A 57,671-nucleotide genomic window follows, 5' to 3' on the forward strand; every position below is an offset into this window, starting at 1 on the left:
GTCCAGACCATTGTTTATCTGCCGCATTTCCTTTCGTGGGTTATTTTGGCGGCGGTCGTCGTCAACCTGTTCAGCCTTGACGGCCCGGTCAATCAGATTTTGCAGAAGCAGGGCTTTGCCCAGGCGAACTTTTTGGGCAGTAACACGCTGTTCCAGCCGACTTTGATCATGACCGACGTCTGGAAGGAATTTGGCTATGCGTCCATTGTATATCTTGCCGCAATCACCTCAATCGATCCGGGCTTATATGAAGCCGCCGCTATCGACGGGGCAAACTGGTGGCAGCGTGTCTGGCATGTTACTTTGCCCGGAATGCTGAGCATTATCTTGTTGATGGCGGTTATGAACATTTCCAACGTGCTGAACGCGGGGTTCGATCAGGTGTACAATTTATACAGCCCGATGGTCTATGATACGGGCGATATTATCGACACCTATGTTTACCGAATGGGTCTCTTGAGCCATCAGTACAGCTTTTCCACAGCGGTCGGGTTGTTCAAGTCTGTCGTAGGCATGTTTTTACTGATTGCCGTGAACGAGATTTCCAAGAAATTTACGGACGCCCGCATCTTTTAAAAGGGGAAATGTTTATGCAGCAGCATCAAAATGCATGGGCGCAGATGGGGAAAGCGGTCATCTACATACTTGTCGTGATGATGGGCTTTGGCTGCCTGCTGCCCCTGCTGAATATTTTAGCAATTTCCTTCAGCGGAAGCGCGGCTGTTACGGGCAACCAGGTAGGGCTTGTCCCGGTCGATTTTACGCTTGCGCCTTATCAGAAAATGTTGGAGGACTCACAATTCTGGCGTTCGTTTCTCATTTCGGTGGAACGTGTTTTCTTACAGCTTGTGCTGAATATGTTTTTAGTCGTACTCATGGCGTATCCGCTTTCCAAGCCGAAGCACGAGTTCCATGCGCGCGGATTTTATATGAAAATTATGATTTTTGCCATGCTGTTTAACGGCGGCATGATCCCCACCTACCTGGTGGTAAAGCAGTTAGGCCTGCTAAATACCATCTGGTCGCTGGTTTTACCGGGCGCGGTGCCGATTTTCAATGTCATACTGGTTATGAATTTTTTTGCCGGCGTCCCCAAATCGCTGGAAGAAGCCGCGGTGATAGACGGCGCCAGCCCGATGCAGGTTCTGCTGAGGGTATATATTCCCTGTTCGGTGCCGGTTTTGGCAACGGTTGCCCTGTTCAGCATCGTGGGCAGCTGGAACGATTTTTTCAGCGGCCTGATTTATATTACCAAAGTGCAGAACTACCCGCTGATGACATATATTCAGTCTTTAAGCATCAATATTGCCGACCTTTTAAAGTCCGGCGTCAGTGCAAGCACGCTGGAAAATGTCACTCAGCTTTCAAACAAGAACTTAAATGCGGCCAAGATTGTGGTTTCCACCATACCGTTGATCGCCATTTATCCCTTTTTGCAAAAATATTTTGTAACCGGCATTGTGGTCGGAGCGGTAAAGGAGTAGACTGGTATCAAGATCAAATTTTCTAATCGGGGAGAGATTTTTATGCCGAAATGGCTCGATGACGCTGTATTTTACGAAATTTATCCGCAAAGCTTTTACGATACCAACGGCGACGGGATCGGGGATATCGACGGTATTACCGAAAAGCTGGACTACGTCAAATCCCTCGGCTGCAACGCCGTCTGGCTGAATCCCTGCTTTGATTCTCCGTTTATGGACGCGGGGTACGATGTTCGCGATTACAAAAAGGTTGCCCCGCGCTACGGTACGAACGAAGACCTGAAGCGATGTTTTTCTGAAGCGCATAAAAGGGGAATGCATCTTTTGCTCGATCTTGTGCCGGGCCATACCTCCGACCGGCACTCGTGGTTCCGGGAAAGCCAAAAAGCCCAACAGAATCCATACAGCGGCCGCTACATCTGGACGGATTCCGTGTGGAACCGGCCGGCTGATTTCGGATGCATGTGCGGCGTTACCGAACGCGACGGATGCTATCTGCTCAATTTTTTTTCATCCCAGCCGGCTTTGAATTACGGCTTTAACAAAATCACCGCGCCTTGGCAGCAGCATTATACGCATCCGGATTGCGTCGCGACGCGCGAGGCGATGAAGGATGTCATGCGGTTCTGGCTCGACGCGGGCTGCGACGGCTTCCGGGTGGACATGGCCGACTCTCTGGTCAAAAACGACGGCGATCGCACTGCAACCGCGGAAATCTGGCGGGGCGTGCGCGAAATGCTGGACCGGGAATATCCGGAAGCCGCGATGGTATCCGAGTGGTCCGATCCGAAACAGGCGATTGTACAGGCGGGCTTTCACATGGATTTTCTGCTGGACCATCCGGGCAAAGGATACCATTCCCTGTTCCGGGAGACGGGACCCGACGGGAGCCAGCACAGCTTTTTCAGCAAGCAGGGCAAAGGCAATATCATGAAGTTCCTGAACGATTACCTGCCCCAGTACGACGCGTCTAAAAACTGCGGCTATATCAGCCTGATCACCTGCAACCATGATACGCCCCGCATGACGCTGGGATTTGATGAGCTGGAGTGCAAAATCGCGTATTCGTTTCTTTTGACCATGCCGGGCGTTCCGTTCCTCTATTACGGCGATGAAATCGGCATGCAGTATTTTAAACTTCCAAGCGTTGAAGGCGGCTATCAGCGAACGGGATCGCGCACTCCCATGCAATGGAACAGAGGGAAAAACCGGGGCTTTTCCGCCGCCGATCCGGAAAAGCTGTATCTGCCGGTGGACGAAAGGGACTGTGCGCCGACGGTGGAAGAGCAGGAAAAGGACGGCGATTCCCTCCTGCATACGGTCCGCAGGGTGCTGGCCCTGCGCCATGACAATCCGGATTTGCAGGCGGCGCCGAACTTCGAGGTCGTATACGCGAAGGAGAACGAATATCCCTTTGTATTCCGGCGCGGAAAATTTGTCATAGCGGTAAATCCATCCTGCAGGGAAACGGAAACCCCTGTAGCTGCGGAGGGAAAGCCGAGATTTCTGATCGGCAGCAGTTCTTTGAAGAGCAGTCGTCTTGCTATGGGGAAACAATCGTTTGCCGTTTTTGAATGCGCCGGATTGTAGCTGTTTCCAAAATTGAAGGTCTGGCTTCCGGCTTGCCGGGGGTTCTGAATTTCCCAAAACTTCTTTTGCGGCGATGGGGGAGAGCGGGTTTCTCTTTGCGGGAATTGTCAAAAATGCTTTTTTATAATCATAAAGTATCATATTGACGGAAGAAAGCTGGAAGACATAATATGTATTACTCTCCTATGAAAGGAGGGAATACAAATGCGTTGGCGTTGTGGCTGGGTTTGGTGCAGTCGTTGGCGCTGCTGGTGCTGGTGCTGCGGACCCATTCGATAAATGGTTTATTTGCAATGATGCTTGCCTGAACGGCAAGCATCATTGCTTTGTATCCGGTCGGATGAGCGCTGGATTTTTTTGTTTGATCGTATTATAATAGCCTAATATAACAGCTTCATGAAATTGGAATGCGGAGTGGATCATTTTATGCTTTGGGCAGTGACAGCCGTGTCTTTAGTCCATATGGGACAGAAGCCCTGCGCCATGATTCAGAGGGCTTTTGTTTTACAACAAGATATGTTACACTAATGGCATTATTTGAAACAGGTCAAGGCATCAATTCTACAGGAGGGTCAACATGATCAATCATTTTTGCAGTTCGCCGCTGTGGGAAAGCAGTAAAACCCTTGCCGCGGCAGCTCAGGGAAACGAACCCGCCCAGACGGTGATCTTAAATGCCCGGCTGATCAACGTCTGCACGGGGGAGATACTGCCTCATACGGACATTGCCATTTCGTGCGGAAGAATCGCCCTGGTCGGGGACGCGAAGCATTGCGTCGGAAAAAATACCGTTGTCATAGACGCGCAGGGCCAGTACATTGCTCCGGGTTTTCTGGACGGGCATATTCATGTGGAGTCCTCCATGATGGGAGTGGGGGAATACGCGCGCGCGGTGGTGCCGCACGGAACCACCGGGATTTATATGGATCCGCATGAAATCTGCAACGTTCTTGGACTGGACGGCGTCAAATGCATGCTGGAGGATGCAAAGCGCACTCCCCTGAAAGCGATGCTGACAACGCCTTCCTGCGTGCCGGCCGTACCCGGCTTTGAGGATACCGGCGCTTCAATCGGTCCGGCGGATATCGCGGAAACGATGAAATGGGACGAGACGGTCGGCCTCGGCGAGCTGATGAATTTTCCCGGCGTTCTTTCTTCGTCGGACCACACGCACGGGGAAATTGCCGAGACCCTGAAAGCCGGTAAAATCATTACGGGCCATTATTCCATGCCGGAAACCGGAAAAGGGCTGAACGCTTATATTGCTTCCGGTGTCCGCTGCTGCCATGAATCAACCCGTATGGAGGACGCGCTTGAGAAAATGCGCCTTGGCATGTACGCAATGTTTCGGGAGGGTTCCGCATGGCATGACCTCCACGAAGTGGCGAAGAGCATCACGCAGCATAAGGTCGACACCCGGTTCGCCGTTCTGATTTCCGACGACACCCACCCCTATACCTTGATGAACAACGGCCATCTGGACCATATTGTTCGCCGTGCGGTAGAAGAGGGGATCGACGTTGTCACGGCAATTCAGATGGTAACCATCAACTGCGCGCAGTGCTTTCAGATGGATCAGGATCTTGGATCCATCGCTCCCGGAAAATGCGCGGATCTTGTTTTTCTTGACGATCTGGAAAAGGTGCATGTTACAAAAGTGCTGATTGACGGCAAAGTCGTCGCGGAGAACGGGAGTTTAACGGAGCAGCTGAAACCGTATTCTTATCCGGAATGGGCGACGCGGTCCATGCATATCCGCGATGCGATTACGCCGGAATCGTTCCAAATTTCTGCAAAAGGGAATGAAGTTACGGCGCGTGTGATTGAAGTGATTCCCGCGCGGGTGGGTTCCTATGAACGCCATGTGAAGCTGGCGGTGAAAAACGGTCTGGTGGAGTCCGACCCGTTGCAGGATGTTCTGAAAACCGCGGTTTTCGAGCGCCACCACGAAACCGGTAAGGCTGGATTCGGGTTTGTGAAGGGATTTGGAATTCAGTGTGGCGCAATGGCGTCCACCGTCGCTCACGACGCGCATAATCTGCTGGTGATCGGCACAAACGACGAGGACATGGCGCTTGCCGCGAATACGCTGATCGCCTGCGGCGGAGGCATGACCGCCGTGCAGAACGGAAAAGTCCTCGGCACGGTTCCGCTGCCGATCGCGGGGCTGATGAATGACAGGCCGGTGGAGGAAATGAGCGGAATTGTCGGTTCCCTTGGCGAGGCGTGGAAGAAGATTGGATGTACAATGGTTTCCCCGTTTATGACGATGGCGCTGATTTCACTGGCCTGTCTGCCGGAGCTGCGCCTGACGGACCGCGGCCTGGTTGACTGCACGACGTTTCAGTTTGTTCCGCTGTTCCTTTCGGAATAGTGCGGCTTTTTGCCTGCGGAGTGCGCGCTGAAGAAGTTCGATGAATTTGAGAACCGCGGGAATCGCCGATTTTGCGCAGGAAAGGATGATGGGAATGGAAGTCCTTTGGAATTTTTGCCCGGGACAACCCGCTCCGCACGGAGAAAAACCGGGAAAACCGATTTCGGTCGACTGGAGCTTTTCTTATGACGGGCTTCAGTACCGGATTCCCCGCGTTTACCGTTTTCGGGAGGGAATCGTTTTTGATGCGGTTGCCGTGCTGAACCGCGCGGCGGCCCGCGCTTTTTATGACCGGTACCGGGATAAAGAAGCAGGGATGTCTTTGGAAGACATTGAATTCGCCCGCGCAACCTCTCCGCTGCCGGAAATACTTCCGCTAAAGGAATTTTATGTGAATGGGCGGAAAGTCGGCAGCGGATGGCGCGGGCAGGGAAGACCTTATTTTCCGTGGGACCCGCACGACGGAGGAGAACTGCTGCCGCTGATTGAAGAAAACGAGTTTCTAAAGGACGCCTGTTTTGCGTGGACGCGGTGCCGCGTGCCGTTTCCTGCTTTTTATATGCTGAAAACTCTGAAGATCCGCCTGCATGAAACGTGCAAAGCTCTGCCGGTAGGCGTTTGTTTTTCCCTTCCGGTTGGAAAAGAGGCAGCGGGGCGTGAAATTGAATTCGTTCATCCCGTGACGGGGAATGCGCACCGCCTGATCGTAGAAAGTCTGGAAGGGACGGATCTCAATCTCGTTTTTCACAGTATGACGAGTTCCAGGCATCGATACTGTCCGCTGCTGCGATATGTGATCGATCCGCCGCTGCCGGAAACCGACAAACTGGAAGTGCGTCAGGAAGGTTCTCAAATGTGCTCATCCGCCGGCGGCGCAATCGGTGTGATCGGCGGGGCGGATGGTCCCACCGCCGTCTTTTTCGGCGATCCGCTTTTCGGGCCGCGCGGACTTCCTGTCAGGCAAGTCTTCTTGTCACCGGCGGAATCAATTCCGGAACAGGTGAGAATCCGGATCCCATTTTTGAACGTGCCAAAAAATCCGAAAACGGAAATTGTTCTGTCCCTTTGAATCCGCGAATCCGCAGAAATAGAAAGAGCAGGGGAAGCGATGCGCGTCCTCCTGCTCTTTTACAAAACGTATTATTTTACTTCGATTTTACGGGATTCCGGTTTTGCCTCGATCAGTTTCGGCAGATTAAGGCTCAAAACGCCGTCCCGATAGCTGGCACTGATTTTTTCTGCGTCGATCCCCTGAAGGTCGAAGCTGCGGCTGTAGGCGCTGTACCTTCTTTCGCGGCGAACATAATTCTTCTGGTCGCCGCCGGATTCTTCCTTATGTTCGGCGCTTAACTGCAGTCTGCCGCCGTCCACGGAAATGTTGATGTCCTCCTTGCTGAATCCCGGCAAGTCGGCCTTCAGCACATACCTGTCGCCTTCATCCACAATATCGGTCCGGAAGGGCACGGTGTCCATCCCGACTCCGCCGAAAAAACTGCTGTTGAGCATCCGGTCAAAGGTATCGAAAATACTGCCGGCGCTGTTTTCAAATGGAACCAGATCAAACATACTGAAAACCTCCTTTAATTAATCGTTTTCTATGAAAAGCTCCTCGAGGGGAAGCACTTTCATTACAAACAGTATTATTGAATCTCGATTTTACGGGAAGAGGGTTTGGTTTCGACAATTTTGGGCAGATCGAGCGTCAGAACGCCGTCCTGATAAGCTGCGCTGATTTTTTCGGCGTCGATCCCCTGAATGTCAAAGCTGCGGCTTAAGGTGCCGTATTTTCTTTCTCTTCGGATAAAATTCTTTTTTTCGCCGTTCGTTTCCTCTTTCCGCTCGGCTGAAAGGGTCAGCATGTCTCCGCTTACGTCGACCTTAATGTCTTCCTTGCGAAATCCGGGCATGTCGGCCTTTAAAACGAATTTGTCACCCTGGTCGAGAATGTCGGCGCGGCAGGGCGCGCACTCCGCGTCATACCCGCTGAAAAAGCTGTTGTTCAGCATCCGGTCAAAATAGTCGAACACGCCGCCCGACCTTGAATCAAAGGGAACCAAATCAAACATTAGAAAAACCTCCTGTCGATATTTTTAATTCCTGCGCTTAGTATAAGCAGGTTAGTTAACTTCAATCCTTTTCTGCGATGATTTTGCCTGCGCCGATTTCGGAAGCTCCAGTTCCAAAACCCCGTTGCTGTAACGGGCGCAGATCCCTGCGGAGTCGATTCCGCTGAGATCAAAGCTGCGGCTGAAAGCCCCGTACCTTCTTTCTTTTCGGATATAGTTCTTTTTATTTTCATTGAATTCTTCTTTATGTTCTGCGCTCAGGGTCAAACGATCGCCTTCCACGTTAATGTTGATCTCCTGTTTTTGAAAGCCGGGCAGATCTGCTCTTAGAACATATCTGTCGCCCTTATCGAGAATATCGGTCCGGAATGTCCGGAAGGAATCCGTGCCGTTCCAGAAACCTCCGTTCACGAGACGGCTGAATTCATCGAACAGTCCGTCTGTGCCGCGTTCAAAAGGAATCAAATCAAACATATTAAAAGCCTCCGTTTCCATTTGATGATTATATCGGGAACTGTTCCGTTCCCCTTTTGACAGTTTCAGTATATCTGCTTTTTATGAATAAACTTTGAAATAATTTTTGAATATTTGTGAATTTTAGCACTCTCACGAAAAGAGTGCTAAAACTTTTCCGGCATAGAGCCCCCAATCCTGTTTAAGGAGCGCTTTAGCTGACTGGGTTTTTTGAGTTTTTGCCAGCTTCCCTTTATTTTACCAATTTTCATAATATGTTTCTAATTTCTATGAAATTTATCATTTATGACTTGTATAATGGAAAACGTTCTCATTCTGTGGAGATGAATATGATGAAAAAACTGACAAAATTCATGTTTTTGCTGGTTGCGCTGGTTTTTTTGCTTTTGAGCTCGGAATGCGCTTTGGCTCAGGCCCGCGCGAAAACCGCAAACACTGCCGTAACGCTGCAGATGTCAAAACGCAGGGGAGCCAAAATCAGCCGACCGGCCATCCCGGAGCTGCAGGCGGGATACAATCTGGTATCCCTTCCCACCTATGACGGCTCGGGGCAGCTGACGCACCCAAAGCTTCTTTACTTTCCCAATAAGTGGAACGGCTGGAAATACTGGCTGTCGTTCACGCCTTACCCGGACGGAAACGATGATTACGAGAACCCCTCCCTGGCTGTTTCCGACGACATGGTGCATTGGCAGGAGCCGGATGCCCGCGAAAATCCCGTTTCCGGAATTCCGACGGATGTCGGACGAGGCGGGCACTATTCGGACTCCCATATTGTGATGCGCAACAATGTCATGGAGCTGTGGTATCGCTATAATAAAGGAAACAGCGAGACAAACCGGCCGGACTATTCCATCGATTATTATTACCGCAAAACCAGCTTTGACGGAATTCACTGGACCCAGCCGGAGCTGATGCAGAGTTCGAAAGGCGGCATTCTGAGCCTTGACGTCAATTATTCAAACGGAGAATACGAGTTTTGGTATACGGATTACAAGCACCGTCTGCTGCATGCGGTGAGCAAAGACGGCAGCGCTTGGAGCAGCCCGAAGGTATGCAGTCTTTCGCTGGGTAAAAATTACGCACCGTGGCATCAGGACATTATTCAGTATCACGGGGAGTACTATCTGCTTCAGACGGGGGTAAACCTGACAAAGTATTCTTTCGCGCTGTTCCTTTCCCGTTCCGCGGACGGGATTCATTTTTCCAGGGGCGTGCCGTTCTACCCGAGCGACGATCCGGTGATTCTATCGCAGGCCTGGTTGTACCGCAGTACGCTGGTCGAGGAAAACAACAGGTTTGTGTTTCTGATCGCCGCCCGCTTTCCCGACGGACGCTGGTACCTCATGAGAAGCGGCTTGTCGGTCGCGGAATTCGATCAGGCTCAGGGACAGGAGTTTATTATTGAGCCTCGGTCGCCTCAAGTGAAAATCCTTTAAGTAAGAAATGACAATCTTTCCTTTGACACGGTTGCCCCGGACCACGGTCCCCGGCCGTAAAGAAAAGCCGTCCGGTCCGCTCCCGCATAGGGGGGCAAACCGAACGGCTTTTCTATTTCTCATCCAGCCCTTCAAATTGAAGGTTATAGTACCGGGCGTAAACTCCGTCTGCATTCAAAAGAGCATCATGCGGGCCGCGTTCGATAATTCCGTCGTCGCCGATGACGATAATTTCATCCGCGTTGCGGATGGTTGAAAGGCGGTGGGCGATGACGATGGTCGTACGGCCCCGGCTGAGCAGATCGAGCGAAGCCTGAATCCGTCGTTCGCTTTCATTGTCGAGCGCGCTGGTCGCCTCGTCCAGAATCAGAATTTTGGGATTCTTTAAGAAAACGCGCGCAATGGAGATCCGCTGCTTCTGTCCTCCGCTTAAACGGGCGCCCCGCTCGCCGACGTATGTATCGTATCCGTCTTCCAGATCCATAATAAAATCGTGGATGTTGGCTTTTCGCGCGGCTTCCATGATCTCCTCGTCGGTTGCGTCGGGTCTGCCGTAGGCGATGTTTTCACGGATGCTGCCGGAAAACAGGTAAACGTCCTGCTGCACGATGCCGATGGAGCCGCGCAGGGAGCTCAGACGGATTTTTCTCACGTCGGTTCCGTCGATGGAAACGCTGCCGCCGGTTACGTCGTAAAATCGCGGAACAAGGGAACACAGAGTCGTTTTCCCGCCGCCGGAAGGACCGACCAGCGCGATGGTCTGTCCCGCGCTGATTTTCAAATCAATGTGATTCAGAACCTGCTCGGTGTCATTGTAGCTGAAGGAAACATCCTTGTATTCAATCGTTCCCTTCACATCTTCCAAATCCACCGCGTCAGGGCTGTCCACAATATCCGGTTCGGTTTCAATCACTTCCAGAAAGCGTTTGAACCCGGAATATCCTTTTTGAAACTGTTCTGTAAATTCAACCAGGACGTCGATGGGGTTGATGAAGATCGTAATATACAAGGCGTAAATCGCAAGGTCCGATACCCGAAGGCTCCCGTTCGCGATAAAAAAACCACCGCTGAGCAGAACGGTCAGATAAAGAAGCCCCTCAAAAAAGGAGTTTCCGGCGCGAAAAGTGCCCATGATTTTATAGCTGCCGACCTTTGAGTCCAGAAACTGCAGATTGCTGCGCTCGAATTTATCCTGCTCAAGCGCTTCGTTTCCAAAGGATTTGACCACGCGGATTCCGGCCAGACTGTCCTGCACGCTGGAGTTAACTCCGCTGATTTTTCTACGGTTGTCCATAAAGATCGCGCGCATTTTCTTGTTCTGGCTGATGCTGAACAAAACCATGACGAACGCAACGGCGGCAAGAATCAGCGTCATGGGCACGTTGATGAACAGCAGCAGGAGGAACGAGCCAAGCAGCTTAACGACGGAAATGAAGATATTTTCAGGTCCGTGGTGCGCAAGCTCCGAAATATCGAACAGATCGGAGACAAGCCGGCTCATCAGGTCGCCCGTGTTGTTGCGGTCGTAATAGGTGAAAGAAAGCCGCTGGTAGTGTTCGAACAGATCCTGCCGCATGTTGCTTTCCATTCTGGCGCCCATGATATGACCCCAGGAGGTAATAAAGTACTGGCAGCCGAAGCGGGCGAGGCACATGACCAGAAGAATCCCGGCGAGCGGCAAAAGGATTTTCAAGATACCTTGCGGGTTTACTTCGAACACTCCGTTGGTCAGATAGCGAAGAAGCTGAGGCAGCGAAATATCGATTGCGGAAAGAAGCAGCGCACAGAAAATGTCAAAATAAAAAAGAGCTTTGTACGGTCGGTAGTATCGGATGAATTTTTTAAATACGGGCATATTTTCTTCCTCTAAACTGTTTTCGGATGTTCGTAGGTTTCTCCGAAGGTTTCCACCGCAACGGATTCAATAAACTCGTCTTCAAGGGGCTTGTCGTCATAATCCCGAGGTACGTTCACAATGCGGTCGACCTCCTCCATACCGGAAATAACGCGGCCGAAGGACGCGTATTCACCGTCCAAATACGGGGAATCCTCCACCATGATGAAAAACTGGGAACCGGCGCTGTTCGGGTCCACGGTGCGCGCCATGGAAATCACGCCCCGGGTGTGCTTCAGATCGTTCTGAAAGCGGTTTGAAGTAAATTCGCCCCGAATGCTGTAACCGGGACCGCCGGTTCCGTTGCCGAGCGGGTCGCCGCCCTGAATCATAAATTTGGGAATGATGCGGTGAAACAGCGTGCCGTTATAAAACCCTTTTTCAATCAGCGAGATAAAATTATTGACCGTATTCGGCGCAATGTCGGGGTAAAGTTCTATTTTGATCACGCCGTTTGAGGTTTTCATGGTAACAGTCGGATATTTCATGCAGGAATCCTCCGTTTAATGTTATTCGGCTTGCACAATACTCCCATTATAGCCGCGAAATCGATTTTGCACAAGAAAATCTTGCAAAACTTGCATATCGTACAGGGCACAAAGTCGCTTAAGTCTCTTTTTTATGGAATACTATAAAATTTCTCTCTCTTTTTCGTTCTATTCCCCACATTCTTCTTGCAGGTGCGGAGCTTACCGTTTTTCATGGCGGATCATGACGGAATATGGTATACTATTGTAAAAAACAGGGAGGAAAACCGGTGAAACTGATTTCTTGGAATGTCAACGGCCTGCGCGCTTGTCTGAATAAGGGGTTTCTTGATTTTTTTAACCGGGCCGACGCAGATGTTTTCTGTATTCAGGAAACAAAAATGCAGCCCGAACAGGCGGAACTGATTCTGACGGGATATCGCCAATACTGGAATTCGGCACAGAAAAAGGGATATTCCGGTACGGCGGTTTTTTCCCGGCTGGAACCGCTTTCTGTGCATTACGGAATCGGTGTGCCGGAGCATGACACCGAAGGCCGTTGCATTACGCTGGAATTTCCGGATTTTTATCTTGTTACGGTGTATACGCCGAATTCCCAGCGGGAACTGACCAGGCTTTTCTACCGCATGCAGTGGGAAGACGCGTTCTGTGACTATCTGACCTGTCTGAATGGGGAAAAGCCTGTGATTGTCTGCGGGGACATGAATGTGGCCCATGAGGAAATCGATCTCAAAAATCCGAAAAGCAATCAGCAAAACGCGGGTTTCACCGCGGAGGAACGGGAGAAGATGACCCGACTGCTCGGATGCGGATTTACGGACAGCTTCCGCTGGCTTTATCCGGACCGGGTCGCTTATTCCTGGTGGTCTTACATGTTTCACGCCAGAGAAAAAAACGCCGGCTGGCGTATTGACTATTTTCTGGTTTCCGACCTGCTGCGGGGCAGAATTGAAGACAGCGGAATTCTGACGGAAGTGATGGGAAGCGATCACTGCCCGGTTGAATTGATTCTCCGGGAAGGGACCAAATTGGACGAGGAAAGAGAGGATAACAAATGCAGCTGATTTTTTACGGAGCGGACAAAGAAGTGACGGGGAGCTGCCATTGCCTGGAGGCCTGCGGAAAACGGATTCTGATTGACTGCGGGCTTTTGCAGGGTGCGGACGGCGGCGACAATAGGGAGTTTCCCTTTTCCGCGCAGCAGATTGATTCTGTCATCGTGACACACGCGCATATCGACCACAGCGGACGTCTTCCGCTGCTGGTGAAAAACGGATACCGGGGCAAAATCCATGCGACGGGCGCCACCTGCGATTTGCTTTCCATTATGCTGCGGGACAGCGCTCACATTCAGGAAATGGATGCAATGAACGAAAACAGGAAGGGAAAGCGGGCCGGGAAAAATCCGGAGGAACCGCTTTACACGGTTGAGGATGCTCAGGACACGATCGAGCGCCTGGAACCCTGTGTTTACGGGGACATGGTGCAGGTCTGCGAGGGGGTCCGGTTCCGGATGGTGGACGCCGGACATCTGCTTGGCTCCGCCTCGGTGGAGCTGTGGGCGGAAGAAAACGGCGAAGTGAAAAAAATCGTGTTCTCCGGCGACATCGGCAATCTGAATCAACCTATTATCCGCGACCCGCAGTATATTAGGGAAGCGGATTATGTGGTGATGGAATCCACGTACGGCAACCGGGAGCATGACCCGATCGCCAACTATATTCCGGACCTTGCGAAGGTATTTGATCAGACGCTGGCGGCGGGTGGCAATGTAGTCATCCCCAGTTTTGCGGTGGGCCGCACGCAGGAGCTGCTCTATTTTATCCGGGAAATGAAAGCGAGAGGGCTGGTCAAAAGCGTGCCTGATTTTCCGGTTTATGTGGACAGTCCCCTCGCGGCCGAAGCGACGGAAATTTACAGCGGCGACCTGACCGGCTACGCGGATCAGGATACCGTCCGCGTTCTCCGCGAAGGCTTCCGACCTCTCCGTTTTTCCAATCTGCATCTCTGTGAAAGTGTGGAAGAATCCAGGAGCTTAAACATGGACGGCGTTCCCAAAGTGATTATTTCCTCAAGCGGAATGTGTGAAGCGGGCCGCATCCGCCATCATTTAAAGCACAATCTGTGGCGGAGCGAGTGCGCCGTCGTTTTTGTCGGGTATCAGGCCAACGGCACGCTCGGCCGGATTCTGGTTGACGGAGCAAAACAGGTGAAGCTGTTCGGCGAGGAGATCGCCGTCAAGGCACAGATTCATAATTTTAAAGCTCTTTCCGGCCACGCGGACCACAACGGACTTCTGCGCTGGATCGGCGCGTTTACGCAGAAACCCAGACGTGTGTTCGTCGTGCACGGCGAGCAGGAAATCTGCCGTGAGTTTACGGAAAACCTCAACGCCCTCGGCTACCAGGCCTATGCCCCGAATTTCCAGGCCGTTGCGGATCTTTTGAGCAATTCGATTGTGAATGAGGGCGTCGAACCCATGCATGCGAAGGCAAAGGCCAGAAGGGTTCAGGCCGCGTTCGCGCGTCTGGTGGAGGCTGGACGCCGTCTGACGCGCGTGATTCAGGAAAACGAGGGGGGCGCAAACAAGGACCTCGCAAAATTTGCGGATCAGATCAATTCGCTCTGTGACAAGTGGAGCCGCTGAAAGATAACGGAAAATGGCCCGCGCAGTGCGCGGGCCATTTTCTCTGCAGCCTATGTAGCCGGATTTTGAATCATTTGCATCTTAGAAGAAACGTCCTTCTGATTTTCCGCCGTGTTTCCGACATAAATATGGTACTGGTTTTTACCGTGGGCTTTTGAATAATACAGTGCGTGATCCGCTTTTTTGTATAGTTCCCGATATTCCGCTCCGTCTTCCGGATACAGGGACACGCCGACACTGCCGCTGACTCGGTACGAAGAGTCCTCAAGGCGGATTTCGCCGAACAGATTTTTGACCGCGTTCAGTTTTTCCGTTAGGGTGTCGGAGGAGGAATAGTCCTTCATAAACACAAAAAATTCATCGCCGCCGATTCTGCCCACGATATCGGAGCAGCGAAACAGCCCGGACAATTTCTGCGCAACCTGTGAAAGAGCCGTATCCCCCTGAATGTGCCCCAGCGTATCGTTGATCCGCTTGAAATTGTCAATGTCGATCATGATGGCGGCGTGGCGGCCGCTCTTTCCCGTCCCCGCCAGAAAATCCTCAATCAGAGTTTGGGTGAAGCTCTTGTTGTAAATGCCTGTCAAACCGTCTTTGCGCGACTGCTTTAAAATTTCCAGCTCCTGTTTTTTACGCTCGTCAATATTCTTGACGTAACCGATCACTTTCAGCCCGTCACCGGAATTCCCGCTCCGGATGACGGAAGAAGAAACCCATTTTAATGTGCCGGAAGGCAGCCGCTGGCGGTATTCAAGGGTGATCTCGGGGATTTGCGAAGCACGGAAAGTTTCCAGCAGGTTTCGCCGGTCGAAGGTTTGAAAAAATTTCTCTTGATCTTCTTCATAAACGGCATGATCCGCAATGCTGTGAATCATATCGTCAAACATTTCGGTGTTTAAGAATGAAAAAGCTCTTTGATAACCCTCAAGCCCGTAAATCAGACGGTTATGGGTCAAGTCCGCCTCAAAGATGCGTTCGCAGGTTAATTCAAGCGCGGACCTGTATATCTTTTCATTTTCATACAGCTGAATTTGCAGTCTTCGGCTTTCTTTCAATTCTTCCGTTTGATTTTCAACGCAGGTCATCAGACGGTTGAAAGAAACGGACAACCGATGAAAATTATCGTTTTCATCATAACAGGAAAATCGGGCGCGAAAATCACCCCTCATCGCCCGGTTGATCGCATCCAGAAAATCAGAGGTTGGTTTGTCTACATAACGGTACCAGATCGCCAAAAGAAGGACGAGTGAAACCAATGAGGAGAGGATCACGGATTCCGCCGCAATTCTATGGAATCCGTCTGTCAGTAACGCGGTCAGAATTTCGGACAATGAAAAACCTAAAATCAAAAACCAGAACGATTTCCCTTTCACGGAATGACTCCTCCAATCCATCACCGCATGAGAATTTGCGGTGAAAAGTGCAACCGGCTGGCATGCCCTGTCGGGTTTAGCCCCTTGGCTTTGCGTCTCCGTCTTTCGGCGGATTTGCCATTTTACTTATTGGCAGGAACTATTGCATAAGAAAAGTATAAATCACAAAAAGAATCTATGCAATATGTTTTTATCCGGAAAAGATAATTCTGGAGAAATAAACAAATATTTATTTACTCTGTTGGTTAATATTTCCTTTCTGATTTGGAAGTTTTTCTCTTGCCACGGCCAGCATCAGCTTGATCCTGTTTTCCTGGTTGACTCTGGTCGCGCTGGGGTCGTAATCGATTGGAACGATGTTGGAGCGCTCGTCAACGGCTTTGATTTTGTGGATCATACCCTTGCCGCAGATATGGTTCGGCAGACAGCCGAACGGCTGCGCGCAGACGATGTTTTCATAGCCCTGTTCGGTCAGCTCCATCATTTCGGCCGTCAGCAGCCAGCCTTCTCCCATTTTATCACCGTAACCGATAATGTCCTTGACAAGGCTTTTGGTGTGAGTATAAGGAGTCGGTGCAAGAAACTTTGGCTCGGTTTTGACCGCGTCAATCAGAATGTCCTGCATTTTCGTCAGGTAGTTCATCAGTTTTTGCACCACAAATTTTTTCGCCGGGCTTCCCCCGTACAGGCGGATGTCCTCCAGACGGTTGTCCACCTTGAACAGCGCGAAGCCCATAATACCGGGAACGTTGATTTCACAGTCCTGCCCGCGCAGAAATTCCTCCAGATTGTTGTTCCCCAGCGCAGCGTATTTCACATAGATTTCGCCGACGATACCGACTTTGACCTTTGGCGTTTTCCGAACCGGAACGGCGGCGAAATCTTGAACGATCGCGTTCAGGTTTTTCCTTTGTTCTTTCAGAGACAGGCCGCGGCCCCGGTTAAACTGCTCCGAAAGGTCCGCAATCCATTTTTCAACCTTTTGCCCGCTGTCACCCTTATTGATTTCGTAAGCCTCCGTCTGATTGTGCAGCAGCATCAGCGCGTCGCCGTAAACAACGCCTGCGACAAATTTCCGCACCATGGAAAGCGTGATCTGAAAGCCCGGGTTCCGTTCCAGAAACGACAGATTAAGAGAAATCACGGGAACCTGTTCCAGGCCGGCTTTCTTCAGCGCCTTGCGCAGCAGATGGATGTAGTTGGAGGCGCGGCAACCGCCGCCGGTTTGGGTTATAATCAGCGCGGTCTTGTTTAGGTCGTATTTTCCGGAATGCAGCGCGTCAATAAATTGCCCGATGACAAGAAGAGCAGGGTAACAGGTGTCGTTATGAACGTATTTGAGCCCCTCCTGTACGATGTTGGGACCGGTTGTGCTCAGCAGTTCAAAATGATAGCCGCAGTTTTTCATAACATTGACAATCAGCCGGAAGTGAATCGGCGCCATCATCGGACACAGGATGGTGTAATCCTTTTTCATTTCCTTTGTAAACAGAAGACGCCCCTGCTTGTTGTATTTCAGCTTTGCCATAGTCGCACCCCTCACGGTTCCAGAGCGGCGAACAGGCTGCGCAGCCTGATTTTCACCGCGCCAAGGTTTGTGATTTCATCAATTTTGATCTGCGTGTAGATTTTATCGCCCTCTTCCAGAATCCTTCGGACTTCATCGGTTGTAATCGCGTCGACTCCGCAGCCGAACGAAACCAGCTGAACCAGATTCATATCCGGTCTGGAACAGACGTATTTTGCCGCGGCGTACAGTCTTGCGTGATATGTCCACTGGTTTAAAACATCCGTATGTACTTTGCCGACTCTTCGGCTGACGATGTCCTCCGTAATGACGGCGGCGCCCAGACTGACGATCAGCTTGTCGATGCCGTGGTTGATTTCCGGATCCAAATGATAAGGCCGGCCGCTTAGAATAATGATCGGAAGCTTTTCCCGCTCCGCCTGCGCGATCATCTCGTCGCCCCTTTGCCGGACCTGTTCCATGTACCGGTCGTATTCGCCGTATGCCGCTTTCGCAGCGCGCTTCACTTCTCGCACGGTGATGTCAGGAAAGCTTTTTTGCAGAATGGCGTGCATTTTGACCGGGAAGTCGCGCTTGCGGTGAATGCCGACGTAATCGTGAATCAGGTTGCGGCCCTCGAGAGTGCTCATGTTGGCGGCGATCACTTCCGGATAATAGGCGACAACCGGGCAGTTGTAATGGTTGTCGGAGATTCCTTCGTCGAAGTTGTACGACATGCAGGGGTAAAAGATATTCTGAATCCCTTCGTCGATCAGCGCCTGCACATGGCCGTGCATCAGCTTCGCGGGGAAGCAGACGGTGTCGGACGGGATGGTGCTCTGCCCGTTCAGGTACAGTTCGCGGTCCGACATCGGGGAGACCACCACTTCAAACCCGAGGGAGGTAAAAAAGCTGTGCCAGAACGGGAGCAGCTCGTACAGGTTGAGTCCCATGGGAATCCCGATTTTTCCTCTTGGCCCCGGTTCGGATTTGCGGTAGGAAGCCAGAAGATCCATTTTGTAGGCGACCATGTTCAGCTCGCTTTTCGAGTTGCGCTTGGTTACGGGTTTTTCGCAGCGGTTCCCGCCGATAAAGCGCCGGTTCCCGCCGAAAATATTGATGGTCAGCCTGCAGTGATTGCTGCACAAACCGCAGTTGGTTACTTTTACTTCGTGCTTGAAATTTTCGAGTTCTTCCGGCCCTATCAGCGTGGTTTGCGCCGCCGGTTTGCCCATGGCGTAAAGCGCCGCGCCGTAGGCGCCCATCAGACCGGAGATGTCGGGTCTGGTGACCTCCACGCCGAGCTCCTTTTCAAAAACGCGCAGTACCGCGTCGTTCAGAAAGGTTCCGCCCTGAACGACGATATTTCTCCCGAGTTCTTCGGCGTTCGGTACGCGGATGACCTTGTAGATCGCGTTTTTCACCACGCTGACCGAAAGGCCGGCGGAAATATCCTCCGTGGTCGCGCCGTCCTTCTGCGCCTGCTTGACCTGGGAATTCATAAACACGGTGCAGCGGGAGCCCAGGTCCACGGGATGCTCCGCGAACAGCCCGAGCTTGGCGAATTCCGGAATTTCGTAGCCGAGCGTGTTGGCAAACGTCTGCAGAAACGAACCGCAGCCGGAAGAGCAGGCTTCGTTCAAAAAAATATTGTCCACGGCGCCATTGCGAATTTTAAAGCATTTCATGTCCTGCCCGCCGATGTCGATGACAAAATCGACGTTTGGGCGGAAGTGTTTGGCGGCGGTAAAATGCGCGACGGTTTCCACAATTCCGTAGTCGATTCCGAACGCGTTTTTCAGAAGCTCTTCTCCGTAGCCTGTGACCGCGCTCTTTGAAATACGGAGGCTTGGGTATTTTTGATCAATACCGAGCAGATATTCCCGGATGATGGGGACCGGGTTGCCGGAATTGCTCTTGTAGATGGAGTCCAAAATTTCCGCGTCCCTGCCGAGCAGTACCGCTTTGACGGTGGTGGAACCCGCGTCGACGCCCAGAAAGGCGTCACCGCTGTATTTACCGATGTCGCCGCGCGGAGCTTTGCACTGCGCATGCCTTTGGCAGAATTCTTCATATTCCGCCGCATTCCGAAACAGAGGAGGAATGGAGAGAAAGCTGCCGGTGGAACCGTATTTCCGGATGCTTTCCAGAGCTTCCACAAGATTTGTCTCAACCGCTCCGCAGTAGGCCGCACCGATGGCGACATAATAGAGGGAGTTCTCCGGGCAGACGCCGGTTACCTTCAGCGCGCGGTCGAAGCTGTCGCGCAGCTGCGGCAGAAAAGTCAGCGGCCCGCCCAGATAAACCACCTTGCCGCGGATTGGCCGGCCCTGAGCAAGACCGGCAATCGTCTGGTTTGCGACGGCGGCGAAAATACTGGCGGAGATGTCCGTTGCCCTTGCGCCCTGGTTCAGCAGCGGCTGAACGTCCGACTTCGCAAAGACCCCGCAGCGTGAAGCGATGGTGTAAATTTTCTCATACCGGGCTGCGAGGCTGTCCATTTCCTCCAACGAAACATTCAAAAGGGTAGCCATCTGATCGATAAAGGCGCCGGTTCCGCCCGCACAGGAACCGTTCATGCGCACTTCCAGTCCGCCGGAAAGAAATAGAATTTTTGCGTCTTCTCCGCCGAGCTCTATAATCACGTCCGCGTCGGGGATCAGTTTTCCGACCGCGATGCGTGTCGCGTAAACCTCCTGAACAAAGGGAAGGCCGCAGGTCTGGGAGATTCCCATTCCGGCGGAGCCTGAAACAGTCAGCTTTGCCGTCTCGTCCAGACTGAATTCACGGCGGACTTTTTCCAGAAGTTCCGTCATTTTTTCAGTGATTTTGGAGTAATGCCGTTCATAGGAACGATACAAAATATTGCCTGTTTCATCCATGACGACGCATTTTATTGTGGTGGAGCCAACATCCAATCCAATTTTCATCGCAATGCCCTGCCATTTCTTCAGTCGTTTATATGTTAACAACTCATTCTAATTCAATCATAGCAAATCTGTCAAGGGATTCTTTTTTAAAATTGAAAGTCCGTCTTGTACTTTTGCCGCCGCGATGTTAAAATATTACTCGAAATCAATAGAGAAAGTACGGGGTGAACCTGATGCAGCTTTATGACATGATAGATCTGGACCAGCTTTCCGTGGAAGAAATCATGGATTTGATCGCGCTTTCCGACAGTATCCGCAAGAACCCCTGGGCCTATCGGGAGTCGTGCCGCGGCAAAATAATGGCGACGCTGTTCTACGAGCCTTCCACGCGCACAAAAATGTCGTTTCAGACGGCAATGTACCGTCTTGGCGGCGAAGTGATCGGTTTTGACAATCCGGAAAATACGTCGGTTTCCAAGGGGGAAAGCCTGAAGGATACCATCACGGTTGTCAGCGGGTATGCGGATGTGATTGTGATGCGGAATCCCCGGGAAGGTGCCGCGGCCGCGGCTTCGCTTTATTCAAAGTCTCCCATTATCAACGCGGGGGACGGCGGGCATCTGCATCCCACGCAGACGCTGACGGACCTTGTGACCTTATATAATGAAAAGGGAAGGCTGGATCATTTGAGGATCGGCCTGTGCGGGGACCTGAAAAACGGAAGAACCGTCCATTCGCTGATTCGGACGATGACCCGTTTTCCAGGTTCCTCTTTTGTTCTGATTTCCACCCCGGAACTGGCGCTGCCGAAATATGTGCGGGACGTTATGGACGCCGCGGGCTGCTGCTACACCGAAGCGGCAAGCCTTGAGCAGGCTCTTCCGGAACTTGACGTGCTGTATATGACCCGGATTCAGCAGGAGCGTTTTGCAAGTCTTGAGGAATACGAGCGGCAAAAGGGAGTCTTTGTTCTGGACGGCGTAAAACTCAGAAGCGCCAGACCGGATTTGAAAATACTGCATCCGCTGCCCCGCGTGGACGAAATCACGGTCGATGTGGACAACGACCCGCGCGCTTCTTATTTTGACCAGACGGTCTACGGCATGTATGCCAGAATGGCCCTGATTCTGACCATTCTGCAGAGCCGGGACAGGCCGAAAAAAGAAAAATTCCGCGTTCCACGCATCCGCACCGCTGCTCCAACCCCAAATGTATCACACAGACGGAACATTATTTGCCGGGCCTGTTTACGGAGGCCGGGGACATGCTTCTGTGTTCTTACTGCGACGAAGGCACCCTGATCTAGAGGGTCCCCGGCCCTGCTTGCCATTTCCGGAAAACTGTGCTATGATGAAAAACAAGTGCTATTTAAAGTTTGGAGGACTTTTTTTATGTCGGGCCATTCAAAATGGAATAATATTAAGCGGAAAAAAGAAAAAACAGACGGAGCCAAGGCGAAGGTCTTTACAAAAATCGGGCGCGAACTGGCCGTGGCGGTGAAACAGGGCGGCGGACCGGACCCGAATGCAAATTCCCGCTTAAGGGACTGCATTGCAAAGGCAAAAGCTGCCAATGTTCCTAACGACAATATTGAGCGCATCATCAAGAAAGCTGCGGGCGAAGGGGACGAAAATAAATACGAGACCATCCAGTACGAGGGCTATGGCCCGAGCGGAATTGCCGTCATTGTGGAAACTCTGACGGATAACCGCAACCGCACCGCCGGCGATATCAGGCATTATTTTGACAAGTTCGGCGGAAACCTCGGCCAAAACGGCTGCGTTTCCTTCCTTTTTGAACGCAAGGGCGTTATTTTAATTGAAAAAGAAGGCCTTTCGGAAGACAAGGTGATGGAGGACGGACTGGAAGCAGGCGCGTCCGATTTCCAGTCGGATGACGACGTCTTTGAAATTGACACGGAGCCGGATGATTTCAGCGGCGTTCTGAACGATCTTGAAAAGAAAGGCTATGAATTCGTATCTGCCGAAGTCGAAATGGTCCCCAGTACGACTGTGAAACTGGAAGAATCAGATGCGGCTTTGAAAATGCAGCGTTTGCTCGACACTCTGGAAGACAACGACGACGTGCAGAACGTATGGCACAACTGGGATAATTCGGACCAGGATGAAGAAAACTAAACAAACTCGGCAAAGATCGTGATGAATGGTTCGGAGGCGGCAATATGACTGATCCGGCAAATCTGTGTATGAACTGCATGTCCGAAAAAACAGAAGAAGGGGCTTGTCCGCACACTGCGGGTGCCGCGGGGATGAGCCTCAGATGAAGCATGCCCTTCCGCTGAAAACGATGCTGCAAAATCGGTATCTGGTCGGCGCGGTCCAAAGAAGCAACGGAGAGGGAATCACTTACATCGGATATGACACCGTCCTGAACATTCCGATCGAGCTGCATGAATTTTTTCCTCAGACACTCAGCGAAAGAGCCGCCAACGGAGCGGATGTGCGGGTCATCGGCGGCAGTGAGATTATTTTCAACGAGTCCTTTGCTCATTTCTTAAGCTATTCAAGAGAAATTGCCCATATGCGGGAGCTTTCCGCAATTTTGCAGATTTATGACATCTTCGAAGAAAACCACACGGCGTATACCGTTTCGGAGTGGAACGACAGCATTACGCTGCGTTATTTTGTAGAAAGAAGCGGAGGAAGGCTCAGCTGGAATACCGCAAGGCAGCTTTTTATGCCTGTCCTTTCGGCGCTGAGCGTCCTTCACACCCATTCCATCGGGCATCTTGGAATTTCCCCGGATACGCTTTCCATCATGGAGGACGGCCGCATGAAGCTCGGCGGGTTTTCCATCGGGGCCGTCCGGCAGATGGACACCGACCTGCCGCCGGATATGATTCCCGGCTGCGCGGCAATCGAGCAGTATATCATGGACTATAAACCGGACGAGGCGACAGACGTATACGGCTTTGCCGCATCTCTGTTTTTTGCGCTGACCGGAACTCTTCCGCCCGACGCGTTAAAGAGAAGGAACGACTCTCGTCTTTATATTCCCACGGCTGTGCTTCATACTTTGCCGCCCCATTTGGTTACCGCGCTGGCCAATGCGCTTCAGGTATCCCCGGACCGCCGGACGCCGACCTTCGAACGCCTGCGGACAGAGCTTTCTCTCGCACCCGCGGTAACCGCCGCGCTGGAGGAAACCAGACGGATCGGCCAGGTTCAGACAAACGCCGAATCCCGTCAGCAGAGGAGCGAGAAAAAGAAGAAGCGTGAATTGCCGGGGTTTGTCTGGGTTCTTGCCTCATGCACCGTGATGCTGGTCGTTTTTACGGCAATCGGGGTCTTCTGGATCAGCCGGACTCCTGCCGACAGCCGTGATCTGGCGACCGGAACCACGGCGGAGACTTCGTCGGCTGCATCCTCGGAATCTTCGGGGCAGCAGTACTCCGCGAAAATGATGACGCAGGATTCTTCCGCTGAAGAACAGATCACCGTTCCGAATCTGGTGGGACAAAATTATGACCAGCTGGTTGCCGCCGTATCGTCCAACACTCAAACAGAGTACCAGGTTCTTCTTTCTTCCAGGCAGTTTTCCGATACGGTTCCGGAGGGGTGCATTATCTCGCAGCAGCCGGCGGCAGACGGTAAGATGGCGAAGGGAACGGCCATTGTGGTGGTCGTCAGCGAAGGGACGGCTGTGAGGACTCTCCCTGAGATCGCGGGGGAGACTCTGCCGGATGCTTCTGAAGATGTGACTTCGGCGGGATTTGTTCCGACCAAAGCGGAAGCGTACAGCAGGACGGTCCCGTCCGGCCTTGTCATCGGTTATCAGGACGCAAAAGAAGGCAGTCAGATGGCATACGGGTCCAAAGTTGTTATTGTCGTCAGTAAAGGACCGAACCCCTCCAGTTCGTCAGGTGCCTCTTCCGGCGGCTAAAAATAAGGATGCACAAGGCCGGGGCAAAAGCCCCGGCCTTAAATTTGGTGAACCACTGACCATATAAAGAAAAACTGTCCCGGCACCGGCTTCGCCGAATTCCAGGACAGCATTTTAACTTGTCCGGCTCAGTCGCTGCTGAACGGAAGCAGAGCAAGGTGACGCGCACGCTTGATTGCTACGGTCAGTTCGCGCTGGTGATGAGCGCAGGTGCCGGTAACTCTGCGGGGAAGAATTTTAGCCCGCTCAGAGACAAAGCGGCGAAGCTTTGCGACATCTTTATAATCAATGGTATCGACTTTATCCACGCAGAAGCTGCAGACCTTTTTACGGCCTTTGCGGCCGCCTCTGCGCTCCCTTACGGGTCTGTCCTGATTGTCAGCCATGAGAAACCTCCTTATTTATTTACACACTAAATGGTTGGTCAGAAGGGAAGATCGTCGTCGGACGGGATTTCCTCGAAATCATCTGTATCGCCGTTTGCATACGCGGGCGCCGGCTGCTCACTGCGATCATTCGTCGGATTCCCGGTCCGGGCGGAATAATTGCCGGAAGAAGTTGTTCCTTCACGCTTTGGTTCTGCAAAATGGACGTTGTCGGCAATAATTTCAACTGCCTTGCGCTTATTTCCGTCCTTGTCGGTGTAAGACCGGGTCTGAATGGAACCCTGAACGGCGGCCAGCTGGCCTTTGCGGAAATATTTGCAGACAAATTCAGCGGTGTTGCGCCATGCCACGACATCAATAAAGTCCGTCTGACGATCGGCGCCGGCTTTTACATAGGATCGATCCACGGCAATGGTAAAACTGGTTACGGAGATTCCGTTCGGCGTATGCCGAAGTTCGGGGTCCGCGACGAGTCTTCCCATTAAAACAGCGACATTCAGCATTTCAGGTCACGCTTCCTTTTTCTCTTCCGTCTTGTCCGTTTCCGGTTTCTTTTCCGGAGCTTCCTTCTTTACGGTCAGGGAACGGAGTACGCCGTCGGTAATGTTGTAAATACGGTCCAGTTCCGCAGTGAAGTCCGGAGAACTGGTAAAGGCGATCAGCGTGTAATAGCCCTCTTCTTCCTTGTGGATCGGGTAAGCCAGTCTGCGCTTGCCCCATTCGTCAACATTGTCGATGGTGCCGTTTTCCGCGATCAGATCCTTGAACTTCTGAACGGTGGAAGTAATCCCTTCTTCTCCCAGCTTAGCGGAAAGAATAAATACGGTTTCATAGGAAATTTTTACATCTGCCATTGTTAAAACACCTCCTTCTGGACTTATGGCCCCGGAACAGAGCCCGGAGCAAGGATAAAAGCCGCGAAAGCGGCTTATCAAGCTTTATTATATCAGCCGGCGCGGAATCCGTCAATAGAAAATTAGTCCCGCGCGCTACAGCGATTTGCAGATTTCTTTCAGATACTCACGGAATTCCGGCCCGATTTCCGGATGGTTCAGGCCCACCTCAACCTGAGCTTTCATGATTCCCAGTTTGTTGCCCATGTCATAGCGCGTTCCGGTGTAATCGACCGCGACCATGCCGTCGCGCCGCGCGAGGGTGCGCATGGCGTCGGTCAGCTGAATCTCTCCGCCCGCGCCGGGGTCCGTATGGTCCAGAATGTCAAAAATTTCGGGGGTCAGAACGCAGCGGCCCAAGATGGAGTAGAGGGAAAGCACCTTGTCCGGCGTCGGTTTTTCAACCATGTCGGTGCAGGAAAACCAGTTGTCCTTCAATGGCTCAACCTTCAGCGAGCTATATTTCCCGATTGCTTCTTTTGAAACCTTTTTCACGCCCAGAACGCCTTTGCCGTATTCTTCATAGGCCCGGATCAGCTGGGCGCAGGCGGGGTCTTCTCCGATGATGACGTCGTCTCCGTAGAGAACGGCAAACGGCTCGTCTCCGACGAAGGATCGCGCACAGCCGACGGCGTGGCCCAGCCCCCGGGTTTCTTTTTGACGGACAAAGTAGAAATTGGCTTTGTGGGCGATACCGACGATCTCCTTTAGAATTTCTTCCTTATCCGCGCCGCTTTTGTTCAGTCTTGCCTCAAGCTCCGGCACGCGGTCAAAATGATCTTCGATCAGGCCCTTGCCCCGGTTTGTAATAATCAGAATATCCGTTATGCCGGAACGGACCGCCTCTTCCACAATATACTGTATGGCCGGCTTGTCCACAATCGGGAGCATTTCTTTCGGCATGGATTTGGTGGCGGGCAGGACTCTGGTTCCGAGCCCCGCCGCCGGAATAACGGCTTTTGTAACTTTCATATCTGAATTCTCCTAATAAAAGATGGATGGGATGTAAGAAAGAATTAAATAGCATATTCCAAGACAGATTGCGAGGGAGATGTTAACGCCGCCCTCTTCCTGCATCCGGACGGCGCTTTCCGAGGGACGGGCGGTTTCTTGCCGAATCGCGCCGATTTTGCCGATGCAGTGTTTTAAATACATACGGTTTCCGGAAAAACCGAAAATAAACATCAGGATCAACTGGGCGAAAAATACAAGAGCCGGCACCATCATCAAATAGAGCTGATAAGTGGGAAGTTGTGCGATTAATCCCATCAGCTTTTCAATCTGCTCGTTGCTTGGGGTCAGCGTGTCGCCGGCAATGCCGGTTTGCAGGAACAGGGACTGGTAAATCGGGTTTAGAAAATGCTCGGATACCCAGGCGGACGCTATGTACAGGCCGAACATAACCGCCGTAACGATGGAACCGACTTTGTACATTTTCCGGTAAAGCATCCATGCTCCGGGAAAAAGAAAGGCGCAGAAATTAAACCTGTTTTTCCCAAATTTTTTCAGGTTCATAAAAACAGGCAGGTAGTACTGCGAGTTGCTCTGGACAAAACGCGCGACGTCGCCAACCGGAATATCGTCAATCGGTTCGTTGGGATTCGGAATGCCGACGGAAGGGTAATACGGCGGCGGGCCACCGGGGAAGCCGGTCTGCCCGTAATTTCCATATGGCGGCGGTGGATTGTTTCCCTGCCCGCCAAACGGGGCGTTGTTCGGCGTCCGGTTGGGCGGGGACGGTGTAACGCCCGGGTATTCCGGGCGGTCAGAGGACAGAGACTGGCCGCAGTGCTCACAGAACAGGGCCTGGTCGGAGTTAAAAGAACCGCAGCGCGGGCACCGCTTCGTCCTACCCTGAGTTCCGTCCTCATTATGCTGTCTGGGCGGCGCCCAGGCGTCCGGCGTGCCGTGCTTGTCTTCGTAGACACATTTTCCGGCTTTCGCGTAGCAGTCCCGATGATACGGCGCCCCGCATTGGGGGCAGACTACAATATCGTCCTCGGCCGTGAATGTCTTGCCGCAGACCGGACATTTCAAACCGACATAATTCGTCATACTGGAACCTCCTTCAATGTTTCCATTGTATAAAAAATTCGGGAAAACTTCAATGTTTTGCCTCATAAGTTTTCAACTAATTCATAAATTTGGATCATTCAGACAAAATCAGCGCCTGCTTGATCCTGATTTGGAAAAAGGACGCAGCGGGTTCACAAAGTATTTTTTGACTTTAACCTTAAAATAATCTATAATTAAACGGATAGATTTTATTCTGAAGGATGATAGGATGCTGCAATATGAAGAACTTCGGCTTTCGCTGCAGGGCCTGGAGCCGGAGCTGAAGGAACTGGCCGACGCACTCGGCCTTGACGGCATGCGCAAGGAAATTGCCGAGCTGGACCAGAAGGCGACTGCGCCGGATTTTTGGGATAACATGGAAAAATCGCAGAAAATTCTTCAAAGGTCCAGCTCACTCAAAAATAAAATAGAATCTTATGAACGCCTGAAATCCGCTTATGAAGACCTGATGGCCTTGATTGAACTGGCGGATGAAGAAAGCGATCTTTCTCTGCTGCCGCAGGCGCAGCAAGAGCTGAACGAGTTCCGCGAGGGGCTTGATTCCATGCGGCTGACAACGCTCTTGACCGGCGAGTACGACGCGAAAAACGCGATTCTGACGTTTCACGCGGGCGCGGGCGGCACGGAGGCTCAGGATTGGGCGGAGATGCTGTACCGCATGTACTGCCGCTGGGGCGAGCGCCACGGATTTACCGTGCAGACGCTCGATTATCTGGACGGCGAAGAAGCGGGCTTGAAAAGCGCCAGCATCCTCGTCAGCGGAGAAAACGCATACGGCTTTCTGCGGGGCGAGTCGGGCGTCCACCGACTGGTCCGCATCTCACCGTTCGACGCTTCCGGACGCAGGCATACTTCGTTTGCTTCGCTGGAGGTAATGCCGGAAATCGACGACACGATCGAAGTGGAAATCAACCCCGACGATATTAAAATCGACTATTACCGCGCGAGCGGCGCCGGCGGGCAGAAGGTCAACAAGACCTCCTCCGCCGTCCGGCTGACGCATATTCCAACGGGGATCGTCGTTGCCTGCCAGGTGGAACGCAGCCAGTACCAGAACCGCGACGTCGCCATGAGAATGCTCAAATCCAAGCTGATGGAAATCAAGGAGCGCGAGCACCTGGAACGCATTGACGATATCAAGGGCGTGCAGAAGGAAATCGCGTGGGGCTCCCAGATTCGCTCTTATGTGTTTATGCCCTACACAATGGCGAAAGATCATCGGACCGGCTTTGAATCAGGCAACATCGACGCCGTGATGGACGGCGATCTGGACGGGTTTATCAATGCCTATCTAAAATCCAGAAGCCAGGAGAAACTTGCCTCCGGCGAATGACCAAAATCGAAATGAGACCGCCGGGCGGTCTCATTTTTTTGTGTGCTGGTATAAAAGCTTCTGCATGCGGTTATCGTGGCCGAGGAACATCAGCCTGACGTAATTTCCCGCGATTCGCGAGGCGAACCGGTCGGAATAGCGGTCCTGAAGCTCCCGCATGGATAAGTTGGTGCTGATAATAGTGGGGCGGCGCAGCAGCAGCCGCGTGTTGACAATATTGTAGATGGCCGCAACGGAAAACGAGCTGCGGAATTCCGTCCCCAGGTCGTCGAGGATCAGCAGATCGCACGATTCCAGCAGACTTCCGGTGTCTCCGGTTTCTTCCCGGCCGAAGTGCTCGTTTTCCAGACGGGAAATCAGGTTGTTTACGGAGCAGTAAACAACGCCGTATCCTTTTCGCAGCACTTCGTTCGCAACGGCGAGCGACAGGTGGGTCTTGCCCAGCCCGGTTGCGCCCTGCATAATCAGGTTCTGGGAGGAAGCAATCGAAAAAGTTTCTGCGTATTTTCTGCAGTTTTGCAGAATCTCGCGCATCGCGCTTCTGGGGGACCGTCCGGAACCGTGCTCCGGCTGATCCGGATAGTAGTCCAGAGAAAATCCCTCGAAGGTGGAAAGGGAAAGGGGAGTCAGGGCGTTAAGCCTGTTGTAGGCTTCTTCTTTCAACAGAGTTTTCAGGCAGGAACACATCCGGCCGTCCACGTAACCCGTATCCCTGCACTTTTCGCAGTGATAAATCGGCTCCAGATCTTCCGCTTTCATGTTTACCGACCGGAGCAGATCGGAAATCCGGGACCGAAGCGAACGGTTTTCCTCATGAAGGCGTTCCAGCTGATCTTTCGCATTCTTGCCGCTCAAAACGGCCTTGGCGGCGAGGACCGCCGTTTTTGCAAGGCGGCGCTCCAGTTCTTCTGCCTCCGGGCAGACGCTGTAAAAAACGGCCCTGCGTTTCTCGGCCTGAGATTCGGCGGTCCGGCGGCGTTCCCGCAGAACCCGGCCGGCGGCTTCGTATACTTCCCGATCATATCCCGTCAGAATCACTTCCTGTCAAAATTGTCAAATACGCCCGAACGTTCAAAGTCATCCAGATCCTGGGAGAGGGAGCTGCTCTTGCCGCCCTTTCGTGCAGCCGCCCGCTCCATTTTTTCGCGTTCCGCCTGCAGCACGGTGGAAATATTGGCCTTTTTCCAGCGTTCCAGAATCCGGTTCATATAGCTCGCGCTGAATTTTCCGGTCGCGTCCACGGCCCTGTCGTAGGCCTCACGGATCATGTCGGCGCTGAACTTCCACTGCGTAACCCAGAGGTCCGCAAACGCTTCTTCCTTTGTGGAAGGCGCGCGGTGGGGTATCCCGACGGCCTGCTCGACTTTCCGCCAGGCCTGGCGGCATTCGGTCAGCCGGCGGAGCTTTTCCTCCGCCTTTTCATGGGTGTTGATTTCTTCATCGGCCCAGTTCATCGCCATTTTTTCTATGTACCGCATGTTCGCTTTGCTGATGCTCGCGGTGTATTGCAGCAGCATGATAATCACATCGCTGGGCAGGCCGAACTCGTCGTGAATCATCAGAAGCGTCGCGGATTCCCCGCCGGAAATCAGACGCCCCAGAACCTGCTGGGCAGACTGCATCAGGCACGAAATCTCCGTGGACTCTTCGACCCGTTTTGCGACGAATTCGCTGTCCGGCTTCTGCGGGCGGGAAAGAACCCGGCGGGCGGTGCCCGGGGAATGGGGCTCGGCGGGCGGCTGCTCCGGCTTTTCCGGAGCCTTTGCGTCCGGCGGCTCGGTTTCGGGCTTCGTTTGCTGGTCCGCGGGGAAAAGGCCGGCCTCCTGCCAGTAGAGCAGCGCGTCGCCAACGTCCGCCCGGTCGATTCCCAAAGCCGCCGCGACGTCCCGCGCTTCAAACGGATCCCCCGCGTGGCGCAGAATCCATAGGAGGACCTTAAGCTGAACCGATCCGGCCAGCTTCAGATATTTATCAACGACGGAACAGGGGACTGCGAATACCGAATTCCATGCTCCCAAATTTACCGTATAACTCATTTCATCCCTACCTGATTTTTATTTCAACCGTAATTATAGCATAACCCCGCGAAATAGGGAACCTTGAATGTATGCGGATTTTTTTCTGTTTCCGGCTTGACAAATCAAAAGGTATTGGATATAATAGCACTTGCACTCAGGGTGTTGCGAACGTAGCTCATCTGGTAGAGCGCCACCTTGCCAAGGTGGAGGTAGCGAGTTCGAGCCTCGTCGTTCGCTCCAATTCTTTTTAGAGAAAAGCCGCCGCGGAACTTCCGCGGCGGCTTTTTTGGGGAACGGCTGCAATATTTTGGTTCGTTGTTCACAAATCCTGCGGGACATGGTATAATAATAATGTTTGCGAATTTGAAAGAAGAGGGAAATCGATGGATGTAAGAAACAATGTCAGAAACGTCGCGATTATTGCTCACGTCGACCACGGAAAGACGACGCTGGTGGACCAGCTGCTAAAGCAGAGCGGAGTTTTTCGTGCGAACGAAGTAGTCAGCGAGCGGGTTATGGATTCCAATGACCTGGAGCGTGAACGCGGCATTACGATACTTGCCAAAAATACAGCCGTGATGTACAACGACGTCAAGATCAATATTGTGGATACTCCCGGCCACGCCGATTTCGGTGGGGAGGTGGAGCGGATTCTGATGATGGTGGACGGCGTGCTTTTGCTGGTGGACGCGTTCGAGGGGTGCATGCCGCAGACCCGCTTTGTGCTGAAGAAAGCGCTGGGACTTGGCAAAAAGCCGCTGGTTGTTCTCAATAAAATCGACCGCCCCGGCGCAAGGCCGGAAGAAGTGGTCGACGAAGTACTCGACCTGTTTATTGAACTCGGCGCGAATGAAGATCAGCTGGAATTTCCCGTAGTATACGCCTCCGCCCGCGACGGTTACTCCTCGGAGGATCCGAATGTCCGCGAGGGGGACATGAAGCCCCTGTTCGACGCCATCCTGAAAAACATTCCCGCGCCGTCGGGAGATGCGGAAGGCCCGATGCAGGTCCTGTTTTCCAATATCGACTACGACGATTACGTCGGTCGGATCGGCATCGGCCGCGTGGAGCGCGGACATCTGCACATGGGCGACAGCGCCGTCCTCTGCCACCGCGACGGGACAACCGCCAATGTAAAAATTACAAAGCTGTATCAGTTTGAGGGCCTCAAACGCCGTGAGGTGGAAGAAGCGCAGCTGGGCGACCTCGTTGCCGTTTCGGGCATCACGGGACTGAACATCGGGGAGACCATCTGCTCGCCCGACCGGGTCGAGCCGCTTCCGTTTGTCAAAATCGACGAACCGACCGTTTCCATGATGTTTATGGTCAACAACAGCCCGTTTGCGGGAAGAGAAGGCAAATACGTCACTTCGCGAAACCTGCGCGACCGGCTGTTCAAGGAAGTGGAGACGAACGTCGCGATGCGCGTCGAGGAGACGGATTCTCCCGATACGTTCAAGGTTTCCGGCCGCGGAGAACTGCACCTGTCTATTTTGATTGAGGAAATGCGACGCCAGAATTTTGAGTTTCAGGTGACGGGGCCGCAGGTGATTTATAAGGAGATCAACGGCAAGAGGTGCGAACCGATTGAACTTCTGATGATCGAGGTTCCGGATAATTATGTCGGCGCGGTTATGGAAAAGCTCGGCACGCGCAAAGCGGAGCTTGTCAACATGAGCGCCCGCGGGAACGGCACGACCCATCTGGAATTCAAGATTCCGGCGCGCGGCCTGATGGGTTACCGGCAGGAGTTTTTGACGGATACAAACGGCAACGGGATCATGAACAGCGTATTTGACAGCTATGAGCCGTATAAAGGCGAAATCATCCAGCGCGCGCAGGGCTCGCTGATTGTCCATGAGACAGGAGAATCCACAGGGTACGGCCTTTTCGCCGCGCAGGACCGCGGCAGGCTCTTTATCGGGCCCGGCGTGGAGGTTTACGAGGGGATGATCGTCGGGGTCAGCCCGAAGTCGGACGACATCGTCGTCAATATCTGCAAGAAGAAACACGCGACCAACACCCGCGCTTCCGGTTCCGACGAAGCGCTGAAACTGACGCCGCCCAGCACCATGAGCCTGGAACAGTGTATTGAATTCATCTGCGCCGACGAACTGGTCGAAGTAACGCCGAGCAGCATCCGGATGCGTAAAATGATTCTGAGCAAGGAACTACGGATGAAACAGGCCGCCAGGAAAAAATAATGAAATTCGTCATTTTGGACCTGGAGTGGAACGGTGCTTACAGCAGGCGGCTCAAGGGCTTTATGAATGAGATTATCGAGTGCGGCGCGGTAAAGGTGGATGAGGGATTTCATATCCTAGACACGTTCGAAATGTTTATTCGGCCTCAGGTCGGAAAAAAGATCAGCGGAAAAATCAGCGATCTGACCAGCATCACAAACGAGGATTTGGCCGACGGTCCGCAGTTTCTGCAGGTTGTCAGCCGCTTCCGGCGCTGGACGGGCGACGCCGTTGTGATGACGTGGGGGACTTCCGACATTCTGGCGCTGATTGAAAATTACCGCTATTTCTGCGGCAGCAGGCGGATTCCGTTCCTGAAACGGTATGTCGATCTGCAGGCTTACTGCGAACGCTGCCTTTCCTATGACCGGACCAAACAGATGGGCCTTTCAACGGCCGCGCAGCTGTTGGAAATCGACGACAGCGATTTGGACCATCACAGGGCCCTGGCTGACAGTATGCTGTCGCTGCGCTGCTTTCAGAGACTTTATAACCCCGAAAAGCTGAAGCCCTTCCTGCAGGATGCCGAAAGCGAGGAATTCTATAACCGCATGGAATTTCGGACGGTGACGGTCTGCGACCTGAACCATCCGCAGATTAAAGCGTCGGACTTGGCCTTTTGCTGCGATTTGTGCGGCAGGCGCGCCCGGCGGTCCGGCAAATGGCAGCTTCGCAATAAAAGCTTCCGCGCCCCGTTTATCTGCAAGCACTGCGGGCACCGGTTTTACGGCAGGGTCCAGTTTAAATTGAAATATGAAGGCATGATTGTAAAAAAAGCGGTTCTGCCGTTTCAGGAAGAACCGAAAAATCCCGTAGAGGCGCGGAACCCGGAGACGCCAAAAGAGAGCGAATAAGCTCTCTTTTTTTGTCTAAAAAACCGCTAAACAGGTTTCTCGTTGTACTCGTCGGCGTTGTGTGTTACAATCGGAGTCACAGAAAAAATCGGAGGCTTTTTATGATATTACAGGGAAAGCAGGTAAAACTGAATCGAAGAAACGGGGTTGAATTCCTGACGTTTCGGGCACTGGAAGCTCTGCCATTTGTGGCGCACGCGTTTTCCACGCGGATCGGCGGAGTCAGCCGGAATGAATTTTCTTCTCTCAATCTGGCGTTCGGCAGGGGAGACCCCGACGAAAACGTGACGGAGAACTACCGGCGCATCTGCGCGGCGGCAGGCTTTGACGAGGGCTCGCTGGTTTCGTCCTCACAGGTGCACAAAACCGTGATCCGCCGGGTCGGACGTGAAAACTGCGGGGAAGGGTTTAATAAACCGAAGCCCGCGGGCGTGGACGGCCTGATTACGAACGAAGCCGGAGTAACGCTGGTCACGCACTACGCGGACTGTGTGCCCCTTTTCTTTGCGGACCCCGTTCATAAAGCGGTCGGCCTTTCACACGCCGGCTGGCGCGGCACAGCCGCACGCATCGGCGCGGAAACGGTCCGGGCGCTGTCCCGGGAATTCGGCAGCATTGCGCGGGACCTGGTCTGTGTTATCGGGCCGTCGATCGGCCCCTGCTGCTTCGAAGTTGACTCCCCGGTCTATGAGGTCTTTTCGCGGATGACGGATCTTTCACCGGATGAATGGATTCATAAGGACGGCGGCGGAAAATATCATATCGATCTGTGGGAGGCAAATCGGCGTGCTCTGGTGCGTGCCGGCGTGCCGGAACAGAATATCGCTGTTTCCGGTCTGTGCACACAGTGTCATTCCGACCTCCTGTTTTCCCATCGGGCGACCAAAGGAAAACGCGGCGGCCTTTCCGCGTTTCTCGCCTTGAGAGGGGAGGGCGACAATGCGGATTGAGCACTGTGCGCTCTGCCCGCGGCGCTGCGGCGCGCTGCGCGAAGCGCGGGAGGGGAATGGATTCTGCCGCATGGGGGCGGACCCGGTGGTGGCCCGCGCCGCGCTTCATTTCTGGGAGGAACCATGCCTGAGCGGAACGCGCGGCTCCGGCGCCGTGTTTTTTACGGGCTGTTCGCTTCAATGCGTTTTCTGCCAGAATTACCAGATCAGCACGGAGCGGCGGACGGGCAGAATACTGACCCCGCAGGAGCTGTCGGACGTGTTTCATCGTCTGGTGTCCCAGGGCGCCCACAATATCAATCTTGTCACGGCAACGCACTTTGTGCCGGCTGTGGTTCAGGCGCTGGCTTTGTGGAAGCCGCCGGTTCCGGTTGTCTACAACTGCGGCGGATATGAGACAAGTGAAACGCTTCGGATGTTGGAGGGTTTGGTGGATATCTATCTGCCCGACCTGAAATATGCCGACGGGGAACTGGCCGGACGCCTTTCCGGGGCGGAAGATTATGTGTGGGTTTCGCGCGCCGCCGTACTGGAAATGGAGCGGCAGACCGGTCCGGCTGTTTACGATGAAAACGGGATGATGCGGAAAGGGACGCTGGTGCGCCACCTGATGCTGCCGGGCCACACACGGGACTCCATCGCCGTGCTGGATTGGCTCGCGGCGAATCTACCGGGGGTCCCCGTCAGCCTGATGGCCCAGTATGTGCCCTGCGGCAAAGCGGAGCGGATTCCGGAACTGAACCGGCGGATCACGCGGAGGGAATACGAAAAGGTTCAGGATCACCTTTTCTCGCTGAACTTGGACGGTTATGTTCAAGAGCAAAAGTCGGCGAGAAAAGATTTTATTCCATCGTTTCAGCTGGAAGGATTGGAATGCCTTGACAGGCGTTAAATGTTGATGTAAACTATAACATATAGTAATCAATACTATATGTGACGGGATGCGATATAACATGGAAAAGAACGCGGGACAAACGAGATGTAAATTGAGCAGAGAAGAACTTCAGCTGCCGAGCTATACCGCTCTGGAAGAGGTTCTCAACGCGGTCACGCACGGCCTTGGGGTATTGTTTGCCATAGCCGGGCTGATTTTGCTGTTGGCCAAATGCAGACAGGACGCGGTTACCCTGATCAGCGTTTCCATATTCGGCGGCACCATGATTCTGCTGTATCTGGTATCGACCCTGTATCACGGCATGGGCATATGCCGGGGGAAAAAGTCCTGCGGATTCTGGACCACTGTACTATTTTTTTACTGATCGCGGGTACCTACACGCCCGTTTCCCTGCTTTGTTTCGGCGGTGCGACCGGCTGGGTCCTGTTCGATATCGTCTGGGGTGTTTCTGTGGTGGGAATTGTTTTGAATGCAATCAGCGTTCAGCGGTTCCGGGTCTTTTCCATGTGCTGCTATCTTGGCCTGGGGTGGGTGGTCATTTTCTTTTTTAAGCCTTTGATTGCCGTCCTTGATGCCGGCTCGGTAAGGAACCTGATCGTCGGCGGAGTCTTTTACACGGTCGGCGCCGTTCTTTACGGAATCGGAAAAAAGAGAAAGTACATCCACTCCGTCTGGCATCTGTTTGTCCTTGCGGGAAGCGTTTTTCATTATTTTGTTGTTTACCGCATCGCTTTGCCGAGGTAAGGGCTTAATAGTGAAATTTGTGATATCCGCCTGCCTGCCTCCATATATTAAACGGAGGCGGGTTTTTATGTTTTTGTCGGTGAAAATTCACAGGTACTTTCTTTTTTATCGCGATTGCAGTACTGCTTGTATCAGGTTTCTGCGGCGGAGCCGTTGCGGCGGTTCAGCAAGCGGGAGCTGACCGCGGCATACCGCTTCCCATCATTATGTACCACAGTATTTTGCGCGAGTCGCGCAGGCAGGGGAACTATACCGTATCTCCCGATACCCTGGAGAGCGACCTTGCATGGCTGAAAAAGAACGGTTATCAAACGGTTGTGGTTCAGGATCTTCTGGACTATGTGAAGCGGCAGGTTCCTTTACCGGAGAAACCCGTCATGATAACCTTTGACGACGGGTTCTACAATAATTATTACTATGCCTATCCGATTGCAAAAAAATATCAGGCAAAGATCATAATATCGCCGGTCGGTTATTACACGGATTTGTATACCGGCGGCGATGCGGACCATGCGAACTACTCTTATCTGACCTGGGGGGAAATTGACGAAATGATGCGTTCCGGCCTGGTCGAATTTCAGAATCACTCCTATAACCTGCATTCGACCCAAAAGAGGTACGGAGCCTTGAAATTAAAAAAGGAGAGCGCTTCGGACTATCAGTCTGTACTAAAGCAGGACCTGGAAAAAATGCAGCGGGAAATGAAAGAAAACACCGGCTATACGCCTGCCGCTTTTGTTTATCCGTTCGGGGCCGTCAGTAAGGAGTCGATTCCGGTTTTACATGAAATCGGATTCCAGGCAAGCATGAACTGCATGAAAAAAATGAATTATATCACGCGAGACCCGGACTGCCTTTTCGGGCTTGGGCGGTATATCAGGCCGACCGGAATTTCCAGTGATTCTTTCTTTCGTAAAATAGGATTGAAGTAACCCGTCAATTACGAAGCAGAATCCGTTCGATGAAATGGTAGACGACCGCCATGGCGCTGGCGGAGAATAAGAACATGGGCACCAGAATCAGCAGCATCGGAACTGTAGGGGCGGTTACTTCAAATACGGCAGGGAAGAAGACCAGCGCCAGAATGAAAGCGGCGGTCATGGAAGCAAAGAGAAGCGCTCTGGCCGTATTAAACGGAAGGCAGACTTTAAACAGGATTAAAAGCCCGGTGTAACCGGTAATCAGAACGGCGAGCGTGGACTGTTCCGCCGCGGAAAACCCGAGGTACGAAGAGAGGGAGACAAGAAGCAGGATATTAAGTGTCATCGTTACCGCACCGGGCAGAGATTGTTTCATTACATTCCCGATAAAACTTCCGTGCAGGCGGTCCCGGTTCGGCTCCAGCGCGAGGAGGAAAGACGGCGTTCCGATTGAAACGGCATTGATCAGCGTAAACTGAATCGGCTGAAACGGATAAGCGGATGCCAGAAACAGGAAGAATACCGCGATGGCGGCGGAAAAGATGGCTTTGACAAGAAACAGGGACGCCGATCGTTGCAGGTTGTTGATGCAGCGGCGGCCTTCCGCGACGATGCGGGGCATGGAGGAGAAATCGGAATCCATCAGGACAATCTGGGAAACGGTGCGCGCGGCGTCGCTTCCGGACGCCATTGCGACGCTGCAGTCGCTCTCTTTCAGGGCGGGGACGTCGTTCACACCGTCTCCCGTCATGGCTACGGTATGCTCTTTTTCTTTCAATGCCTGGATTAAGGTCAGTTTCTGCTGCGGGGTCACCCTTCCGAAAACCGTGAAACGCTCGGCGGCTTCCTTTAATTCCTCCTCGCTTTTCAGCTGGGATGCGTCCACGCAGCGATCGGAGCTTTTCAGTCCGGCTTTTCCGGCGATGCTTGCCGCCGTTCTGACGTCGTCCCCCGAAATCACTTTCAGCTCGACGCCCTGGTCCGCAAAATAGGAGAGAGCTTCCCGCACGCCCGGCCGGATTCTGTCGCTGAGCAGAACGAGAAGCATCGGCGTGAGACCTTCCGGCAGGTCATGATCGCCAAGAGGATTGCCGGAATGAGCCAGCAGAAGGACACGCTTGCCGCGGTTCGCGTATTTTTCCACCTGGGGCCTGATTGTTTCAAACTGATCTTTCAAGATAAATTGCCCCGCGCCGAGAACAAAGCTTCCTTTTTCCTGAAAACACGCGCCGCTCCATTTCCGAGCGGAGGAAAACGCGATTTTGCCGGTGCAGGTCCAGCCCGGGGGCTGCGGCATAATTTCCCGAATGGCGGTCATGGTCGGCGAGTTGTCGTCCATGGCGTTTGCAAGCGACGAAAGCGCTTCCTCGGCCTGTTCCTTTGTGATGTCGCTTAGCGGTACGACGGCCTCAGCCTGAAGGGTCCCCTGTGTCAGCGTACCGGTTTTGTCCAGACAGAGGGTATCCACGTGAGCGAGTGTTTCAATCGAGTACAGTTCCTGAACCAGCGCCTTATGCCGCGACAGCCTGAGCACCCCGACGGCCAGCACGACGCTGGTCAGCAGCACCAGCCCCTCCGGAATCATTCCGATCAGGGCGGCAACCGTTCCGACCACGGCGGGTCGGAGCGCCTGACCGGAAACGGCCATCTGCTTGTAGAACATCAGAACGCCGATCGGAAGAATGGCAAAACCCGTGATTTTGATGATGCGGTTGGTCCATGTCATAATTTCCGAATTCGGCTTTTTCAAATAGCGAACGCTTCCCGCAATCTGAGAAGCGTAATTTTCTTTTCCAATATGCTCCACCTGCGCCCTGCAGCTGCCGCCGACCAGAAAGCTACCGCTCAGCAGGCTGTCGCCGTTTTTCTTTGACACAGGGTCGGACTCGCCGGTAATCAGTGATTCGTCGGCTTCACAGTCACCGTTCAGAATAATGCAGTCCGCGCAGACCTGGTTGCCTGTTGAAAGAAGCAGGACGTCGTCAAGAACAAGTTCAGAAACCGGAATTTCGTTTTCTTTGCCGTCGCGGATTACATGAGCCTTCGGCGCGGTAATGAGCGACAGACGGTCAATCATTTTTTTTGCTCTGATTTCCTGTATGGTGCCGATCAGTGTATTGCAGACAATTACACCGAGAAAAAGCAGATTCTTATAAGACCCGACCATGATAATCAGCGATGCGAGCGCAAGATTCAAAATGTTAAAGGGTGTGATCAGATTGCTGCGAATAATCTGACCCACACTGCGGGTCCCGGATTCTTCTTCGCCGTTTGCAAGTCCGTGAGTCCGCTGAGATTCGACCTGATCGGAATTCAGCCCGGATGAATAGTCGGGGTGAAACCGTTTACAATAAGAATTGTTGTTTTCCATCATCATGATTTCATTTTCCCACTTTTTTATGTTTTGTTTTCTACTATCGTATCATAAAAATGGCAGTTTCATGGAATGTTTCCAATAAATTGTTAAAAACTTAAAAAACAGTTCATCTTTTTCGTTATAATTAACAAATAGATGTGATTCATACGGAGCGTTTCGATTCATTATTTATCTTGTTTCGCATCTACGATGTGATATAATTGACAATTGTGGTCTTGAGGAAGCGGAAACTTTAAAAGAAGGAGATGACCGCTATTATTCAAGCTGTGAAAGAAAGCATCAGGTTTGACTTTTTTCAGCGGGTTCAACTGATCTGTGCGGATTTTGACCGGTCTTTGGTATTATTGCTGGCTGCCTCGATTTTTGCCCCGTTTTATTTCAGTATGATTATCGTAGTCGGCATTGCTCTGATGACGATGGTCAACTGTAAAAAAAGGGTTCGCGCATTTGAAGCGCCTTATACGAAATTTTTATTTCTATTTTTAATTATTACATTTTTTGTTGCGGCAATCTATGATAATTATATCGGAATGGCGTACTCCATCCTGATTTATGCGGTTGTAAGCTGCGCACTGTATATACGCAGTATCATGACGCGCTCGATTTTCAATCAGGCGATGGATCTGATTTGTGTCGGGAGTATCATCAGTCTGTTTGTGGCTTTATATCAGAAAGCGTCTTCATTTGCAAGTGCTCCGGATTACAGGCCGGTATCTGTATTTACGAATACAAATTATTACGGTATGATTATTGAATTTGTTGTGCTTATTGCTCTTTACCGTATTTATACAAATTCTGAATTAAGTGCTTTCTATTTTGCTGTGATTGGGCTCAATTTTATCGGCTTGTATCTTACCGCGAGTTTTTCTTCGTTTACCGCGATGTTTTCGGCAGTTACTTTAATGCTGCTTTTGAAAAAGAAAAACAAAGTTGCCATGATATTTATTTTATCGGTTGGAATACTGGTCGCGCTGCTAACAGTCTTTCCGCAGTTGATACCCAGAGGAGCGGAGGCAATCGACCATACGTTTTCCCAACGGCTATCCATTTGGACGGCCTCTGTAAAGGGGATTGAGCAGCACCCGTTTTTCGGGCGCGGCGCCATGGCCTATCAAATGATTTATCAGCAGTTTTCCGGGTACAAAACTTACCATTGTCATAATATTATTCTTGACATTCTGCTTAATTTTGGAGTGACCGGATTAGCTGCCATTGGAATTTACGTCGGGGTACAGGCAAAGCTTTTGCTTCTGCGCTTCCGCAATCATATATTTATGGATATGAATATTCTGATGACGGCCGCTGCCGCCGCTGTTTTTGTACACGGACTGACGGATGTCACGATTTTGTGGATTCAAACGGGCGCTCTCTTTGCACTGATCTATTCTTCCACCGGAATCGGATCGGATTATATCGATAAAAACGTACGGGCTCCAAGCTTGCTTCCCGATTATTCCGGAGATCCGGTTGCGGCTTTATACCTGAAAAATTAACCGTCGCTCCTGCCTTCGATTGGCGGGAGCTTTTTTGGCGATGCATTGGGCGGAATTGCATCGAAAGCCCCAGAAAAAAGTGAAATTAACAGTTGCAATATTAACCACAACGTGATATAATATTAACCGTCGTCAAAATTGATTAAATGGTTCTAGTACATGAGCTCGTAGCTCAGCTGGGAGCGCGGAGTGTTCGGTTTTCGTTAAAGAACCTGCCCAAAAAGATTTTTGCCAGCAAATTTACAATTTCATAGATTTGGGCCTGTAGCTCAGCTGGGAGAGCGTTCGGTTCGCATCCGAGAGGTCGACGGTTCGATCCCGTTCAGGTCCACCATGTATGAGGAAATCTGTTAAAAGGATTTCCTCATTTTTTACTCTCATGCTGTGCGTACAAGTGCAAGTGCCGTATCTTCGGCCTCTACGCTTTCTTTGGCTTTCACGCCGCAGTAACTTTGAAACTCGTCAAACGAGACGTTGAAGTCCACTTCAATATTGTAGTCCCTGCCGACGCGGACAGACTTGATAAACTGCGACACAATCATTTTCTTTGCTGCGAAAGAGCTTTTGTCGTACAGGTCCGCCCAGCTCAGCAACCGGTCATACTCGCGCTTTCGGTTTTCCGAGGTTGCGAGCAAGGTTTTCAATTCCATGTCTGCCGCATCCAAAGTGGACTGGGCGTCTTTGATCTGTGCTTCGGTTTCCACTACCATTGTGTTCAGCAGATCGACGCTCATCCTGCTCTCACCGCGAATGACTTTGAGAGTTTCGCTTTTATAATCATCAAGCTCATTCTGCTTGTTTAGCAGATGTGTTTTTGCCATTTCGTATTTTGACTTTGCAAGTTCAATATCTTTCTCATGTTGGCCGGAGAGTATCTCTGATTCCGAAGCCGCCGTGATTTCAGAGAATTTCATGCGGATGAGCTGATCGACAATCGCATCGACCTTCTTTACGGAATAGCCGGACTGCCCATCGCATCCCCCGGGATGCCGAACCTTGTAGTGACATTGATACCTCATCCGGATTTCTTTCTGGACGCTACCGTCCGGCATCTTTTTCTTTCTCCCGCTGGTTGTCAGCGTCAGCCGGTTGCCGCAGTGGGCACAGAAGATATTTCCTACCAGCAGAGACTTTCCTTTGCAGTTGAGCGGAATCGAACTGTGGGGCTGGGTCCTCTGCCGCATAATATCTTGCGCGTGAACAAACACATCGTCGTCTATAATCCGCAGCCCGTCGATGTACTGTGATTGGCTGTCGCCGTTTTTAAGAATGCCCGTGTACATGACATTTTTGATGATGCGGTTCAGGCTCGTGTTGGGGAACCCTTTGCCGTCTCTGCTTTTGATACCGTTGTCATGCAAAAACCGGCACAGTCGCTGTGCTCCGAATCCTTCGTCAACGTACTTATGGAAGATCAGGCGGACGATTTCGGCTTCGTTTTCATCGATGGCCAAATCGGAAACCTCACGATTGCGCTTGTTGACACGGCCTCGCTTTACAAGTCGGTATCCGAATGGAATGGAACCGCCGGTGTATAATCCTTCCTCGGTAAGCTGACCCAGCCTCGTCTTGACACGAACGGAAGTCTTCAGACTTTCACCGGAGGCTTGCCAGTAACGGATGTAGTTCATCAGCTTGTCCACGTGGGAATCAAATCGCTGTTGACCTTCCATTGCACTCCAGACTTCAACGCCGTTCTTTACAAACCATTCGACCACAAAGGGCGTTTCGTCGTCGCGCCGTCCAAGGCGGTCAAACATGAACACCAGCAGAATGTCAAACTTTTTGGCGACCGCGTCCTGCTGGATATGCTGAATGGCGTCGCGGTCCTTTGCGGATACCTTGAATCCGGATACGCCCTTCTCGGAAAACTCTTTGATAATCTTCCAGCCCTGCGTGTCCGCGAACTCGCGGCAGCGCTGTTTCTGCATTGGAATGTCGTCCTTTTCCACCTGACCGAGAGTCGATACGCGGTATAGACAATATACCCGTTTTGGGGAACCGTCAGAATCTATGATTTTATCCATATACATAACCTCGATTCAAATATCTGAAAGATGATGTATATGGCTCGTTTCAATATTCAGTTGTCAAGGAGCAGTGTACACCATCATTATTGCACCTTGGTTGGATCTGTGCAAACATACCGACCCACTCATTTCGGCTGACAGGCGGCAAGCAAAGATTTTTGAATATTGCCAAGTATATTTTCCTTTCCATTTCCCGGATGTGACGAAAGATAGTTAACTTTTACCCTGCATCCCTCTATCGTCAGTACCTGGGATATCTTACCGGATTGCTGATTCATTGTACAAACAGGCTGCAAATTTTCCTGTTCCATAGACGGATGCTCCTTCCCAAATAAAAAAGGATAAGCCGCGTCGAAAGTGTTGATTTATCTTGCGATTAAAAAGTATGATCGACGCGGCTTTCCCTCTGTTTCGATTGTTTTTTTATGTTACAGACATTCCGGACGAACAGGCGGCGTACCTGTTACCATAGGAATCGCACCACCCCCCCATGATTATGGCGGGCCGTTCTCATTGCCTGCGACGGTTTTATCACGCTCGGGCTGTGACTGAACGGAAGTTTCATTACATACAGATCATTGCCGCAGAGTCGTCTGCGCCCAGTGGACGCTGCTCTGCTTGCGGCGCTGGTACTTTTCGCTCCTTTTCCGTTACGCTGAAATCGATCACCCCTCCTGCGTAAGGAAAAATCATGGCGCACCCGCCGCCCGGCTCCCTGCATGCCGCTGCTTGCGGTATGTATCCGGTTTGTCCCTTATTCGATTTTCAAGATGCAGCGAAGAATAAAAATATATCCCTCATTAACCTTTTCATTTTTGAGGCTGATTCGCAGGAGTATTAAAAAAATTTTCCGGGTGCTTAGGAATTCCTCAACAAGCATATTGAACTGTAAAACTACATAATAGGACATGTAAACTCGTTTTGATTTTCAAACAGGAGCTGTAAAATTATATAGGGTGATATGTGAATGCGTGATTTTGAAAATTTATATGATTTTAGAGCTTTTGGCCATGCGATAAAAGCGGCAAGGAAAGCGCGGGGCTGGACACGGGAGAAGTTGGCACAAGCAGTCGATTTGGCACCCCGTTACATCATGTCTATTGAGAACAAAGGACAGCATCCGAGTTTCCAAGTTTTTTATGAGCTTGTGACGTTGTTCAACATCTCGGTCGATCAGTTTTTCTTTCCCGATAACAGCGAGGAGAAAAGCACACGCCGTAGACAATTGGATGAGCTTTTAGACGGGTTGAACGAAAATGATTTGATTATTATGCAGGCTACGGCCAAAGGAATCAGAGAAGCGAAAACAGCAGAAACGGAGGGTTAATGCCCTCCGTTTTGCAACTTGATTCAGATCAGACGTTTTTCAAAAATCTTTCTATGTTCCGCAATCCGCGTTCGATGGCATCACGAACGGCACTTTCGTTGACCTTTTCGGCTTTGGCAATAGCACTTTTGCTCATACCCAAAAAGTAGTGGGCATAAATACGTTTGGCCTGCTTATCCGGCAACGCGGCCATGGCAGTATGCAGTTGTTCGATTGTCACCTTGCGTTCGTAGATTTCGCATGGGGACAGAGAGACAAATGTAATATCACGTTCGATTCCGTCTCCGCGATCCAGAGAGTAATACGCGTTATGGCGGTATCTCCGCAGATAGTACGCGGCTTCGGCGTGTTCATAAGAATCCATAAGAGCCGCAATTTCGTCCGGTACCTCAATGATGCAGTCCGCGGTATAAAAATTGGGATAGTATTTTCTCAGATTGATCTTGGTCATTTTATATTCCTCCGTTTCAATTTTTTGGTCTGGGCAAATCGAAACAGGGGAAGGTGGAGAACGGCAGTGAACAAAAAAATAATCAGACAGACGCAAAAATCCCGACAGGACGCAGTCCAATCGGGATAGAACATACATATATCCTATTGTGTTATTTGTATAGGTACATACAGAGCCATAATCGCCCCATACAAACAGGGAACTTTTTTTGATGAGTTACCGACTAAGATGAAAAGAAGAAAAAAGATGTCCGCTTCATCACGCTCGGCCGCATGCAAGCGGCTGTCTATGTAGTGAATAGCGATTTAACATAAAAAATCCCTCCAGACCCGCGAGTTTGGAGAGATTCGTATTTAGTTTCTAAAGCAGAAAGTCACCAAGCGCGCGGCAATTTCTAAAACTTCCTATATTTTTTTACTTTTTTGAGTTTTCTTTTTCTCCGTTTTTGGTTAGTGTACAAGAATAAAACCGTATACAAAGCGGTTAGCGCAAGAATAATTGAAATAATTACAATGAACCAAACCGACGTAAAAATAGATTTCAAAATTCCCACTGTTTTCAGCAGAGCGCTTTGTTCAACAGATTCGGACGCAACGAGATCAATGGTAACCAGCCGCTGATTCCCACAGCTTAGTGCTGCGGTTCCAATCTTCTGTCCCTTTTTTACAGGCGCATCTACACTTTTCGGGATATTCTGTGTTATGACGATGCTATCGGATGAAAGATTCTTAGGCAATATCGCGGAATATTCCTGACTGGAGATTAAAAGAAGTCTGTCTTTGTTCCATGCATTGTTCAGATTCACTTCACCACACGGATCGTCTTTTCGGAGAATCTTTTTCCATTCAAATGAGTTGAGCGCCCATTTCAAGAGGTTTTTTGAATCGGTCATTTCACCGCGTTGTTCGATCTCTTTACCGTTTTTGTCAACGGATGGGGCACCCAGCACAACGCAGAGGTAACTGTAACCGTCGGCAGAGGCAGTCGAAACCAGGCAATATCCGGATTCGTCCGTATGACCTGTTTTTGTCCCATTGGCATATTTGTAATAATAGGGATTGTCTGTTCGGCTGATGATTAACAGATTTGTTGTCCAAAGAGTTCTGGTTTGGCCTGATTCCGAGCCGCCGGCGGGCTTGTATGTATAGACCTCTTTTGCGGTGATTTCTTTGAAATGCGGCAGTTTCATTGCATATTTTGCGATTTTCATGAAATCGGAAGCGGAAGTGTAATGGTTGGGGTCGTGCAATCCATCCGGATTTGCAAAATGCGTATTTTTGCAGCCTAACCGGGCTGCTTCCTGATTCATTCTGTCAACAAAAGCATCCGTGTTTCCCTGACTGGCGTAATCTGCCAGAACCATAGCCGCGTCGTTTCCAGATCGAATCAACATACAGCATGCAAGCTGGTACGCTGTCAGGACATCGCCGGATTTCAGACCGGACATGGAACTGCCCGTTCCGAGCAGTTTGTCCAAGACTTCCTTTTTCACGGTTATCCGGGTATTGTCGAGATCCTTCACCTGTTCACTAATTACGATAAAGGTCATGATTTTTGTCAAAGAAGCCGGTTCCATACGTTTATCCGGATTTTTCTGAAATAATACCGCATTGGTATCCAGACTTACCAGTTCGGCGCTCTGCGACGACAGGGGAAAATCAGGCTGAAAACTCATGGCGGAGGCAGGAGCCTTGACTACCCCGAAACAAAGGAAAGCGCAGAAGAGAAGCGCAATCGCCTTTTTCATCAATACGATATCCCCCGTCAGGATGACTGAAAGTAGAACCGTTCCAGTCTGGTTCCCAGCCTGCTCAACAATTCGTTCGTAATTGTCCCGGCCTCGTCGGCAACCTGTTCCGCTGAAATTGTTTCTTGACCGTCGCAGCCGATCAAAGTGGCAACGTCACCCGGATTTACGTCGGGGATGTCCGTGACATCCGCCATAAGCTGATCCATACAAATTCTGCCGATAATCGGTGCGCGCCGCCCGTGCAACAAAATTTCTCCGTTTCCGCAGGACAGGCTTCTCGGCAGTCCGTCCGCATAGCCAATGGGCAGAACTGCGACCGTCGTTTCTCTCTCAGCGGTAAAAGATCTCCCATAACCGACGCTTTCACCGGACGACACCATGCGAACAAGGATAACACGCGCTTTGAGGGACAAAACAGGACGAAGGTCGGCAGACATTACGGTTTGGTCCGATGCGGAACTGAGTACGCCGTACATGGCGATACCGGGCCGGACGTAGTTGCAACGCAAATCAGGATAATTCAAGATTCCATAGCTGCTCTGAATATGAACATGTGGAATTGAATAGCCGTCCTGTTTCAAGAGGTTCAGTAAATCTCTGAAATTCTGAATTTGACGGTTTGTATATTCCCGATCTTCCGAGGCTTCGCTGTCGGATGCACAGAGATGAGAATACAGTCCGCACACTTTCAGATTTTCACAGTCCATGATCTTTTCAATCTCTTTCCCGTGCTTGCAGTCCTCGCCCAGCCTGTGCATTCCGGTATCGACCGCGATTTGTACACATAGCGGAAGATGACAAGAGTTCAATTGCCGCGCGTGTTCCAAACTGACAACCGTCTGCGTTAAACGATACTGAACCAGTTCCCGGATCCTTTGCGGATCGGTATAACCCAAAATCAGGATTTCTCCTTTAATTCCGTGCAGACGCAGTCGGATTCCTTCTTCTATCGTCGCAACAGCGAAACGCCCGATTCCGATTTTGTTGCAATATCGGCTTACTGCAATATCTCCGTGGCCGTAGGCGTTTGCTTTCACAACGGCCATGAATCCGCATTCCGGGGGCAGAACGCTTTTTAAGGTTTCAAGGTTATGCTTCAGGTTGGACAAATCGATTTCCGCCCATGCCCGATCACAATATGTTTTGGACATTGTTGTTTTCTTCTTCTTTCTTACAAGCAACTTAGTGATGATCCACCCAGCGGCGAGAGAGGCGACTGCCACGGCCAGAAAATGCAATACGCTGTTTTGAATGAAAAGCGCCTGCAATCCAACGATTTTTGCCGCTCTGCGAACGAAAAGAATCATCAGCGGATGAATGATATAGACCACCATAGACCACGGACGGTAAATTGCTTTCGCCTTTCCACCCCACAAGGTGAGGATGCAAAATAAAAAGATCATGCACCCCGGCAGAAAAACATACATACTGTCAAAATGCTGCCAGCCGAGAAAACGCAAAATCAGGGCTTCAGCCAGCATCAGAGCAAAGCTGACGAAACAGCCTGCTGTGCAGCCTTTCAGTCGAAGTTGCTTTGCGTGTTTCGCCAGATAGAAACCGGACAGTAAAAAAATCGGCGCAAAAAACAGGCCGTTCCTCGTGTAATCGCAAACGGAGAAAACTTCGTTATAGAAAGAGTTCAAAAACGGTAACTGTTTGGCCGCCCCGTAATAACTGTCCCCGAACAGGCCGACCGCGTAAAGAAGTACGGCGATTCCCATGGATTTTCTTGACCCGCACATCTTCAACAGAAGGACAGAAACGCCCATGCCCAGTAGTGCGGCGGGAAGATACCAAAGGTGATAAAAAGTGCCGTTGATTAAAATGTCTTTCAGAAAATGCGCACCCGGCGATGCCGTCCGCCATGTTCCCGCGTAAAGATTGACCGGGAGAAACAGCAGAATTGAAATACCATACAGCAGAGCTGTTTTCTGAAAAAAATGGAACAGTTTTTCCTTTCCGTTGTTCAGATAAGCGGGGAGAACGAAAAAGCCGGACGTCATCAGGAAGAAGGGCACCGCGACGCGGGCAATCACGCGCGTTAAAATAAAATCTGCTGTTCCGCTCACAGAGGACAGCGGCGAAGTGTGAATCGTAATCACGAGAATGGCGGCGATTAAACGAAACCGGTCTATCCCGGCATATTGTTTTTCTCGGTTCATGGCTTTCGCTCCCACATCGTCAACACAAAGCCGTCCTCGTTGTTGCCGGATATCCGGTAAGGCGTCTCGTCCGGAATCCGGACGGAAACCGGTTCGTTTCCGTCCGCTTTGACAAAGAAAATTTCCGCTTTGCCGGTTGGGGTCGGATAAAAAAGGTGGGTTCCGTCATAGGGAAAGCATTTGAGAAAATCCGTGTATTCTTCCAGCGTCAGCCCTTCCCGATTGATGATTTCAGAGTGGGGACAGCCGACATACCGAAAGTGCCACGGCTCCGGGGCAATTTGCGTAATGAATTCACAGCCCTTGCGATACCGCTCAATCAAACCGAAACGGGCGCACTGCTCCCGGAATTTCTGACAAACGCCGGTATGCGGAAACTCAGGCCGGATAAAGTCGATCTCCGGGCGGTTTTCCGCCAAATCGATGGCAAGACCGGTCTGATGCTCGCTGCATCCGGGAATGGCCACAAAGTTGCGTGTAAATTCGGCCCCGTTGTCCCGCTCGCAGTCGGCGTAAATCTGCTTTTGCTCCTGCATGGTACGAAACCCGCTAACGGGGACAATTTGTCCGGACGCCCGCAGGCTGTCGATCAACCTGCGAAGCATTCGGGCCATACGTCTTTCCACAAAAATTTCAGAGTAACCCGGCAGTGCGGATTTGAGGTCTTTTTCGCTTGGTTCGCAGCGCATCGGGTGAGAGGGATTTACCAGAATCAGACTTCCTTTTCCGATATCCTGCCGGAGCAGATTGACGGTTTTCATTTTCTATCGCCAGCCTTATTAATTGATCAATAATTTGTTTGAAGTCCATGCCGATTCCCTTCATCATGCTCGGATATCGACTGTGAGACGTGAAGCCGGGAATGGTGTTGACCTCGTTGAATACGATTTTCCGGTCCGGCGTGAGGAACATGTCCACTCTGGCGAAACCGGAACAGTCGAGCGCCAGGTAGATGATTTGAGCCGTCTTTTTGATGCGGGAAGCCGTCTCTGCGTCGATTCGGGCGGGCATGTGGATTTTCGAGGTTTTCAGGGTGTATTTCTCCGTGTAGTCGAAAAATCCGTGGGACAATTCTATTTCGTCCACCTCACCGACTGTAAGAGCATCATTGCCGAGTACGGCGCAGCCGACCTCAAATCCATCCACGGCTTCCTCAATCAGCACTTTGTTGTCAAACTGGAAAGCGGAATGAACGGCGTCGAAAAGCATGTCAGGTTTGTCCGCTTTCGTAATTCCAAAAGAGGAACCGGACTTCACCGGCTTGATAAACAGTGGAAAATGAAGAACTTCAACCGCTTTCAACAATTCAGCTTTTGGCAGTTCCTTCGTCAGAGCGACGGAACGCGGCACTGAAATCCCTGCAAGCTGTACCAAACGGTGAGCGGCATCCTTATCCATACACAGAGCGGAACTGAGAACGCCGCACCCGACACATGGAATTCCGGCCATGCTCAAAAGTCCCTGCAAAGTGCCGTCTTCTCCGTTCTTTCCATGAAGGACCGGAAATGCAACATCAATTTTTTCCGTTGTGGATAAACCATCCCGAAAAGAAACAAACCCGTGAAGGCTTCGGCTGGGGGTTAAAAAAGCCGGGACACAGTATTGTGGCTGATTCCATTTGTCCTGAATAATGGCCTCCGGAGGACCGGAATACTTCTTCCAGTCTCCTTCGCGGGTAATTCCAAGCAGCACCGGATCGTAACGGGCAGGGTCTAAATTAGTAATAACAGAATAAGCCGACTGTAACGAAACCGGGTACTCCGTGGAGCATCCGCCGAAAAGAACAGCGATCTTCAAACGCTTCATATTGCAAAAGCCTCTTTCTTCAAATTCCTTTGTGATTCGGGGCAGACAAAAAGCCTGCCCATTCCGGTAATACTATCTTACCGAAATCGGACAGGCTATTTTGGAATTCGCCCTTATCAAACCCTTAATGTTTTCTTATGGAAATCTTATTCTTTTGTGATTTCCAGAATGTAAAAATCCCGCCCATATCATAGGCGGGGTTTTGGAAGATGATGTGTCAGAGAAACGGGTTATACAGGAGAAACATCCCCATAAATGCGGCGAGTATATCGAATAGTGCTTCGTGCCGCAGCAGGAATATCTGACTTTCTTGTTCCTTTGAACTTTTGATTTTCGCGCAAATTGCGGAGAAGCATTTTCGTAGCAGTAGCCAAAACAGCCATCCGGCAAACGCTCCGAGCGTATTCATCAGCAGATCGTCGATATCCGAAATCCTGCGGTTGAACAGTTGACTGAGTTCAATTGACAGAGAAAGCAAGAATCCGCAGGATACAGTTTTCCAAAACGGATGATACCGTTCCCAAAGCAGCGGCAGCAAAAAGCCGAAAGGAATGAACAGCAGAATATTTTCCAGATACGGGCGAATGTCCGCTGCAAGATAATGAAACGGGATTAAATTGACTTCGCTTGCCGGAATAATCAATCCATGATCTGTAATGATGCCATAGCCGAAAAGCAAACGGATGGAAGGAATCCCTGTCAAATCCAGCATAATGGTCAGCAGCCAGACAAAAAAGAGATTCGAGACAAGATGTGGTAAGGGAACTTTGCCCTTGATATTTTTGCAGCGAATGATAATGGGAATTTCAAACAGAAGCAGAAACGGAAGTGCAGCGACAAAGCAGTTTAAAAGTTCCTTGGTCAGTGCTAACAGCATCTTTTCATCTCCCTTGACAGCAGCTAATCCAAAGGCAACGGGATGTCTCAGTTCAGCTCTTTATATACTGCGCACGCGTCGTCAATATCGTACTGCTCGGTTTTATGGTCTCCCTTCGCTCCGGCCGTCACGAGAATGTAATCTTTTCCGTCAACGCGGGCAAGACTTGCGAGACAAAGACCGGCCTCATCGGTATACCCGGTTTTTCCGCCGAGGATCTCTCCGCCCGGAAGTGTGTGATCATTCAAATTTTGGGACAGAGTGCTGGTAAAGGTAATGCCGTCCGGGTGTTTATTCGTGGCCGCCGTGGAATGACGGGAGGATGTGAAGATTTCCCGGAAAGTCTTATTTTGGAGCGCATAACTAAGGAGAAGCGACAAATCCTTTACGGTTGTGTAATGGTTTTCGTCTTGCAGCCCGGTCGAGTTGGCAAAATGGGTGTTATTCATGCCGAGCTGCTCCGCTTTCTGATTCATCTTTTTGACGAAGCTCTGCTCGGAACCGGAGACTTCATCCGCAAGCCCGATGCAGCACTCCGCTCCGCTTGGAAGCAAAGCGCCATAGAGAAGGTCAATGGCCCGGACTTTTTCTCCCGGCAGAAAACCGGCTCTCGACGCATCCTCTTTGTAAAGCGGCTGAAAAATGGAGGAAGAAAGCTCGACCTTTTCTTGCAGATCCGGCAGATTTTCAATCGCTACGATTGCCGTCATCATTTTGGTCAGCGAAGCAGGGTAAATCTTTTCATCACTCTGCTTCTGCATCAGAACGGATTTGTCACTCAAACGAACAAGAATCGCACAGGGGCTATGCAAATTTCCCGTATCAATAGAGACAGGAGGGTCGGAACTTTGCAGCATCAGAGTAAGGGCCGGTCCGGAAGCTATGGAATGAACACTCTTTTTTGTTATGTCGTTCATAACGGACGGCCCAAATTTAAATGCCGCGATGAAAACAATTGCGATCAGGGCAATAAACAGGCAACCGGATTTTTTCTTTCTGTAATGCAACGGTAAAACAGCTCCTTGGTTTTTGTTACCTCTATTCAACTACAAATTCGTCTGCAATGTTGAAATTCTGTCTTAGGAATTTCTTAAGATTCTCTTATGACGGAAGTTTCACCGTAAATACGGTGCGCTCCGAATTGCTTTCTGCTGTGATCGTGCCGTTGTGGGCCGTCACGATCTCTTTTGCGATGGCAAGGCCGAGGCCCGCGCCTCCGGTGTTGGAGGAACGGGAGGAATCCAGACGATAAAATTTTTCAAAAATCGTGTCCAGCTTTTGCGGAGGAATCGGTTCGCCGTGATCCGTAAAGGTGACCACAACATTTTCGTTCTGCTGTACTGCCGAAATATCAATTACGCTATTCTCAAAACTGTAAGCAATCGCATTTTTCAGAATGTTGTTGAACACGCGCGCCAGCTTGTCCGCATCCCCCGTCAGGGTGAGGCCCTCCGGCGCACGGACGTCGGCCTTTCTTCCTTTTGGAACCAGCATTGGATAAAATTCGTCCGCCATCTGCCGGAGCATCAGGGAAAGGTTGACTTTGCTTTTATTCAGCACGAGAGACTGCAAATTGAAGCGGGTGATGTCGAAAAATTCGTTGATGAGTTCTTCCAGACGGTATGCTTTTTGCAGTGCCACGCCTGTATATTTCTCTTTTTGCGTCTCCGGCATGTCCGGAGCTTCGTTTAAGAGGCAGAGGTAACCGATCACGGAGGCCAGCGGAGTTTTCAGGTCGTGGGCAAGATACGTAATTAGATCATTTTTTCGCTGCATTTCGGTCTGCGCAAGTTGGCGACTGTGCTGCTCCATTTCTTTCAACTGCAAAAGCTGAATTTTGAATTCTTGATATTCCTGCGGCAAATCAGGTAAATTTTGATCCGACAGCAAAACCTGTCGCATTGCGTTTGTAATTTGGTTCATCATTTGTTTCGATTTTTTCTTTGCGGAACCGTAGTAAATCAGGCAACTCAGCAAAACGATAACCGCGACCGCAACAACGAACGCAATGCAGATGAATTTTTTCATAGCAGGCCAATTGAATTGTGTGTCCACGAAAGTGCCGGAAATGCCGCGATAAGTATGTGTGCCTTCCATAATGAAATAGTTATGCATCCAGTCGGCAAATATCCTGTTGGTGATTCCGTTGTCCAAGACAAACAGGATGCCAATGCTCGACACGATGGAAACTGCGACAACCAAAAGTATTTTGATCGGAGTATTTAATTTACTTTTCAATTTTATAGCCGACCCCCCATACTGTTTTGATGTATTTGGGATGTTCTGCCGAATCATTCATTTTCTCGCGCAGATGCCGGATATGGACCATGACCGTGTTGTTGTTATTGCTGTAGTACTTTTCGCCCCAAACATCCCGGAACAATTCTTCCGAGCTTACCACATGTCCGCGATTGAAGCTAAGAACCCATAAAATTGAAAATTCCGTCGGCGTCAGCGACAGCGGCTTTTCATTGAGGGTACATTCATGTGTATCTTGATTCAACATCAATCCGGAAAAAGAAAGAATAGATTCTGGCTGCTCTGGTTCACTGGAATTATATCGGATGAACCGGCGTAGCTGCGCTTTGACACGAGCGACGAGTTCCAGCGGCTGAAACGGTTTTGTCACATAATCGTCCGCACCGAGCGTCAGACCCGTAATTTTATCCATTTCCTCCTCTTTTGCCGTCAGCATAATAACGGGGAAATTGTGTTTTTCCCGGATTTTTCGGCAGAGGGCAAACCCGTCAATATCCGGCAACATTACGTCAAGGATTGCAAGATCGATCTGTTCCGATTCTACGCTCCGAATGGCATCCTCGCCGTTATAGAATTTATGCACGGTAAATCCTTCGCTTTTTAAGTATACTTCCACCAAATCCGCTATGGCCTGCTCATCGTCTACCACTAAAATATCAGTGCCCATCCGCTTCCTCGCTCCTTTTTCCGCTAAACTTCCATGATTAATCATAAGGCAAAGGACAAACGAGAGTCCGTTGATTTTCCTTATGAAAGTCTTAAGATTTTATGAAGATGCTGTACAATGTTAGACTTCTCTATTCACAATATATACGGAAGTTATAGAAAAAGCAATTTTGTCGTTAATGATAGCAACAAGCAAGGTGAAATTTGTGGAAAAGAAAAGCGGCAAGCAATGCATAGTGGTACCCACTATGCCCATTTCCCAATTTTTCGCTTGCGCGAAAACCGGGAAATTGCTTGTTGGTGGCAAGCCCCCAATCCCCTCTGATCGCACAATAAATTGTGCGGCTGCGCGTCCTGCGGACGCTTCTGGGATCATAGGCAGCTTAACGCTGCTCATGATCTTTTTCTCTCTCTGCTTCGCGCCTGTCGGTGCCAAGCAGATGATCGACGTTTGCTTTCACGGTCAACAGTTCCTTCATTTCATTGCGGGCATTGCGATAATCGGTATAGGCCGCTTTTTTCTCTGCCAGAAGCGCCGCATATTCGGCCTGTAAGCTCTTGACAGTGGGAAGTTTTTTCACGCCCAGCTCATCGAATGATTTCTTCGCCGCCTTGTGCAACAGGATATCACTCTCATGCTCCGCAAGAAACTTTTTGGAATACCCCGCCTTGCGGTAGGCAACGTAGGTGCCGCGGGTCTTGGCGTAATTGATAATCTGCGTTTTCAGAACGGCGATTTCGGCCAGCCGTTTTTCAGCCACTTTGATTTGTGCGGAAAGCTCGTTGTACCGGGCAACTGCCGCCGATGTTTTTCCAACCAGCACATCGTAATCTAACAGATTGTGCTCGGTCAGATAGTTCACTGTCTGCGCCATCTGCTTGAGGTTGAACACCTTGGCCCAGCGTTCATAACCGACGCCTTTTCCTGCGCGGAGCTTGGCCTGAATATCCACCAGCAGATTGATCTTTTTATTCGGCACGGGCCGGACGATTTTTTTGCGCGGTTTGTGCGCTTTTTCGCCGGAGAGGACGGCCCGAAGCTCCGCCTCACTGTAACCGCTGCCTAGCGTATCCAGCCGGATGAACCGCTTTTGATTCTTTCCGCGCAGGGCGGGAATTTTCCCCGGTTTAATTTCATATCCGGCGTCTCGCAAGAGCTTCAGGAGCGCGTCAAAATCGGCAGGCTTTTGAGCTAAAGCCGCATCTATTGCCACACGCAAAAGCTCCCGGTTGGAGGGCTTTGCCTGATCGCCCAGCCATTTGTTGTAGCTCTTTCCGTGACGCTGCGGATTCTCCACGATCGACAGCCCGTTCTCAATGCACAGCATATCATTCAGCCGCCGCACGGCTCTGGTACTTCCCCAAAAGTTTCGGAATTTTCGGGTACAGTCGAGGGACGTGGAATTCCAGATGATATGATTATGAATGTGGTGTTTGTCAATGTGTGTGCAAACGATGAAAGCATGGTTCCCGTTCGTAAAGCGTTTGGCAAGCTCACAGCCGATCCGGTTTGCTTCCTCCGGCGTGACCTCGCCAGGGACAAAGAACTGTCGGAGATGATAGGCGATCACATCGTCCGCACCGCGCGTTCTGTCGGTGAGCACGGCATACTGCCGTTTGGAAAAAAGGAACTCGGCGTCGGCTGTGCGGCTGTCGCATTCATAACCGGTGATAAGCCTGCCGTAATCCGTTTTCTCCGGGTTTTCCGCGTATTCGATAATGTCGCTGATTGCCGTGCCGACGTCACGACACTTGCCGGTATGCAGCGGCATCAGCCGCGTAGTTGCCATGAGCAGAACCTCCTTTACAAAAATAGAAATCCCCTGTGAAGATGTTTTCATCAAAATTGCGATAGATTCGCAAAATTATGCGAAATTGACTTGAGCGCAATAAATAAACATTGTATAATATTGCTATATTATGAGATGAAACCGGAGGTCACACTAATGACCGTTTCTTACAACAAGTTGTGGAAGTTGTTGGTTGACAAAAAAATGAGCAAAGCCGACTTGCGGAAAGCCGCCGGAATTGCTCCTAATACAATGACCAAACTGCGTCGTGATGAGGAAGTTTCACTTGCAATACTAGGAAAAATATGTGCTACGCTTCATGTAAATATCGGCGATATTATAGACTTAATTCAAGATGAGACGACAGTGGAGGCGCACCATGGGTAAGGCAAAACGAATAGAAATCATTTTTCATAATGGAGAACCGGATGGCATCCGAATTTATATGCGCCCTCTCTCCACAATCAAAGTATTTGTAGTACCGCGCCCGTATCTCAACGAAGCAAAGACTTTGACCGGCACTGGCAACCCTGGCGTCTACTTCCTTATCAATGACGAAACCGGAGCGCTGACGCAGATATACATAGGGCAGACCCGAAATGGAATTACGAGACTTGACGATCACAATGCAAAAAAAGATTTCTGGAATAAGGCCATTTTGTTTTTGGCGAACGACGAGCATTTTACGCTAAATATCATCAGCGGACTTGAAAAATATGCGATTCAACGTGCCATTGATGCTAACCGTTACCGTGTGGATAACAAAGCAGTTCCAAAATACAAAATTTCAGAATATGATCTTCCATTGATAGAGGAAATCTACGAGGAAATCGAATTTATTATGGCAACATTGGGTTATCGAATGAATGGTATTGATGCTCAAAATGTCTTTACCACGTCAAGACGGGGAGTAGTTGCCTATGGTGTCTATACTGGTGAACATTTTGAGGTACAACCGAATTCTGAAATTGACTTTTCACATCCGGCAAAGTTAGAAAGCTATAATGCTCGACGCAAGGCCTTGCTTGGTGATGGAACTATTACTAAGCAGAGTGACGGCAAGCATTATCTTACGAAAATAATAGGATTCAAAACACCCAGCGGAGCCGCCGACTTCGTCCTCGGTGGCAGCAACAACGGTTGGGTGGAATGGAAGGACAAGGACGGTAAAACACTGGACGAGCTGGTCCGGCAAAACAATACGAATGAATCATAATTTCAACCATTTCTGTGCGAATCAAACGAAAGAAAATAGAGGTAAG

The 57,671-nt window shown here is 51.0% G+C and carries 49 protein-coding genes, 2 tRNA genes, 3 pseudogenes and 1 riboswitch (1 of these 55 only partly in view); of the genes and pseudogenes, 25 read left to right on the top strand and 29 right to left on the bottom strand.

Annotation, left to right across the window (positions count from 1 at the left end; translation table 11 throughout):
* The 5 genes from HCR03_RS19030 to HCR03_RS19050 form a co-directional block, all read left to right on the top strand.
* A protein-coding gene (locus HCR03_RS19030; RefSeq protein WP_407926885.1) for an ABC transporter permease crosses the window boundary here: on the top strand, window positions 1-576 show its 3' portion. It extends 291 nt beyond the left edge of the window; only the last 576 of its 867 coding nucleotides appear in the window; its start codon lies off the left edge, out of view; the stop codon is at window positions 574-576.
* Between the two features lie 14 nt (window positions 577-590).
* Window positions 591-1,484, top strand: a complete 894-nt coding sequence (locus HCR03_RS19035) for a carbohydrate ABC transporter permease (protein ID WP_066643618.1) — start codon at window positions 591-593, stop codon at window positions 1,482-1,484.
* Between the two features lie 42 nt (window positions 1,485-1,526).
* A complete protein-coding gene (locus HCR03_RS19040; RefSeq protein ID WP_066643615.1) occupies window positions 1,527-3,074 on the top strand; it encodes an alpha-amylase family glycosyl hydrolase in 1,548 nt (515 codons plus the stop codon).
* A 577-nt stretch (window positions 3,075-3,651) separates the two neighbouring features.
* Window positions 3,652-5,448 (top strand): adenine deaminase, encoded by a 1,797-nt coding sequence (ade, locus tag HCR03_RS19045; protein WP_187035913.1) that lies wholly within the window; start codon window positions 3,652-3,654, stop codon window positions 5,446-5,448.
* Between the two features lie 40 nt (window positions 5,449-5,488).
* Window positions 5,489-6,517 carry a hypothetical protein gene (locus HCR03_RS19050; protein WP_187035915.1) on the top strand — a complete coding sequence of 343 codons (1,029 nt, stop codon included), beginning with the start codon at window positions 5,489-5,491 and terminating at the stop codon, window positions 6,515-6,517.
* Window positions 6,518-6,588: 71 nt separating this feature from the next.
* Here the strand turns inward: HCR03_RS19050 and HCR03_RS19055 are convergent, their stop codons facing one another.
* From HCR03_RS19055 to HCR03_RS19065, 3 genes are all read right to left on the bottom strand, one after another.
* On the bottom strand, window positions 6,589-7,014 hold the full coding sequence (locus HCR03_RS19055; RefSeq protein WP_187035917.1) for an Hsp20/alpha crystallin family protein: 426 nt from the start codon (window positions 7,012-7,014) through the stop codon (window positions 6,589-6,591).
* Between the two features lie 74 nt (window positions 7,015-7,088).
* Window positions 7,089-7,514: an Hsp20/alpha crystallin family protein gene (locus tag HCR03_RS19060; protein WP_187035919.1), complete on the bottom strand. Its 426-nt coding sequence runs from the start codon at window positions 7,512-7,514 to the stop codon at window positions 7,089-7,091.
* 51 nt (window positions 7,515-7,565) lie between these two features.
* The gene (locus HCR03_RS19065) at window positions 7,566-7,988 is read right to left on the bottom strand and encodes an Hsp20/alpha crystallin family protein (protein ID WP_066643604.1); all 423 of its coding nucleotides are present in this window, start codon (window positions 7,986-7,988) and stop codon (window positions 7,566-7,568) included.
* Window positions 7,989-8,317: 329 nt separating this feature from the next.
* On the opposite strand from HCR03_RS19065, the gene HCR03_RS19070 reads away from it, so the two are divergent.
* Entirely contained in the window at window positions 8,318-9,427 is a 1,110-nt protein-coding gene (locus HCR03_RS19070) for a glycoside hydrolase family protein (protein ID WP_187035921.1), read from the top strand.
* Window positions 9,428-9,539: 112 nt separating this feature from the next.
* Here the strand turns inward: HCR03_RS19070 and HCR03_RS19075 are convergent, their stop codons facing one another.
* Window positions 9,540-11,282: an ABC transporter ATP-binding protein gene (locus tag HCR03_RS19075; protein ID WP_066643600.1), complete on the bottom strand. Its 1,743-nt coding sequence runs from the start codon at window positions 11,280-11,282 to the stop codon at window positions 9,540-9,542.
* A gap of 11 nt (window positions 11,283-11,293) precedes the next feature.
* Window positions 11,294-11,809 carry a peptidylprolyl isomerase gene (locus HCR03_RS19080; protein ID WP_187035923.1) on the bottom strand — a complete coding sequence of 172 codons (516 nt, stop codon included), beginning with the start codon at window positions 11,807-11,809 and terminating at the stop codon, window positions 11,294-11,296.
* A 269-nt stretch (window positions 11,810-12,078) separates the two neighbouring features.
* Here HCR03_RS19080 and HCR03_RS19085 point away from each other — a divergent pair, with 269 nt between their 5' ends.
* Window positions 12,079-12,873, top strand: a complete 795-nt coding sequence (locus tag HCR03_RS19085) for an exodeoxyribonuclease III (protein WP_187035926.1) — start codon at window positions 12,079-12,081, stop codon at window positions 12,871-12,873.
* Window positions 12,864-14,456 carry an MBL fold metallo-hydrolase RNA specificity domain-containing protein gene (locus tag HCR03_RS19090; RefSeq protein ID WP_187035928.1) on the top strand — a complete coding sequence of 531 codons (1,593 nt, stop codon included), beginning with the start codon at window positions 12,864-12,866 and terminating at the stop codon, window positions 14,454-14,456. The genes HCR03_RS19085 and HCR03_RS19090 overlap by 10 nt, the downstream gene beginning before the upstream one ends.
* A 50-nt stretch (window positions 14,457-14,506) precedes the next feature.
* Here the strand turns inward: HCR03_RS19090 and HCR03_RS19095 are convergent, their stop codons facing one another.
* The 3 genes from HCR03_RS19095 to HCR03_RS19105 form a co-directional block, all read right to left on the bottom strand.
* Window positions 14,507-15,829 carry a sensor domain-containing diguanylate cyclase gene (locus HCR03_RS19095; protein WP_187035930.1) on the bottom strand — a complete coding sequence of 441 codons (1,323 nt, stop codon included), beginning with the start codon at window positions 15,827-15,829 and terminating at the stop codon, window positions 14,507-14,509.
* A 45-nt stretch (window positions 15,830-15,874) separates the two neighbouring features.
* Window positions 15,875-15,958, bottom strand: a riboswitch (cyclic di-GMP riboswitch).
* 100 nt (window positions 15,959-16,058) lie between these two features.
* Window positions 16,059-17,357 carry a 2-hydroxyacyl-CoA dehydratase gene (locus tag HCR03_RS19100; RefSeq protein WP_066643592.1) on the bottom strand — a complete coding sequence of 433 codons (1,299 nt, stop codon included), beginning with the start codon at window positions 17,355-17,357 and terminating at the stop codon, window positions 16,059-16,061.
* 11 nt (window positions 17,358-17,368) lie between these two features.
* Window positions 17,369-20,266, bottom strand: coding sequence for an acyl-CoA dehydratase activase (locus HCR03_RS19105; protein ID WP_187035931.1), 2,898 nt, complete (start codon window positions 20,264-20,266; stop codon window positions 17,369-17,371).
* 224 nt (window positions 20,267-20,490) lie between these two features.
* On the opposite strand from HCR03_RS19105, the pseudogene pyrB reads away from it, so the two are divergent.
* The 4 genes and pseudogenes from pyrB to HCR03_RS19120 all read left to right on the top strand — a co-directional run.
* A pseudogene (gene pyrB, locus HCR03_RS19110) lies at window positions 20,491-21,285 on the top strand (aspartate carbamoyltransferase); the annotation flags it as partial.
* A gap of 155 nt (window positions 21,286-21,440) precedes the next feature.
* The gene (locus tag HCR03_RS20210; RefSeq protein WP_267459255.1) at window positions 21,441-21,512 is read left to right on the top strand and encodes a hypothetical protein; all 72 of its coding nucleotides are present in this window, start codon (window positions 21,441-21,443) and stop codon (window positions 21,510-21,512) included.
* 85 nt (window positions 21,513-21,597) lie between these two features.
* Window positions 21,598-22,344, top strand: coding sequence for a YebC/PmpR family DNA-binding transcriptional regulator (locus HCR03_RS19115; protein WP_066643587.1), 747 nt, complete (start codon window positions 21,598-21,600; stop codon window positions 22,342-22,344).
* Window positions 22,345-22,486: 142 nt separating this feature from the next.
* Window positions 22,487-24,109, top strand: coding sequence for a PASTA domain-containing protein (locus HCR03_RS19120; protein ID WP_228725029.1), 1,623 nt, complete (start codon window positions 22,487-22,489; stop codon window positions 24,107-24,109).
* Between the two features lie 128 nt (window positions 24,110-24,237).
* Here the strand turns inward: HCR03_RS19120 and rpsR are convergent, their stop codons facing one another.
* The 5 genes from rpsR to HCR03_RS19145 all read right to left on the bottom strand — a co-directional run bounded on the left by rpsR (window position 24,238) and on the right by HCR03_RS19145 (window position 27,443).
* Window positions 24,238-24,495: a 30S ribosomal protein S18 gene (gene rpsR / locus HCR03_RS19125; protein ID WP_066643583.1), complete on the bottom strand. Its 258-nt coding sequence runs from the start codon at window positions 24,493-24,495 to the stop codon at window positions 24,238-24,240.
* 38 nt (window positions 24,496-24,533) lie between these two features.
* The gene (locus HCR03_RS19130) at window positions 24,534-24,998 is read right to left on the bottom strand and encodes a single-stranded DNA-binding protein (protein ID WP_066643581.1); all 465 of its coding nucleotides are present in this window, start codon (window positions 24,996-24,998) and stop codon (window positions 24,534-24,536) included.
* Between the two features lie 6 nt (window positions 24,999-25,004).
* On the bottom strand, window positions 25,005-25,349 hold the full coding sequence (gene rpsF, locus HCR03_RS19135; RefSeq protein ID WP_187035933.1) for a 30S ribosomal protein S6: 345 nt from the start codon (window positions 25,347-25,349) through the stop codon (window positions 25,005-25,007).
* A gap of 135 nt (window positions 25,350-25,484) precedes the next feature.
* Entirely contained in the window at window positions 25,485-26,360 is an 876-nt protein-coding gene (gene galU / locus HCR03_RS19140) for a UTP--glucose-1-phosphate uridylyltransferase GalU (RefSeq protein ID WP_066643577.1), read from the bottom strand.
* Between the two features lie 12 nt (window positions 26,361-26,372).
* Window positions 26,373-27,443, bottom strand: coding sequence for an RING finger protein (locus tag HCR03_RS19145; protein WP_187035934.1), 1,071 nt, complete (start codon window positions 27,441-27,443; stop codon window positions 26,373-26,375).
* Window positions 27,444-27,672: 229 nt separating this feature from the next.
* Between HCR03_RS19145 and prfB the strand changes: the two genes are divergently transcribed.
* The gene (prfB, locus tag HCR03_RS19150) at window positions 27,673-28,797 is read left to right on the top strand and encodes a peptide chain release factor 2 (protein ID WP_066643572.1); all 1,125 of its coding nucleotides are present in this window, start codon (window positions 27,673-27,675) and stop codon (window positions 28,795-28,797) included.
* A gap of 30 nt (window positions 28,798-28,827) precedes the next feature.
* Here prfB and HCR03_RS19155 read toward each other — a convergent pair whose 3' ends face one another.
* The gene (locus HCR03_RS19155) at window positions 28,828-29,835 is read right to left on the bottom strand and encodes an ATP-binding protein (RefSeq protein ID WP_228725030.1); all 1,008 of its coding nucleotides are present in this window, start codon (window positions 29,833-29,835) and stop codon (window positions 28,828-28,830) included.
* Entirely contained in the window at window positions 29,832-30,833 is a 1,002-nt protein-coding gene (locus HCR03_RS19160; protein WP_187035936.1) for a DnaD domain protein, read from the bottom strand. Before HCR03_RS19160 ends, HCR03_RS19155 begins: the two co-directional genes overlap by 4 nt.
* 146 nt (window positions 30,834-30,979) lie before the next feature.
* Between HCR03_RS19160 and HCR03_RS19165 the strand changes: the two genes are divergently transcribed.
* From HCR03_RS19165 to HCR03_RS19195, 7 genes and pseudogenes are all read left to right on the top strand, one after another.
* A tRNA-Gly gene (locus HCR03_RS19165) sits at window positions 30,980-31,055 on the top strand.
* Window positions 31,056-31,198: 143 nt separating this feature from the next.
* On the top strand, window positions 31,199-33,019 hold the full coding sequence (typA, locus tag HCR03_RS19170; RefSeq protein ID WP_066643568.1) for a translational GTPase TypA: 1,821 nt from the start codon (window positions 31,199-31,201) through the stop codon (window positions 33,017-33,019).
* Window positions 33,019-33,912 (top strand): 3'-5' exonuclease, encoded by an 894-nt coding sequence (locus tag HCR03_RS19175; protein WP_187035938.1) that lies wholly within the window; start codon window positions 33,019-33,021, stop codon window positions 33,910-33,912. Before typA ends, HCR03_RS19175 begins: the two co-directional genes overlap by 1 nt.
* A 101-nt stretch (window positions 33,913-34,013) precedes the next feature.
* Complete coding sequence (pgeF, locus tag HCR03_RS19180) at window positions 34,014-34,862, top strand: peptidoglycan editing factor PgeF (RefSeq protein WP_187035941.1); 849 nt, start codon at window positions 34,014-34,016, stop codon at window positions 34,860-34,862.
* Window positions 34,852-35,754 (top strand): radical SAM protein, encoded by a 903-nt coding sequence (locus tag HCR03_RS19185; protein ID WP_187035943.1) that lies wholly within the window; start codon window positions 34,852-34,854, stop codon window positions 35,752-35,754. Before pgeF ends, HCR03_RS19185 begins: the two co-directional genes overlap by 11 nt.
* Before the next feature lie 61 nt (window positions 35,755-35,815).
* Window positions 35,816-36,501: pseudogene (gene trhA / locus HCR03_RS19190) on the top strand (PAQR family membrane homeostasis protein TrhA).
* A gap of 206 nt (window positions 36,502-36,707) precedes the next feature.
* Window positions 36,708-37,433 carry a polysaccharide deacetylase family protein gene (locus HCR03_RS19195; RefSeq protein WP_187035945.1) on the top strand — a complete coding sequence of 242 codons (726 nt, stop codon included), beginning with the start codon at window positions 36,708-36,710 and terminating at the stop codon, window positions 37,431-37,433.
* 4 nt (window positions 37,434-37,437) lie between these two features.
* Here the strand turns inward: HCR03_RS19195 and HCR03_RS19200 are convergent, their stop codons facing one another.
* A complete protein-coding gene (locus HCR03_RS19200) occupies window positions 37,438-39,798 on the bottom strand; it encodes an HAD-IC family P-type ATPase (RefSeq protein WP_139104006.1) in 2,361 nt (786 codons plus the stop codon).
* 245 nt (window positions 39,799-40,043) lie between these two features.
* On the opposite strand from HCR03_RS19200, the gene HCR03_RS19205 reads away from it, so the two are divergent.
* Window positions 40,044-41,291 carry an O-antigen ligase family protein gene (locus HCR03_RS19205; protein ID WP_187035947.1) on the top strand — a complete coding sequence of 416 codons (1,248 nt, stop codon included), beginning with the start codon at window positions 40,044-40,046 and terminating at the stop codon, window positions 41,289-41,291.
* Window positions 41,292-41,549: 258 nt separating this feature from the next.
* Window positions 41,550-41,625, top strand: a tRNA-Ala gene (locus tag HCR03_RS19210).
* A 43-nt stretch (window positions 41,626-41,668) separates the two neighbouring features.
* Here HCR03_RS19210 and HCR03_RS19215 read toward each other — a convergent pair.
* On the bottom strand, window positions 41,669-43,318 hold the full coding sequence (locus tag HCR03_RS19215) for a recombinase family protein (protein ID WP_187035949.1): 1,650 nt from the start codon (window positions 43,316-43,318) through the stop codon (window positions 41,669-41,671).
* Between the two features lie 128 nt (window positions 43,319-43,446).
* Entirely contained in the window at window positions 43,447-43,632 is a 186-nt protein-coding gene (locus tag HCR03_RS19220; RefSeq protein ID WP_187035952.1) for a hypothetical protein, read from the bottom strand.
* 656 nt (window positions 43,633-44,288) lie between these two features.
* On the opposite strand from HCR03_RS19220, the gene HCR03_RS19225 reads away from it, so the two are divergent.
* Window positions 44,289-44,648 (top strand): helix-turn-helix domain-containing protein, encoded by a 360-nt coding sequence (locus HCR03_RS19225; RefSeq protein WP_187035954.1) that lies wholly within the window; start codon window positions 44,289-44,291, stop codon window positions 44,646-44,648.
* 28 nt (window positions 44,649-44,676) lie between these two features.
* On the opposite strand, the gene HCR03_RS19230 is transcribed toward HCR03_RS19225, so the two are convergent.
* The 11 genes and pseudogenes from HCR03_RS19230 to HCR03_RS19280 form a co-directional block, all read right to left on the bottom strand.
* A complete protein-coding gene (locus HCR03_RS19230) occupies window positions 44,677-45,099 on the bottom strand; it encodes a sigma-70 family RNA polymerase sigma factor (RefSeq protein WP_187035956.1) in 423 nt (140 codons plus the stop codon).
* Window positions 45,100-45,493: 394 nt separating this feature from the next.
* Window positions 45,494-46,846, bottom strand: coding sequence for a D-alanyl-D-alanine carboxypeptidase family protein (locus HCR03_RS19235; RefSeq protein WP_187035958.1), 1,353 nt, complete (start codon window positions 46,844-46,846; stop codon window positions 45,494-45,496).
* Window positions 46,847-46,863: 17 nt separating this feature from the next.
* Window positions 46,864-49,011 carry a serine racemase VanT catalytic subunit gene (vanT, locus tag HCR03_RS19240; RefSeq protein ID WP_187035960.1) on the bottom strand — a complete coding sequence of 716 codons (2,148 nt, stop codon included), beginning with the start codon at window positions 49,009-49,011 and terminating at the stop codon, window positions 46,864-46,866.
* Window positions 49,008-49,772: a D-alanyl-D-alanine carboxypeptidase family protein gene (locus HCR03_RS19245; protein ID WP_407926824.1), complete on the bottom strand. Its 765-nt coding sequence runs from the start codon at window positions 49,770-49,772 to the stop codon at window positions 49,008-49,010. The genes vanT and HCR03_RS19245 overlap by 4 nt, the downstream gene beginning before the upstream one ends.
* A gap of 1 nt (window position 49,773) precedes the next feature.
* Window positions 49,774-50,817, bottom strand: a pseudogene (vanG, locus tag HCR03_RS19250) (D-alanine--D-serine ligase VanG); the annotation flags it as partial.
* Between the two features lie 217 nt (window positions 50,818-51,034).
* Complete coding sequence (locus HCR03_RS19255) at window positions 51,035-51,694, bottom strand: VanZ family protein (RefSeq protein WP_187035967.1); 660 nt, start codon at window positions 51,692-51,694, stop codon at window positions 51,035-51,037.
* A 47-nt stretch (window positions 51,695-51,741) separates the two neighbouring features.
* Entirely contained in the window at window positions 51,742-52,701 is a 960-nt protein-coding gene (locus HCR03_RS19260) for a D-alanyl-D-alanine carboxypeptidase family protein (protein ID WP_187035969.1), read from the bottom strand.
* A 94-nt stretch (window positions 52,702-52,795) separates the two neighbouring features.
* Window positions 52,796-53,932: a sensor histidine kinase gene (locus tag HCR03_RS19265; protein ID WP_228725031.1), complete on the bottom strand. Its 1,137-nt coding sequence runs from the start codon at window positions 53,930-53,932 to the stop codon at window positions 52,796-52,798.
* Window positions 53,922-54,620 (bottom strand): VanR-ABDEGLN family response regulator transcription factor, encoded by a 699-nt coding sequence (gene vanR / locus HCR03_RS19270; protein ID WP_187035973.1) that lies wholly within the window; start codon window positions 54,618-54,620, stop codon window positions 53,922-53,924. The genes HCR03_RS19265 and vanR overlap by 11 nt, the downstream gene beginning before the upstream one ends.
* A gap of 120 nt (window positions 54,621-54,740) precedes the next feature.
* On the bottom strand, window positions 54,741-55,016 hold the full coding sequence (locus tag HCR03_RS19275; RefSeq protein WP_187035975.1) for a hypothetical protein: 276 nt from the start codon (window positions 55,014-55,016) through the stop codon (window positions 54,741-54,743).
* Complete coding sequence (locus HCR03_RS19280; protein ID WP_187035977.1) at window positions 55,003-56,409, bottom strand: relaxase/mobilization nuclease domain-containing protein; 1,407 nt, start codon at window positions 56,407-56,409, stop codon at window positions 55,003-55,005. Before HCR03_RS19280 ends, HCR03_RS19275 begins: the two co-directional genes overlap by 14 nt.
* A 156-nt stretch (window positions 56,410-56,565) precedes the next feature.
* On the opposite strand from HCR03_RS19280, the gene HCR03_RS19285 reads away from it, so the two are divergent.
* On the top strand, window positions 56,566-56,796 hold the full coding sequence (locus HCR03_RS19285) for a helix-turn-helix domain-containing protein (protein ID WP_187035979.1): 231 nt from the start codon (window positions 56,566-56,568) through the stop codon (window positions 56,794-56,796).
* Entirely contained in the window at window positions 56,789-57,625 is an 837-nt protein-coding gene (locus HCR03_RS19290; protein WP_187035981.1) for a GIY-YIG nuclease family protein, read from the top strand. The genes HCR03_RS19285 and HCR03_RS19290 overlap by 8 nt, the downstream gene beginning before the upstream one ends.
* The last annotated feature ends 46 nt before the right edge of the window (window positions 57,626-57,671 follow it).

The sequence above is a fragment of the Caproicibacter fermentans genome, assembly GCF_014303955.1.
GTDB lineage: Bacteria > Bacillota > Clostridia > Oscillospirales > Acutalibacteraceae > Caproicibacter > Caproicibacter fermentans.

Coding starts and splice junctions, on each gene's coding strand:
- HCR03_RS19035 (WP_066643618.1), top strand. CDS start 591: ATGCAGCAGCATCAAAATGCATGGGCGCAGATGGGGAAAGCGGTCATC.
- HCR03_RS19040 (WP_066643615.1), top strand. CDS start 1,527: ATGCCGAAATGGCTCGATGACGCTGTATTTTACGAAATTTATCCGCAA.
- ade (WP_187035913.1), top strand. CDS start 3,652: ATGATCAATCATTTTTGCAGTTCGCCGCTGTGGGAAAGCAGTAAAACC.
- HCR03_RS19050 (WP_187035915.1), top strand. CDS start 5,489: ATGAATTTGAGAACCGCGGGAATCGCCGATTTTGCGCAGGAAAGGATG.
- HCR03_RS19055 (WP_187035917.1), bottom strand. CDS start 7,014: ATGTTTGATCTGGTTCCATTTGAAAACAGCGCCGGCAGTATTTTCGAT.
- HCR03_RS19060 (WP_187035919.1), bottom strand. CDS start 7,514: ATGTTTGATTTGGTTCCCTTTGATTCAAGGTCGGGCGGCGTGTTCGAC.
- HCR03_RS19065 (WP_066643604.1), bottom strand. CDS start 7,988: ATGTTTGATTTGATTCCTTTTGAACGCGGCACAGACGGACTGTTCGAT.
- HCR03_RS19070 (WP_187035921.1), top strand. CDS start 8,318: ATGATGAAAAAACTGACAAAATTCATGTTTTTGCTGGTTGCGCTGGTT.
- HCR03_RS19075 (WP_066643600.1), bottom strand. CDS start 11,282: ATGCCCGTATTTAAAAAATTCATCCGATACTACCGACCGTACAAAGCT.
- HCR03_RS19080 (WP_187035923.1), bottom strand. CDS start 11,809: ATGAAATATCCGACTGTTACCATGAAAACCTCAAACGGCGTGATCAAA.
- HCR03_RS19090 (WP_187035928.1), top strand. CDS start 12,864: ATGCAGCTGATTTTTTACGGAGCGGACAAAGAAGTGACGGGGAGCTGC.
- HCR03_RS19100 (WP_066643592.1), bottom strand. CDS start 17,357: ATGGCAAAGCTGAAATACAACAAGCAGGGGCGTCTTCTGTTTACAAAG.
- HCR03_RS19105 (WP_187035931.1), bottom strand. CDS start 20,266: ATGAAAATTGGATTGGATGTTGGCTCCACCACAATAAAATGCGTCGTC.
- HCR03_RS19115 (WP_066643587.1), top strand. CDS start 21,598: ATGTCGGGCCATTCAAAATGGAATAATATTAAGCGGAAAAAAGAAAAA.
- HCR03_RS19120 (WP_228725029.1), top strand. CDS start 22,487: ATGAAGCATGCCCTTCCGCTGAAAACGATGCTGCAAAATCGGTATCTG.
- rpsR (WP_066643583.1), bottom strand. CDS start 24,495: ATGGCTGACAATCAGGACAGACCCGTAAGGGAGCGCAGAGGCGGCCGC.
- HCR03_RS19130 (WP_066643581.1), bottom strand. CDS start 24,998: ATGCTGAATGTCGCTGTTTTAATGGGAAGACTCGTCGCGGACCCCGAA.
- rpsF (WP_187035933.1), bottom strand. CDS start 25,349: ATGGCAGATGTAAAAATTTCCTATGAAACCGTATTTATTCTTTCCGCT.
- galU (WP_066643577.1), bottom strand. CDS start 26,360: ATGAAAGTTACAAAAGCCGTTATTCCGGCGGCGGGGCTCGGAACCAGA.
- HCR03_RS19145 (WP_187035934.1), bottom strand. CDS start 27,443: ATGACGAATTATGTCGGTTTGAAATGTCCGGTCTGCGGCAAGACATTC.
- prfB (WP_066643572.1), top strand. CDS start 27,673: ATGCTGCAATATGAAGAACTTCGGCTTTCGCTGCAGGGCCTGGAGCCG.
- HCR03_RS19160 (WP_187035936.1), bottom strand. CDS start 30,833: ATGAGTTATACGGTAAATTTGGGAGCATGGAATTCGGTATTCGCAGTC.
- typA (WP_066643568.1), top strand. CDS start 31,199: ATGGATGTAAGAAACAATGTCAGAAACGTCGCGATTATTGCTCACGTC.
- HCR03_RS19175 (WP_187035938.1), top strand. CDS start 33,019: ATGAAATTCGTCATTTTGGACCTGGAGTGGAACGGTGCTTACAGCAGG.
- pgeF (WP_187035941.1), top strand. CDS start 34,014: ATGATATTACAGGGAAAGCAGGTAAAACTGAATCGAAGAAACGGGGTT.
- HCR03_RS19185 (WP_187035943.1), top strand. CDS start 34,852: ATGCGGATTGAGCACTGTGCGCTCTGCCCGCGGCGCTGCGGCGCGCTG.
- HCR03_RS19195 (WP_187035945.1), top strand. CDS start 36,708: ATGTACCACAGTATTTTGCGCGAGTCGCGCAGGCAGGGGAACTATACC.
- HCR03_RS19200 (WP_139104006.1), bottom strand. CDS start 39,798: ATGATGATGGAAAACAACAATTCTTATTGTAAACGGTTTCACCCCGAC.
- HCR03_RS19205 (WP_187035947.1), top strand. CDS start 40,044: ATGACCGCTATTATTCAAGCTGTGAAAGAAAGCATCAGGTTTGACTTT.
- HCR03_RS19215 (WP_187035949.1), bottom strand. CDS start 43,318: ATGGATAAAATCATAGATTCTGACGGTTCCCCAAAACGGGTATATTGT.
- HCR03_RS19220 (WP_187035952.1), bottom strand. CDS start 43,632: ATGGAACAGGAAAATTTGCAGCCTGTTTGTACAATGAATCAGCAATCC.
- HCR03_RS19225 (WP_187035954.1), top strand. CDS start 44,289: ATGCGTGATTTTGAAAATTTATATGATTTTAGAGCTTTTGGCCATGCG.
- HCR03_RS19230 (WP_187035956.1), bottom strand. CDS start 45,099: ATGACCAAGATCAATCTGAGAAAATACTATCCCAATTTTTATACCGCG.
- HCR03_RS19235 (WP_187035958.1), bottom strand. CDS start 46,846: ATGAAAAAGGCGATTGCGCTTCTCTTCTGCGCTTTCCTTTGTTTCGGG.
- vanT (WP_187035960.1), bottom strand. CDS start 49,011: ATGAACCGAGAAAAACAATATGCCGGGATAGACCGGTTTCGTTTAATC.
- HCR03_RS19245 (WP_407926824.1), bottom strand. CDS start 49,772: ATGAAAACCGTCAATCTGCTCCGGCAGGATATCGGAAAAGGAAGTCTG.
- HCR03_RS19255 (WP_187035967.1), bottom strand. CDS start 51,694: ATGCTGTTAGCACTGACCAAGGAACTTTTAAACTGCTTTGTCGCTGCA.
- vanR (WP_187035973.1), bottom strand. CDS start 54,620: ATGGGCACTGATATTTTAGTGGTAGACGATGAGCAGGCCATAGCGGAT.
- HCR03_RS19275 (WP_187035975.1), bottom strand. CDS start 55,016: ATGAGCAGCGTTAAGCTGCCTATGATCCCAGAAGCGTCCGCAGGACGC.
- HCR03_RS19280 (WP_187035977.1), bottom strand. CDS start 56,409: ATGGCAACTACGCGGCTGATGCCGCTGCATACCGGCAAGTGTCGTGAC.
- HCR03_RS19285 (WP_187035979.1), top strand. CDS start 56,566: ATGACCGTTTCTTACAACAAGTTGTGGAAGTTGTTGGTTGACAAAAAA.
- HCR03_RS19290 (WP_187035981.1), top strand. CDS start 56,789: ATGGGTAAGGCAAAACGAATAGAAATCATTTTTCATAATGGAGAACCG.